General features: G+C 70.6%; 59 protein-coding genes and 1 tRNA gene (1 of these 60 cut by a window edge). 37 read left to right on the top strand and 23 right to left on the bottom strand.

Translation table 11 applies throughout. From position 1 onward, the window contains the following. The 3 genes from gndA to BW982_RS12635 all read right to left on the bottom strand — a co-directional run. Positions 1-1242, bottom strand: the 5' portion of a protein-coding gene (gndA, locus tag BW982_RS12645) for an NADP-dependent phosphogluconate dehydrogenase (RefSeq protein WP_139327446.1). It extends 330 nt beyond the left edge of the window; only the first 1242 of its 1572 coding nucleotides appear in the window; it begins with the start codon at positions 1240-1242; the stop codon falls past the left edge of the window. A gap of 87 nt (positions 1243-1329) precedes the next feature. Continuing rightward, positions 1330-1845, bottom strand: coding sequence for a gluconokinase (locus BW982_RS12640; RefSeq protein WP_076493854.1), 516 nt, complete (start codon positions 1843-1845; stop codon positions 1330-1332). A 20-nt stretch (positions 1846-1865) separates the two neighbouring features. Further along, positions 1866-3272, bottom strand: coding sequence for a GntP family permease (locus BW982_RS12635; RefSeq protein ID WP_076493853.1), 1407 nt, complete (start codon positions 3270-3272; stop codon positions 1866-1868). A gap of 127 nt (positions 3273-3399) precedes the next feature. On the opposite strand from BW982_RS12635, the gene BW982_RS12630 reads away from it, so the two are divergent. Further along, the gene (locus tag BW982_RS12630) at positions 3400-4110 is read left to right on the top strand and encodes a FadR/GntR family transcriptional regulator (RefSeq protein WP_076493851.1); all 711 of its coding nucleotides are present in this window, start codon (positions 3400-3402) and stop codon (positions 4108-4110) included. 12 nt (positions 4111-4122) lie between these two features. Here BW982_RS12630 and BW982_RS18610 read toward each other — a convergent pair whose 3' ends face one another. After that, positions 4123-4248, bottom strand: coding sequence for a hypothetical protein (locus BW982_RS18610; protein ID WP_303046688.1), 126 nt, complete (start codon positions 4246-4248; stop codon positions 4123-4125). Between the two features lie 289 nt (positions 4249-4537). Between BW982_RS18610 and BW982_RS12625 the strand changes: the two genes are divergently transcribed. Both BW982_RS12625 and pth read left to right on the top strand, forming a co-directional pair. Next, positions 4538-5176, top strand: coding sequence for a 50S ribosomal protein L25/general stress protein Ctc (locus tag BW982_RS12625; RefSeq protein WP_076493849.1), 639 nt, complete (start codon positions 4538-4540; stop codon positions 5174-5176). Positions 5177-5282: 106 nt separating this feature from the next. Continuing rightward, positions 5283-5864: an aminoacyl-tRNA hydrolase gene (gene pth, locus BW982_RS12620; protein WP_076493847.1), complete on the top strand. Its 582-nt coding sequence runs from the start codon at positions 5283-5285 to the stop codon at positions 5862-5864. 12 nt (positions 5865-5876) lie between these two features. On the opposite strand, the gene BW982_RS12615 is transcribed toward pth, so the two are convergent. The 3 genes from BW982_RS12615 to BW982_RS12605 form a co-directional block, all read right to left on the bottom strand. After that, complete coding sequence (locus BW982_RS12615; protein WP_139327445.1) at positions 5877-6224, bottom strand: hypothetical protein; 348 nt, start codon at positions 6222-6224, stop codon at positions 5877-5879. A 225-nt stretch (positions 6225-6449) separates the two neighbouring features. Then, complete coding sequence (locus BW982_RS12610; RefSeq protein ID WP_076493844.1) at positions 6450-6968, bottom strand: hypothetical protein; 519 nt, start codon at positions 6966-6968, stop codon at positions 6450-6452. 118 nt (positions 6969-7086) lie between these two features. Continuing rightward, positions 7087-7557: a hypothetical protein gene (locus BW982_RS12605; RefSeq protein WP_076493842.1), complete on the bottom strand. Its 471-nt coding sequence runs from the start codon at positions 7555-7557 to the stop codon at positions 7087-7089. Between the two features lie 100 nt (positions 7558-7657). Here BW982_RS12605 and mfd point away from each other — a divergent pair, with 100 nt between their 5' ends. Together mfd and BW982_RS12595 are read left to right on the top strand one after the other, a co-directional pair. Continuing rightward, positions 7658-11245 carry a transcription-repair coupling factor gene (gene mfd / locus BW982_RS12600; protein ID WP_175611101.1) on the top strand — a complete coding sequence of 1196 codons (3588 nt, stop codon included), beginning with the start codon at positions 7658-7660 and terminating at the stop codon, positions 11243-11245. Between the two features lie 13 nt (positions 11246-11258). Then, positions 11259-11633, top strand: coding sequence for an SdpI family protein (locus tag BW982_RS12595; protein WP_076493839.1), 375 nt, complete (start codon positions 11259-11261; stop codon positions 11631-11633). A 5-nt stretch (positions 11634-11638) separates the two neighbouring features. Here BW982_RS12595 and BW982_RS12590 read toward each other — a convergent pair whose 3' ends face one another. Next, positions 11639-12592: an NAD(P)-dependent alcohol dehydrogenase gene (locus BW982_RS12590; protein WP_217693688.1), complete on the bottom strand. Its 954-nt coding sequence runs from the start codon at positions 12590-12592 to the stop codon at positions 11639-11641. Positions 12593-12650: 58 nt separating this feature from the next. On the opposite strand from BW982_RS12590, the gene BW982_RS12585 reads away from it, so the two are divergent. The 3 genes from BW982_RS12585 (at position 12651) to BW982_RS12575 (ending at position 13991) form a co-directional block, all read left to right on the top strand. Then, positions 12651-13115: a hypothetical protein gene (locus BW982_RS12585; RefSeq protein ID WP_139327444.1), complete on the top strand. Its 465-nt coding sequence runs from the start codon at positions 12651-12653 to the stop codon at positions 13113-13115. Further along, complete coding sequence (locus BW982_RS12580; RefSeq protein ID WP_076493836.1) at positions 13115-13330, top strand: helix-turn-helix transcriptional regulator; 216 nt, start codon at positions 13115-13117, stop codon at positions 13328-13330. Before BW982_RS12585 ends, BW982_RS12580 begins: the two co-directional genes overlap by 1 nt. A gap of 61 nt (positions 13331-13391) precedes the next feature. After that, positions 13392-13991: a gamma carbonic anhydrase family protein gene (locus BW982_RS12575; RefSeq protein ID WP_076493834.1), complete on the top strand. Its 600-nt coding sequence runs from the start codon at positions 13392-13394 to the stop codon at positions 13989-13991. 177 nt (positions 13992-14168) lie between these two features. Here BW982_RS12575 and BW982_RS12570 read toward each other — a convergent pair whose 3' ends face one another. Then, positions 14169-16841 carry a phosphoenolpyruvate carboxylase gene (locus BW982_RS12570; RefSeq protein WP_076493833.1) on the bottom strand — a complete coding sequence of 891 codons (2673 nt, stop codon included), beginning with the start codon at positions 16839-16841 and terminating at the stop codon, positions 14169-14171. A gap of 191 nt (positions 16842-17032) precedes the next feature. Here BW982_RS12570 and BW982_RS12565 point away from each other — a divergent pair, with 191 nt between their 5' ends. From BW982_RS12565 to BW982_RS12510, 12 genes are all read left to right on the top strand, one after another. After that, on the top strand, positions 17033-17635 hold the full coding sequence (locus tag BW982_RS12565; RefSeq protein ID WP_254845607.1) for a nucleoside triphosphate pyrophosphohydrolase: 603 nt from the start codon (positions 17033-17035) through the stop codon (positions 17633-17635). 166 nt (positions 17636-17801) lie between these two features. Next, a complete protein-coding gene (gene hisS / locus BW982_RS12560) occupies positions 17802-19052 on the top strand; it encodes a histidine--tRNA ligase (RefSeq protein ID WP_217693689.1) in 1251 nt (416 codons plus the stop codon). A 59-nt stretch (positions 19053-19111) separates the two neighbouring features. After that, positions 19112-19921, top strand: a complete 810-nt coding sequence (locus BW982_RS12555) for an SGNH/GDSL hydrolase family protein (protein ID WP_139327443.1) — start codon at positions 19112-19114, stop codon at positions 19919-19921. Positions 19922-20009: 88 nt separating this feature from the next. Continuing rightward, positions 20010-20822 (top strand): cytochrome c oxidase assembly protein, encoded by an 813-nt coding sequence (locus BW982_RS12550; protein WP_254845591.1) that lies wholly within the window; start codon positions 20010-20012, stop codon positions 20820-20822. A gap of 31 nt (positions 20823-20853) precedes the next feature. After that, positions 20854-21528: an O-methyltransferase gene (locus BW982_RS12545; protein WP_076493827.1), complete on the top strand. Its 675-nt coding sequence runs from the start codon at positions 20854-20856 to the stop codon at positions 21526-21528. A gap of 96 nt (positions 21529-21624) precedes the next feature. Next, positions 21625-22905, top strand: a complete 1281-nt coding sequence (gene eno / locus BW982_RS12540) for a phosphopyruvate hydratase (protein WP_076493826.1) — start codon at positions 21625-21627, stop codon at positions 22903-22905. A gap of 172 nt (positions 22906-23077) precedes the next feature. Beyond that, a complete protein-coding gene (locus BW982_RS12535; protein ID WP_254845590.1) occupies positions 23078-23683 on the top strand; it encodes an FtsB family cell division protein in 606 nt (201 codons plus the stop codon). Between the two features lie 48 nt (positions 23684-23731). Further along, complete coding sequence (locus BW982_RS12530) at positions 23732-24250, top strand: DUF501 domain-containing protein (RefSeq protein ID WP_076493824.1); 519 nt, start codon at positions 23732-23734, stop codon at positions 24248-24250. Further along, positions 24247-25557, top strand: a complete 1311-nt coding sequence (locus BW982_RS12525; protein ID WP_076493823.1) for a S8 family serine peptidase — start codon at positions 24247-24249, stop codon at positions 25555-25557. Before BW982_RS12530 ends, BW982_RS12525 begins: the two co-directional genes overlap by 4 nt. Further along, complete coding sequence (locus BW982_RS12520; protein WP_254845589.1) at positions 25554-26951, top strand: NAD(P)/FAD-dependent oxidoreductase; 1398 nt, start codon at positions 25554-25556, stop codon at positions 26949-26951. Before BW982_RS12525 ends, BW982_RS12520 begins: the two co-directional genes overlap by 4 nt. Positions 26952-27040: 89 nt before the next feature. Then, positions 27041-27114: transfer RNA gene (locus BW982_RS12515), tRNA-Leu, on the top strand. A 133-nt stretch (positions 27115-27247) separates the two neighbouring features. After that, positions 27248-27817, top strand: coding sequence for a LemA family protein (locus tag BW982_RS12510; RefSeq protein WP_076493821.1), 570 nt, complete (start codon positions 27248-27250; stop codon positions 27815-27817). Between the two features lie 22 nt (positions 27818-27839). Here BW982_RS12510 and BW982_RS12505 read toward each other — a convergent pair whose 3' ends face one another. Beyond that, positions 27840-29099, bottom strand: a complete 1260-nt coding sequence (locus tag BW982_RS12505; protein ID WP_076493820.1) for a winged helix-turn-helix domain-containing protein — start codon at positions 29097-29099, stop codon at positions 27840-27842. A 71-nt stretch (positions 29100-29170) separates the two neighbouring features. Here BW982_RS12505 and BW982_RS12500 point away from each other — a divergent pair, with 71 nt between their 5' ends. Beyond that, positions 29171-30361: an AI-2E family transporter gene (locus BW982_RS12500; protein WP_076493818.1), complete on the top strand. Its 1191-nt coding sequence runs from the start codon at positions 29171-29173 to the stop codon at positions 30359-30361. After that, positions 30358-31587: a threonine ammonia-lyase gene (ilvA, locus tag BW982_RS12495; RefSeq protein ID WP_076493816.1), complete on the top strand. Its 1230-nt coding sequence runs from the start codon at positions 30358-30360 to the stop codon at positions 31585-31587. The genes BW982_RS12500 and ilvA overlap by 4 nt, the downstream gene beginning before the upstream one ends. A 67-nt stretch (positions 31588-31654) precedes the next feature. Here the strand turns inward: ilvA and greA are convergent, their stop codons facing one another. Both greA and BW982_RS12485 read right to left on the bottom strand, forming a co-directional pair. Beyond that, positions 31655-32146: a transcription elongation factor GreA gene (gene greA, locus BW982_RS12490; RefSeq protein ID WP_076493815.1), complete on the bottom strand. Its 492-nt coding sequence runs from the start codon at positions 32144-32146 to the stop codon at positions 31655-31657. Positions 32147-32252: 106 nt separating this feature from the next. Then, entirely contained in the window at positions 32253-32648 is a 396-nt protein-coding gene (locus tag BW982_RS12485) for a DUF4307 domain-containing protein (RefSeq protein WP_076493813.1), read from the bottom strand. Positions 32649-32711: 63 nt separating this feature from the next. On the opposite strand from BW982_RS12485, the gene BW982_RS12480 reads away from it, so the two are divergent. Continuing rightward, positions 32712-32984: a hypothetical protein gene (locus BW982_RS12480; RefSeq protein WP_076493812.1), complete on the top strand. Its 273-nt coding sequence runs from the start codon at positions 32712-32714 to the stop codon at positions 32982-32984. A gap of 30 nt (positions 32985-33014) precedes the next feature. On the opposite strand, the gene BW982_RS12475 is transcribed toward BW982_RS12480, so the two are convergent. Then, on the bottom strand, positions 33015-33707 hold the full coding sequence (locus tag BW982_RS12475) for a PAQR family membrane homeostasis protein TrhA (RefSeq protein WP_076493810.1): 693 nt from the start codon (positions 33705-33707) through the stop codon (positions 33015-33017). Positions 33708-33858: 151 nt separating this feature from the next. Between BW982_RS12475 and BW982_RS12470 the strand changes: the two genes are divergently transcribed. After that, positions 33859-34641, top strand: a complete 783-nt coding sequence (locus tag BW982_RS12470; RefSeq protein WP_254845588.1) for an isoprenyl transferase — start codon at positions 33859-33861, stop codon at positions 34639-34641. Positions 34642-34907: 266 nt separating this feature from the next. Further along, a complete protein-coding gene (locus tag BW982_RS12465; RefSeq protein WP_139327473.1) occupies positions 34908-36194 on the top strand; it encodes an RNA 5'-3' helicase PhoH2 in 1287 nt (428 codons plus the stop codon). Between the two features lie 295 nt (positions 36195-36489). Here the strand turns inward: BW982_RS12465 and BW982_RS12460 are convergent, their stop codons facing one another. The 7 genes from BW982_RS12460 to xseA are packed head-to-tail and all read right to left on the bottom strand — an operon-like array spanning position 36490 to position 42868. Further along, positions 36490-37146, bottom strand: coding sequence for a response regulator transcription factor (locus BW982_RS12460; protein WP_076493808.1), 657 nt, complete (start codon positions 37144-37146; stop codon positions 36490-36492). After that, positions 37143-38558 (bottom strand): sensor histidine kinase, encoded by a 1416-nt coding sequence (locus BW982_RS12455; RefSeq protein WP_076493806.1) that lies wholly within the window; start codon positions 38556-38558, stop codon positions 37143-37145. Before BW982_RS12455 ends, BW982_RS12460 begins: the two co-directional genes overlap by 4 nt. 40 nt (positions 38559-38598) lie before the next feature. Then, complete coding sequence (locus BW982_RS12450) at positions 38599-39993, bottom strand: class II fumarate hydratase (protein WP_076493804.1); 1395 nt, start codon at positions 39991-39993, stop codon at positions 38599-38601. 32 nt (positions 39994-40025) lie between these two features. Beyond that, positions 40026-40673 (bottom strand): carbonic anhydrase, encoded by a 648-nt coding sequence (locus BW982_RS12445; protein WP_139327472.1) that lies wholly within the window; start codon positions 40671-40673, stop codon positions 40026-40028. An 8-nt stretch (positions 40674-40681) separates the two neighbouring features. Next, positions 40682-41314 (bottom strand): DUF4245 family protein, encoded by a 633-nt coding sequence (locus tag BW982_RS12440; RefSeq protein WP_076493801.1) that lies wholly within the window; start codon positions 41312-41314, stop codon positions 40682-40684. Further along, the gene (locus BW982_RS12435; protein ID WP_036328293.1) at positions 41314-41553 is read right to left on the bottom strand and encodes an exodeoxyribonuclease VII small subunit; all 240 of its coding nucleotides are present in this window, start codon (positions 41551-41553) and stop codon (positions 41314-41316) included. The genes BW982_RS12440 and BW982_RS12435 overlap by 1 nt, the downstream gene beginning before the upstream one ends. 1 nt (position 41554) lies before the next feature. Continuing rightward, positions 41555-42868: an exodeoxyribonuclease VII large subunit gene (gene xseA / locus BW982_RS12430; RefSeq protein WP_076493800.1), complete on the bottom strand. Its 1314-nt coding sequence runs from the start codon at positions 42866-42868 to the stop codon at positions 41555-41557. Positions 42869-42935: 67 nt separating this feature from the next. Here xseA and BW982_RS12425 point away from each other — a divergent pair, with 67 nt between their 5' ends. The 5 genes from BW982_RS12425 to BW982_RS12405 are packed head-to-tail and all read left to right on the top strand — an operon-like array spanning position 42936 to position 46357. After that, entirely contained in the window at positions 42936-43997 is a 1062-nt protein-coding gene (locus BW982_RS12425) for a 4-hydroxy-3-methylbut-2-enyl diphosphate reductase (protein WP_254845587.1), read from the top strand. Next, positions 43994-44536, top strand: coding sequence for a DUF6264 family protein (locus BW982_RS12420; RefSeq protein WP_076493798.1), 543 nt, complete (start codon positions 43994-43996; stop codon positions 44534-44536). Before BW982_RS12425 ends, BW982_RS12420 begins: the two co-directional genes overlap by 4 nt. Before the next feature lie 55 nt (positions 44537-44591). Continuing rightward, the gene (locus tag BW982_RS12415) at positions 44592-45095 is read left to right on the top strand and encodes a sigma-70 family RNA polymerase sigma factor (RefSeq protein WP_076493796.1); all 504 of its coding nucleotides are present in this window, start codon (positions 44592-44594) and stop codon (positions 45093-45095) included. Beyond that, entirely contained in the window at positions 45092-45802 is a 711-nt protein-coding gene (locus tag BW982_RS12410) for an anti-sigma factor family protein (protein WP_076493795.1), read from the top strand. The genes BW982_RS12415 and BW982_RS12410 overlap by 4 nt, the downstream gene beginning before the upstream one ends. Positions 45803-45811: 9 nt before the next feature. Then, positions 45812-46357, top strand: coding sequence for an MOSC domain-containing protein (locus tag BW982_RS12405; RefSeq protein ID WP_076493793.1), 546 nt, complete (start codon positions 45812-45814; stop codon positions 46355-46357). Positions 46358-46438: 81 nt separating this feature from the next. On the opposite strand, the gene fbaA is transcribed toward BW982_RS12405, so the two are convergent. Then, complete coding sequence (gene fbaA / locus BW982_RS12400) at positions 46439-47467, bottom strand: class II fructose-bisphosphate aldolase (protein ID WP_076493792.1); 1029 nt, start codon at positions 47465-47467, stop codon at positions 46439-46441. Positions 47468-47647: 180 nt separating this feature from the next. On the opposite strand from fbaA, the gene glpX reads away from it, so the two are divergent. After that, positions 47648-48637 (top strand): class II fructose-bisphosphatase, encoded by a 990-nt coding sequence (glpX, locus tag BW982_RS12395; protein WP_076493790.1) that lies wholly within the window; start codon positions 47648-47650, stop codon positions 48635-48637. A 302-nt stretch (positions 48638-48939) separates the two neighbouring features. Further along, the gene (locus tag BW982_RS12390; protein ID WP_076493788.1) at positions 48940-49149 is read left to right on the top strand and encodes a UDP-N-acetylmuramyl pentapeptide phosphotransferase; all 210 of its coding nucleotides are present in this window, start codon (positions 48940-48942) and stop codon (positions 49147-49149) included. Here the strand turns inward: BW982_RS12390 and BW982_RS12385 are convergent. Together BW982_RS12385 and BW982_RS12380 are read right to left on the bottom strand one after the other, a co-directional pair. Further along, positions 49124-50485 carry a DNA recombination protein RmuC gene (locus BW982_RS12385; RefSeq protein ID WP_076493786.1) on the bottom strand — a complete coding sequence of 454 codons (1362 nt, stop codon included), beginning with the start codon at positions 50483-50485 and terminating at the stop codon, positions 49124-49126. The two genes, BW982_RS12390 and BW982_RS12385, sit on opposite strands and share 26 nt — an antisense overlap. 50 nt (positions 50486-50535) lie before the next feature. Beyond that, positions 50536-51132, bottom strand: coding sequence for a 3'-5' exonuclease (locus BW982_RS12380; RefSeq protein WP_076493784.1), 597 nt, complete (start codon positions 51130-51132; stop codon positions 50536-50538). 174 nt (positions 51133-51306) lie between these two features. Here BW982_RS12380 and BW982_RS12375 point away from each other — a divergent pair, with 174 nt between their 5' ends. The 5 genes from BW982_RS12375 (at position 51307) to BW982_RS12355 (ending at position 54824) form a co-directional block, all read left to right on the top strand. After that, on the top strand, positions 51307-52056 hold the full coding sequence (locus BW982_RS12375; protein WP_076493782.1) for a class I SAM-dependent methyltransferase: 750 nt from the start codon (positions 51307-51309) through the stop codon (positions 52054-52056). Between the two features lie 39 nt (positions 52057-52095). Continuing rightward, positions 52096-53169, top strand: a complete 1074-nt coding sequence (gene ychF / locus BW982_RS12370) for a redox-regulated ATPase YchF (RefSeq protein ID WP_076493781.1) — start codon at positions 52096-52098, stop codon at positions 53167-53169. Positions 53170-53322: 153 nt separating this feature from the next. Continuing rightward, positions 53323-53835 (top strand): DUF4238 domain-containing protein, encoded by a 513-nt coding sequence (locus BW982_RS17520; RefSeq protein ID WP_083696686.1) that lies wholly within the window; start codon positions 53323-53325, stop codon positions 53833-53835. A 57-nt stretch (positions 53836-53892) separates the two neighbouring features. Then, positions 53893-54177 (top strand): transposase, encoded by a 285-nt coding sequence (locus tag BW982_RS12360; protein ID WP_076494324.1) that lies wholly within the window; start codon positions 53893-53895, stop codon positions 54175-54177. Next, positions 54174-54824 (top strand): IS3 family transposase, encoded by a 651-nt coding sequence (locus tag BW982_RS12355; protein WP_139327442.1) that lies wholly within the window; start codon positions 54174-54176, stop codon positions 54822-54824. The genes BW982_RS12360 and BW982_RS12355 overlap by 4 nt, the downstream gene beginning before the upstream one ends. The last annotated feature ends 32 nt before the right edge of the window (positions 54825-54856 follow it).

Genomic DNA, 54856 nt, shown 5'->3' with positions numbered 1-54856 from the left:
GAACTGCGCGCGGATGATGCAGCCCCCGCGCCAGATCTTCGACACCGCACCGAGGTCGATGTTCCAGCCGTACTGCGCAGCACCCGCGCGGATCTCGTCGAAGCCCTGGCTGTAGGCGACGATCTTCGACGCGTACAGGGCCAGACGCACCTGCTCGATGAACGCGTCGGCGTCCTCGCCCGCGAGGAGGTCCGTGCCCGAGGGGCCCGGAAGGTCGCCCGACACCGCGCGCTGCTCCGGGTGGCTCGACAGGGACCGCGCGAACGTGGCCTCGGCGATGCCCGAGACGGGGACGCCCAGGTCGAGGGCCGTCTGCACCGTCCACGCGCCGGTGCCCTTCGCTCCGGCCTGGTCGAGGATGACATCCACCAGCGGCTTGCCCGTCTCGGCATCCGTCTGGCGCAGCACCTCGGCGGTGATCTCGATGAGGTACGACTCGAGCTCGCCGCGGTTCCACTCGGCGAACACATCGGCGATCTCCGCGGGCGTCTTGCCCGTGGCGCGACGGATGAGGTCGTACGCCTCGGCGATCAGCTGCATGTCGGCGTACTCGATGCCGTTGTGCACCATCTTCACGAAGTGCCCGGCGCCGTCGTGACCGACATGCGTCACGCACGCCTCGCCCTCGGCGACCGCGGCGATGGAGGTCAGGATCGGACCGAGCGTCCGCCACGACTCGTCGGAGCCGCCGGGCATGAGCGAAGGGCCGAGGAGGGCGCCCTCCTCGCCGCCGGAGACGCCCATGCCGACGTAGTTGATCCCGGTCTCGCGCACGGCCTTCTCGCGGCGGATCGTGTCCGTGAAGAGGGCGTTGCCGCCGTCGACGATGATGTCGCCCGGTTCGAACACCTTCACGAGCTCGTCGATGACGAAGTCGGTCGGGCGACCGGCCTTGACCATGATGATCGCCGTGCGGGGCTTCGACAGCGACGCCGCGAAGTCCTCGTAGGAGAAGGAGGGGACGAACTCCGCCTCGGGGTGCGCCTGGACGAGGTGCTCGGTCTTGTCGGCGCTGCGGTTGAAGACCGCGACCGTGTTGCCCTCACGGCTCGCGAGGTTGCGCGCGAGGTTCGAGCCCATGACCGCGAGGCCCACCACGCCGATGTTGGCGCGGCCGTCGCCCTCGCCCGCAGGGGCCGAAGCGGCGTCGGCCGTGGGCCGCTCGACGTCCGCGGGGGAGGGGGCGCCCTCGTGGTGCTGAGCGGCCTCGTGCGGTGCCTGGTTCTGATCGGTCGACGTCATTCGTTGCTCCGTGTTCACGTGCGGCAGAAGGGTGGGCGGACGGGAGTCGCGCACCCCCGCCACTTTATCGGCTCGGTCCGGGACCGATCAGGTCGCGGGCGCGAGGTGCAGCTGCGCGATGACCGCGTCGACCTGCTGCTGCGGGGTGAGGTCGAGGTCGACGTGGATCGCCTGCTCGTCGGCATCCGGAATCTCCAGGGTCTCGAACTGCGAGGCGAGCAGGGCGGGCGGCATGAAGTGGCCCTGGCGGCGCAGCAGACGATCGAGCACGAGCTTCGGGTCGCCCATGAGCAGCACGAAGGTCACGCCGTCGCGGCACAGCACATCCCGGTAGCTGCGCTTGAGAGCAGAGCAGGTGATGACGCCGGGGCGGCCCGCGGCGATCTGGCCGTCGATCCACGCGGCGACCCGGTCGAGCCACGGCCAGCGATCATCGTCGGTGAGCGCGTGCCCCGCCGCCATCTTGGCGACGTTGGCCGCGGGGTGGAGGTCGTCGCCCTCCTGGAAATCCCATCCGAGGCGGCCGGCGAGCATCGCGGCGACGGTGGACTTGCCGGTGCCGGCGGGACCCATGAAGACCAGGACGGGGGCTGTGGATGCCATTGCTGTCGTGCTCCCTTCGCTCAGACGAACGCGCTGATCGCGAGGACGCCGGCGAGCCCGGTGACCGAGATGAGGCATTCCAGCACGGTCCACGTCTTGAGAGTCTGCGGGATGTTCAACCCGAAGTACTCCTTGATGAGCCAGAAGCCCGCGTCGTTGACGTGGCTGAGGAACACCGACCCCGCACCGATCGCGAGCACGAGCAGGGCCGTCATCGGGGCGTCGAGGGTCTCGGTGAGCGGCTGCAGGATGCCGGCGGCGGTGATGGTCGCCACGGTCGCGGAGCCGGTGGCCACGCGGATGACCACGGCGACGAGCCACGCGAGGACGAGGACGGACACGCTGGAGCCCGCCACGAGGTCGGCGATCACCTTGCCGATGCCGGTGTCCACCAGCACCTGCTTGAAACCACCGCCGGCGCCGACGATGAGCAGGATGCCCGCGATCGGGCCGAGCGAGGAGCCCACGACCTGCGTGAGGCGCGCGCGGTCGAATCCGGCGCCGCGACCGAGGACGACGAATCCGACGAGGACGGCGAGCAGCAGCGCGATGACCGGCATACCGAGGAAGTCGATGACGACCTTCCAGGCGTCGGTGGACGCGGGCGCCAGGATGTCGGCGAGCGCCTTGAGGAGCATGAGGGCGACGGGCAGCAGGATGCTGCCGAGGGTCACGGCGAACGAGGGGCGGCGCGCGGGCTCGTCGCCCGTCTCCTCGGCCGACACGAAGAGGTCGGGCACGGGGACGGGGGCCCAGCGGGCCGCGATCGTCGAGAACAGGGGCCCGGCGATGATGACGGCGGGGATCGCGACGATCACGCCGAAGGCGAGGGTCAGGCCGAGGTTGGCATCCAGCGCCGCGATCGCCGCCAGCGGCCCGGGGTGCGGCGGGACGAGACCGTGCATCGCGGACAGGCCCGCCAGGGTCGGGATGGCGATCTTCATCAGTGCGACGCCGGAACGACGGGCGACGAGGATGATGACCGGGACGAGGAGCACGAGGCCGACCTCGAAGAACATCGGCAGGCCGATGACCGCGCCGATGAGCCCCATGATCCACGGAAGCGACCGCGGGGTGGCCCGCGCGACGAGAGTGTCCACGATCCGGTCGGCTCCACCGGAGTCGGCGAGGAGCTTCCCGTAGACGGCGCCGAGGGCGATGAGGATGCCGACGCCGCCCATGGTCGACCCGAAGCCGCCGGTGAAGCTGGTGACGGTGGCCGGCACGGCCATGCCGGCGACGACGCCGGTGGTGAGTGCGCCGATGGTCAGCGCGAGGAACGGGTGGAGCTTGCCCCACGTGATGAGCACCACGATCAGCGCGATGCCGATGAGCGCGGCGGTGATGAGCTGCCCCGCGGGGGCGGAGGGGGCGGGGGTCTCCGCCGCCGCGACGATGAGCGGGGCGGTGAGGTTCAGAGGGGCCATGAACGTCCTTGATCCGGCGGGCGGCATCCGTGCCGCGGTCTATTTGTCGTACATAAAAACACACATTGGCTTTTTACGCACGACAAATCACTTCGATCGGTCAAGACGCGTCTGTCATCATGTGGGGATGAGCGCGACCGAGCCCGCCGTGGGGACCCTGCACGACACCCTCGTGGCGCGGGTCGGGGCCGCGATCGTGCAGGGCCGCCTGGCAGCGGGATCGCGTCTGGTCACCGGCGAGCTGGCGGAGGGATCATCACGGGGAGCGGGTCGCGAGGCGGTGCGCGTCCTGGAATCGCTCGGTCTGGTCAGCGTTCGGCGGAAGGCCGGCGTCGTCGTCCGCCCCGCGGCGGACTGGAACGTCTTCGCCCCCGAGATCATCGAGTGGCGTCTGGCCGGCCCCGGACGCGCCACGCAATTGCGCGAGCTCAGCGAACTGCGGGGAGCGATCGAGCCGCGCGCGGCGCGCGCCGCCGCGCGGGAGGCGAGCCAGGCGCAGCGCGAATCGCTCGTCGCCGCGGTCATGGAGATGGCCCGCACCGAGGGGGCGGCCGACGAGGCCGAGTATCTGGCCGCGGACGTCCGGTTCCATCGCACGCTCCTGTCGGCGTCCGGCAATGCGATGTTCGCAGCGCTCGGTGACGTCGTCGAGGCGGTGCTCGCCGGTCGGACGCGCCACGAGCTCATGCCGCACGACGCAAACCCCCACGCCGTGCGCTGGCATCAGGACGTGGCGTTCGCCATCGCGGCCGGTCGCGCCGACGAGGCGGCGACGGCCATGGAGCTCATCGTGCGAGAGGCCGGGGATGCCATGGCATCCGCGGCCTCGGAGGACTGACCCGGCCGGCGGTCAGTGCTTCTTGTAGTTCGCGTTGCGCCCCATCGAGAAGAGGGCGCCGATCGCGGCGATGCCGCCGACGGCGGTGACGGCGCCGATCGTCCAGAGCACGACGTGAGAGAAGAAGCCGCTGTCCATGATGTTCCTCCGGTCGGGTGAAAGCCTCCGGCGATCTTATCGGGGGCTCCGCAGCACTCCGCGGCGCGGGTCGAAATGCGGGGCGGGTCGCTGGTAGACTTCCGGGGAACTTCGGCGAGGGATGTCTCCTCGTGCGCCCCGGCGGGTGCACCTGGCATCCGTGATCGACGCAGTGTTGCAAGGCTCCCGGCTTTCCTCACGCGCTCGCGTTCGAGTCGAATCCAGACCACATACGCGCGGACATCGTCCGCTCACAAGCTGCGGGACCCGAGCCCGCGAGGAGAACATCATGTCGGAAGACAACAAGGTCGTCGCCGAGCTGCGCGAGAACTTCGGCAAGGGCTTCGCCCGCCGTCTGCGCGCCGCCGGCAAGATCCCCGCGGTCATCTACGGTCACGGCACCGAGCCGCAGCACGTCGCGCTGCCCGGTCACCAGGTCTCGCTGCTCATCCGTCGCGCCAACGCGCTGCTCGACCTCGACATCAACGGCAAGAGCCAGCTGACCCTGGTCAAGGACGTGCAGAAGGACCCGGTGCGCCAGATCGTCGAGCACATCGACCTCATCGTCGTGAAGAAGGGCGAGAAGGTCTCGGTCGACGTGCCCGTCGTCGTCGTGGGCGAGCCGTTCTCCGGCACGATCGCGAACCTCGACAACACCACCGTGTCGCTCGAGGTCGAGGCCACCCACATCCCGCAGAACATCGAGGTCTCGGTCGAGGGCCTCGAGGACGGCACGCAGATCACCGCCGCCGACCTCGTCCTGCCCGCCGGTGCGACCCTCGTCACCGAGCCCGAGACGCTCATCGTCGGCATCTCGGTGCCGACGGACACGCTCGCCGCCGAGGAGGAGATCGCCGAGGCCGACGCCGAGGTGGCCGAGGAGCAGTCTGAAGAGGCCGAGGCCGCTTCCGAGGCCGAAGGCAACTGATTTCGGCGGACCGTCCGAACGGTTCGCTATCGACGAGGGGGCGTGCATCACGCCCCCTCGTTTTTTCGTGTCACGGTCCGCGCGAGGACCCGGAAGGATGGATGCCATGGCGGACACCTGGCTGATCGTGGGACTCGGCAACCCGGGACCCCGCTACGAGGCGACCCGGCACAACATCGGTCAGATGGTCGTCGACGAACTCGCCGGTCGTCGCCGGGAAGCGTTCCGCGCCCACAAGGCCAACGCCCGGGTGGTCGAGACGTGGCTGCGCCCGGGCGCGGCGAAGCTCGTGCTCGCCAAGCCGAACAGCTTCATGAACGTGTCGGGCGGACCGGTGTCAGGGCTCGCGAAGTTCTATGGTGTGGATGCCGAGCGGGTGGTCGTGGTGCACGACGAACTGGACATCCCGTTCGACACCATCAAACTCAAGACCGGCGGCGGGCACGGCGGGCACAACGGCGTGCGCGATGTCGCGAAGGCGCTCGGATCGCCCGAATTCCCGCGTGTCCGGGTGGGCATCGGTCGTCCCGTCGGTCGACAGGATCCGGCGGACTGGGTGCTCGACCCGTTCGGCGCCAAGGAGCGCGAGACGCTCCCCATCCTGGTCTCGGACGCAGCCGATGCCGTGGAGTTGCTGGTCGAGGAGGGGCTCGTCGCGGCGCAGCAGCGTTTCCACGCCCCGCGCTGAGACCGCGGGCGGTCACCGCCTCCGGCGCTTCCGCAGGGCGCGGGAGAGGGTGACGCACCCGAAGATCGCGGCGGCGACGCCGCTCAGGCACCCGCCGAGACAGCTGTAGTCGCCCAGGTCGGCCCACGCGGGAGTCGTTTCCCGGCGCAGGACTGTGGCGATGACGAGCAGCACCGTGCTGATCCCGCCGAACATCACGAACGGGACGAGTCGCGACGGACCGATGGGGGGATCCGGCTCGGCGGCCGCCGTAGGGCGCGATGGCGCGAGCACGGCGGTGTGCGCGGCGGCCGGCATCGGCGCGGCGTGGCGCGGGAGGCCGGGTGCCACGGGCGAACCCGGGGAAGGGGGCTGGTGCATGGGAGTCCTCGTCCGATCCGGCCGGACGGTCCGGCTCCCGGCGAGGCTAGGAGGGATCGAGGTTCTCCCGTTGCGTGACCGCGCGAAAATGTGGACAACCCCGGCGGCCGACCCCCTGTGGAGGAGGGGTGGCCGGTTCCGGTGCCCCGCACCGACGACGAGAGAGCCCCGGCCGACCGGCCGAGGCTCTCTCGAGGAAGCGCGCGCGGTCGATCCGCGACGCGATCAGGACGCGTAGGGCGCCGCGCCGATGCCCGCTCCGACGATGAAGAAGGCGAACACGATCCCGCCGCCGACGACGGACAGCACGATCGCGGCGATGCCCCATCCGCGTCCCCGGTTCTTCACCGCGGCGATGATGCCCTGGACGAAGCCCCAGAGGGCGAACGCTCCCCAGACCAGGAACGCGGCGACGGACAGGGCGCCGGCCGCGAGGGCGATCTGGTTCGCGGCGGCGGGCAACGCCCCGGCGTCGACATTGCCGCTGCTGTCGATGGCCCCGGCGAACTGCGCGAGGCTCCCGCTCTGGATGCCGGCGAACACGGCGATGATCGAGCCGATCACGACGGCCAGCAGAGAGGCGGCGAACGCGATGACGCCCAGCCGGTTCGATCCCCGAGTGCGTGCGGGGGAGGCCGGCGCGGAGTACCCGGCGGGCGCAGCGGCGTACCCGCCCTGCGCGGCTTCGGCGCGAGTGGCCGGCGGGGGGTTGTGCGGCTCGGGGGGCGGCGGTGTGCTGGTCACTGTGTCCTCCTGGGGTCGTCGAGGGCGTGCGGAAACCCCCGTGCGGACAACCTTACGAAGCGGTCGGCGATCCACCGCTCGGGGTGGACGCGGCCGGGCCCGACCCGCTAGGGCCGTGTCAGACCGCGGCGCCGGCGAGCTCGCCCGCGCCGGCGGCGAGGGCGACGAGAACCAGCCCGGCGAACAGGAACGGTCCGAGTGCCGCGATGACGATCGCGGCGATGCCGGGACCGCGGCCCCTGTTGCGGACGGTCGCCACGATCCCGACGGCGAGTGCCGCGATCCCCAGTGCCGTTCCGGACCAGAACGCGACCTCGCCCAGCAGCACGAAGTCCCGCACGGGCGAGAAGAGACGCCAGTCGACGGACTGACCGCCGCGGGCGATGAACTCGGCGCCCGCGCCTCGCGCGATCCGGAACGACGCGAAGCCGGCGATCCCGGATGCCACGACCCCCGCGAGGATCGCCAGGACCAGCGCCCACGCTCCGAGCGGTCGCCGACGCGGGGTCGAGGGGGGAGGCGTGAGGAGCGTCCCGACCGGCGGTGCGGCGTAGGGGGAGGCGAATCCGGGCACGCCAGCGGAGGTCATGAGCCCACTGTACGACTCCGTGCCCGCGGGGTCCGGGACGCTCCCCGTCGAAGGCCGCGGTCCGAGCCGCGTGTCCGTGCCCCCGCGTAGGATGTGTCGAGTGACAGTTCCCGGGATCGTTCGCGCCCTCGAGCAGGCTGAGTCGTACCGGGAGGCCGCTGTCGCGGCATCCGCCGATCTGTCTCTCTCCCTCGTCGACGGGCTGGATGCGCCCGTGATCGCCGGTCTCCTCGAGCATCGGCGAAGTGCGGGGGCGCCGGGGGCGGTCCTGGTGATCGCGCCGACGGGTCGCCGCGCCGAATCGCTCGGGCCCGCGCTGGAGGCCGTGCTTCCCGGGGCCCAGGTGCTGCACTTCCCCGCGTGGGAGACCTTGCCGCACGAGCGCCTGAGCCCGAGTCCCGAAACCGTGGGTCGACGGCTGGACGTGCTGCGTCGCGTCGCGGCGTGGGACGGGTCGGTTCCGCTCGTGGTCACCGCCTCCGTCCGCAGCGCGCTGCAGCCGCTCGCCCCCGGCCTCGGCGACGTCGAACCTGTGCAGCTGCGCGTCGGGGGGCGCGGGCGCGAGCTCGACGCGGTCACCACCCGCCTGGTCGAGCTGGCGTACCACCGGGTCGACATGGTCTCGCGTCGCGGCGAGTTCGCCGTGCGCGGCGGCATCCTGGACGTGTTCCCGCCGGTGGCCGACCACCCGTATCGCGTCGAGTTCTTCGGCGACGAGGTCGACCAGATCCGCGCCTTCTCCGTCGCCGATCAGCGCTCACTGCCCGGTGAGGTGGCCGAGGTGTCGCTCGTCCCGAGCCGCGAGCTCCTGCTCACCTCGGAAGTGCGCGAGCGCGCCGCCGAGTTGCGCGACGGCTATCCGGGGCTGCGTCAGCTGCTCGAGAAGATGGCGGAGGGCATCCCGGCCGAGGGCATGGAGTCCCTGATCCCGGTGCTCGTCGACGACCTTGTCACGGTCGTGGACTACCTGCCCGGCGGCAGCGCCGTCGCCCTCGTCGATCCCGAGCGCTCCCTCGCGCGCGCGACGACCCTGGGCGACACCAACCGCGAGTTCCTCGAGGCGGCGTGGTCCGCCGCGACGGCGGGTGCCGACATGCCGGTCGACCTGGGCGCCGGGGATTTCGTGACCCTCGACGACCTGCACGAGATCGCGAGTGGGCGCGGCGGTGTGTGGTGGCGGCTGAGCGCCTTCGACTCGGGCGCGGTGGATGCCGAGGACGAGGGCCTCGTGGCGGCCGACGACTCCGCCCAGCGTGTCAAGGCCGACCCCGTGCCGTCGTTCCAGGGCAACGTCGACGGGGCGACGGCGCATGTCGGGACCCTGCTCGCGGACGGCTGGGCAGTCGTGGTCACGGCGTCGGGGCCGGGGCTCGTGGACCGCGCGCGCGACGTCCTGGCCGAGCGGGGGATCGCGGCGCGCCGCGTCGACGACGTCCACACGCCGCCCGAGCCGGGGGTGGCGCACGTGGTGTGCGCTCCGCTGGAGCGCGGGTTCGAGCTGACCGAGGTCAAGTTCGCCGTCATCACCGAAACCGAGTTCTACGGACGGTCCGTGGGGGGCGGCAATCGGGGCGCCAAGAAGCTCGCGTCCCGCCGACGCAACGTCGTCGACCCGCTGCAGCTCAAGCCCGGCGACGTCGTGGTGCACGCGACCCACGGCATCGGCAAATTCATCGAGCTGACGCAGCGAGAGGTGTCGAGCGGCGGACGCAACGCCGTGAAGACCACGAAGGAGTATCTGGTCCTCGAGTACGCGCCCTCCAAGCGCGGCTACCCGGGCGACAAGCTGTTCGTGCCCACCGATCAGCTGGACCTGCTCTCGAAGTACGTCGGCGGCGAGGCGCCCGTGCTGTCGAAGATGGGCGGCAGCGACTGGGCCGCCGCCAAGGGGCGCGCCCGCAAGGCCGTGCGCGACATCGCCGTCGAGCTGGTGAAGCTGTACTCCGCGCGCATGGCGGCGAAGGGCTACGCGTTCGGCCCGGACACGCCGTGGCAGCGCGAGCTGGAAGAGGCGTTCCCGTTCGCCGAGACGCAGGACCAGCTGCAGACGATCGACGAGATCAAGGCCGACATGGAGAAGCCGATCCCGATGGACCGGCTGCTGTCGGGCGATGTCGGCTTCGGCAAGACCGAGGTCGCCGTGCGCGCCGCCTTCAAGGCGATCCAGGACGGCAAGCAGGTCGCCATGCTCGTCCCCACGACCCTGCTCGTGAAGCAGCACCTCGAGACGTTCGCGGAGCGTTTCGCCGGGTTCCCCGTGACCGTGCGTCCCCTCTCGCGCTTCCAGAGCGACAAGGAAGCGAAGGCCACGCTCGCGGGCCTCACCGACGGCACGGTCGACATGGTCATCGGCACGCACCGGATCCTCACCGAGAAGGTGATCTTCAAGGATCTCGGGCTCATGATCATCGACGAGGAGCAGCGCTTCGGCGTCGAGCACAAGGACGCGCTGAAGAAGCTCAAGACCAACGTCGACATCCTCGCCATGAGCGCCACGCCCATCCCTCGCACGCTCGAGATGGCGGTGACCGGGATCCGCGAGATGTCGACATTGGCGACCCCGCCGGAGGATCGGCATCCGATCCTGTCGTACGTGGGTCCGCGCAACGACAAGCAGATCGCCGCGGCCATCCGGCGCGAGCTGCTGCGCGAGGGCCAGGTGTTCTACGTGCACAACCGGGTGTCGTCGATCCAGCGCGTCGCCGCGCACCTCGCCGAACTCGTGCCCGAGGCTCGGATCGTCGTCGCGCACGGCCAGATGGGCGAGCACGCGCTCGAGCAGGTCGTCGACGACTTCTGGGAGCGTCGCGCCGACGTGCTCGTGTCGACCACGATCATCGAGACGGGCCTGGACATCTCGAACGCGAACACGATCATCATCGACCGAGCCGACAAGTACGGGCTGTCCCAGCTGCACCAGCTCCGCGGGCGGGTCGGTCGCGGGCGCGACCGCGCCTACGCGTACTTCCTGTACGACGAGATGAAGCCGCTGTCCGAGACCGCCGCCGACCGCCTCGAGACGATCGCGGTGAACAACGATCTCGGCAGCGGCATGCAGGTCGCCCTGAAAGACCTCGAGCTCCGCGGCGCCGGCAACCTGCTGGGTGCCGAACAGGCCGGTCACATCGCGGGCGTCGGTTTCGATCTGTACCTCCGCATGATCGGCGAGGCCGTGGCGACCTTCCGCGGTGAGGACACCGAGGGGCCCACCGAGCTGCGTCTGGAGCTCCCCGTCGACGCGCGCCTGCCCGAGACGTACATCGACAGCGAGCGGCTGCGCCTCGAGGCGTACCAGAAGCTGTCGGCCGCGGCATCCGCTACCGCGAAGGACGACGGGATCGACCTCGTGATCGAGGAACTGCGCGACCGGTACGGCGAGCCGCCGGCCGAGGTCGAGGGTCTGATCGCGGTCGCGCGCCTGCGCCGTCGGGCTGCGCAGGCCGGTCTCGCGGACGTCGTGGCCATGGGCTCGAACCTCCGCATCGCCCCCGCGCACCTCGCGGACTCGATGCGCGTGCGTCTGCAGCGGCTGTATCCGAAGGCGAAGCTCGTCGCGAACGGGGATGCCATGGTCGTGCCGCTCCCGCAGGACGCCGATGACGCGAACCTCATCGCGTGGGTGCGTCAGCTCCTCGATGCCCTGTGGCCGCTGCCGGTGGAGAAGACCGCCGAGACCGCCTCGGCGTGAGCGGACGGATGCCATGATCGGACCCCTCGTCACGGTGACCGTCGCGATGCTCGCGGTCGCGGCCGTGTCCTTCTGGACCGCGCGCCGCGCGTCCGCGGGCACGCTGCCGCGCAACGACCTCGTCGGCATCCGGACCGCCGCGACGCGCGCGTCGGATGCGGCGTGGGTCGCGGCGCACCGGGCCGGTGCTGCGGACCTTCGAGGGACCGGCATCGCCGCGCTCGCGACGGCACTGTTGCCGTGGGTGGCGACGATCGTGCCCGCCGGGGCGCGAGAACCGGTGCTGGTGGTCGTGATCGTCTCCGGTATCGGTGCGATCCTGGGGTTCTCGATCCACGCGGCGATCGTCGGTGAACGCGCGGCCCGGGGCGCCACCGAGCCCGTCTGACCGCCTCAGGGGCACACCAGGATGCTGCCCGTCTTGTGACCGGAGTCCACGCGGGCGTACGCCTCGGCGATCCGTTCCAGCGGTAGGACCGCTTCGATCACGGGTGTGAGGGTGCCCGCGACGATCCCGTCGAGCAGGTCGCTCACGAGCTCGCGACCCGCCCCCGCGGTGCCGGTGATCACGCGCGCCCTCGGCGTGATCGTCTCGGCGAGCGTCGCCGCCGCGAGGATCACGCGGCCGTCCGGAGAGAGCAGGGGCGCGGCGGTGTCGGGGTGCAGGGCGCCGACAGTGTCGAAGACGACGTCATAGGGACCGGGGAGATCGGACAGCGACGTCGAGGCGCGGTCCACCGCGTGGTGCGCTCCGAGACGCGAGAGCAGGGGGAGGTTGCCCTCGCTCGCGGTGGCGGTGACCTCCGCCCCCAGGGAGCGGGCGATCTGCACGGCGTGCGTTCCGACGGCACCCGCGCCGCCGATGACGAGGACGCGCTCGCCGCGACGCAGCCGCGCGCGGTCGCGGAGGAACCAGAGCGCGGTGGTTCCGCCGAACAGGACGGCGGCGGCCTCGTCGTCGCTCACCCCGTCGGGGATCCGGACCAATCGCTGCTCGGGGACGGCGGCGAACTCGGCGTGCGCGCCCATCCGCATGTCCGTCATGCCGCATACGCGGTCACCGGGACGGAGATCGGTCGCGCGGGGGCCGGTCTCGACGACGCGACCGGACAGCGCGATGCCGAGCACCGGTCGACGGGGACCCCGCAGGCCCAGCGCGATCCGACCGGGGACGCCGAATCCGGCGGGGAAGCGGGCGCCGCGGATTCGAGCGTCGCCGCTGTTGACGGATGCGGCTGCGACGTCGACGACGACATCGCTCCGCACGGCCCGCGGGCGGGGGCGCCGCTGGATGCGGACGACCTCGGGGGGTCCGTAGGTGTCGACGACGGCCGCGTTCATGTCCATGATGACTCCTCGGTGTCAAAGATTCTTGACACCGGATCGTGCCCGTCCTAGGGTCGAAATGTCAAGTTTTCTTTACACGGAGGCCGCGATGTCGTTCGAGGAGCGCAACACCTGGGCGGGGCTGATCGCCAGTGTTCCCGGCGTGCTGGTGTACACGATCTGGATGCTCGTCGTCGCACGGGACACCGCTGTCGACCGCATCGACTGGGTGTGGCCGATGGTCTCGACCGTCGTCGCGAGCATCCTCGTGGCCATCGCCGTGAGCATCGCGTGGGGGATGGCGCAGTCGCGCCGCGATCCCGACACCGACCACCGTTCCGACGTGCGCGATCGCGAGATCGCCGCACAGGGCGATCGCGTCGGTCAGGCCTTCCTCGTGTTCGGCGGGCTCGCGGCGCTGGTGCTGTGCGCCGTCCAGGCGCCGCTGTTCTGGATCGCCAACGCCGTCTACGCGGGCTTCGCGCTGTCCGCGATCATCGGCAGCCTCGCCCGGCTCGCCCTGTACTACCGGGGGATGCCGTGATGGCCAAGCCCACGCGCGTCACGAACAGCATCCGCGAGCATCGCGAGCGCGCCGGCACCACCCAGGCCGAACTCGCCCGCCGCCTCGGCGTGACGCGCCAGACGGTCATCGCCATCGAGCAGGGACGGTATTCGCCGAGCCTGGAACTCGCCTTCCAGATCGCGGGCGAGTTCGGGGTCGGTCTCGACGCCGTCTTCGCGTACGACCGCGAGTGAGCATGTCCTCCCCGCCGCCCGCGGGACTACGCTGACGGGCACCGACGGGAAGGACGCCGCCATGCGCTTCGCTCACCTCGGGGCCGAGCCCCGCATCCACCCCGACGCCGTCGTCCCCCCCACCGCGGTCATCAGCGGGGACGTCACCGTCGGTCCCGGATGCCAAGTCCTCCACGGTGCCGTCCTCACCGCCGAGGGCAGCCGGATCGTGCTGGGGGAGAACACCATCGTGATGGAGAACGCGCTGCTGCGGGCGAGCTCCACGCACGCGGTGCACGTCGGTGCGCACACGCTGGTCGGACCGATGGCGAGCGTCGCGGGTGCCGACATCGGCGACGAGGTGTTCCTCGCCACCGGCACACGCGTGTTCAACGGCGCGCAGATCGGCGACCGCAGTGAGGTGCGCATCAACGCGATCGTGCACCTGCGCACGGTGCTGCCGCCCGAGACGGTCGTGCCGATCGGGTGGGTCGCGGTCGGCGACCCCGTGCAGCTGCTCTCGCCCGACCGGCACGACGAGATCTGGGCGGCGCAGAAGGAACTCGACTTCCCGGGATACGTCTTCGGCCTCGATCGCGAGACGCCGGACCTCATGGTGCAGCTGACCGAGCGCTACGGCCGCAGCCTCGCCCGCCACGCGCACGACCGCCGTCTGGACTGAGACGAGGGCGCCCTCGGCATCCGGATGCCGCGCCGCGGTGCCGCGCCGTCGGTGCCATGCCGTGCCGTCGTGCGGAGTTCGTCGGCGACTCGCCGTCGATGGTCGGCCGTGGGCGGCGTGTCGGTCGTGGACTCCGCGGGACGGTACGCGGGGCGTCGGTCCGCGTGTCGGAACGGATCAGCCCGTGTTCTGCAGACCCGCAGCCACGCCGCTCACCGACAGCAGCAGCAGACGCTGGTGCTCGGCATCCGGGGTCGGGTCCTCGGCGTCCACGTCGCGGAGCGCCCGCAGAGCCCGCAGCTGCAGGAGCGACAGCGCGTCGACGTAGGGGCTGCGCATCTTCACCGCGCGCTGCAGCACCGGCTTGTTGCCCAGGAGTTCGCCGCCGGTGATGCGCTCGACCCACGTCCGGGTGAGAACCATCTCGTCCATGACGAGTCCCGCGAGGTCGTCGCGGTCGCCGAGTGCCAGATAGCGGCGGGCGATCCGCGCGTCGGCCTTGGCGAGGCTCATCGCGACGTTGTCGATCATCGTGCGGAACAGCGGCCACTGCTCGTACGCGTCGCGCAGGCGCTGCTCGTCGCCGACCGCGTCGAGCGCGGTGCCCAGGCCGAACCAGCCGGCCAGGTTGATGCGCGCCTGCGTCCACGAGAACACCCACGGGATCGCGCGCAGGTCTTCCAGCGACTCCACCGACAGCCCGCGTCGGGCCGGGCGAGAGCCGAGCGCGAGGTGGCCGAGCTCCTCCATGGGCGTCACGGTCGCGAACCACGGCGCGAAGCCGGGCGCCTTCACGAGGGCGAAGAACCGTTCGCGCGAGGCGACGTCCATCGTGGCGGCCACGTCGGCGAACGCCTCGGCCGCCCCGCGGTTGCGACGCTCGATCGAGGGGGAGGATGCCGTGAGCACCGCGGCCGCGACCTGGTCGATGTGGCGCATCGCGATGTCGGGGTCGCCGTAGCGGGCGAAGATGACCTCGCCCTGCTCGGTGAGCTTGAACCGGCCGTCGACGGAGTGCGGCGGCTGCGCGAGGATCGCGGAGTTGGCGGGTCCGCCGCCGCGCCCGAGGGCCCCGCCGCGGCCGTGGAAGAGCGTCAGCTCGATGCCCTCCGCCTCGGCCCACGTCGAGATCTTCGCCTGCGCCTCGTACAGCGCGAGGTTCGCCGCGACCGGCCCGACGTCCTTCGACGAGTCGGAGTAGCCGAGCATGACCTCGAGGCGGCGGCCGGTGGCATCCAATCGGCGGACGAACGCGGGGTGCCCCACGATCTCGGCCAGGATTCCGGGGGCCGCCTGCAGGTCGGCGAACGTCTCGAACAGCGGGATGACGTCGAGCACCGGCAGCGCTTCGTCCGGGCCCATCGCGTACGACGCGAGCTCGTGCACGTTCGCGAGGTCTTCCGCGGACTGCGTGAACGACACGATGTAACGGCCGGCCGCGCGGGGCCCGAACCGCTCCTGCACGTAGGCGATGGAGCGGAAGACCTCGAGGACCTCGTCGGTCAGCTCGCTGCGCGCCGCGCCCGAGCGCAGCTCGTCGAGCACCTTCCGGTGGACGGCGGAGTGCTGACGCACCTCGAGCTCGGTGAGGTGGAATCCGTAGGTCTCGACCTGCCAGATCAGGCGCTGCAGCGAGCCGTAGGCCTGGCGCGCCGCCCCGGCGGCGACCAGCGAGTCCTGCACGGTGCGGAGATCGGTCAGCAGATGCTCCGGGTCGCGGTAGGCGAGGTCGGCATTGCGCGTCCGCGTCGCCGCGATCTTGCGGGCGAGGAGCAGCAGGATCCGTCGGTGCGGCTCCGCGGGCGACCGCTCGGCGATCTCGGCCGCGGCGTCTTCATCGGCGGCGCGCAGCCGGTTCCACAGCGCCAGCAGCGCGTCGCTCGGCGGGGTGGTCTCGGCATCCAGGGTCAGGCCCCGGCCGACCCGCTGGGTCGTGCGCTCGAGGCCCAGGAGCACGTGCTCGCTCGCGATGGCGGCGGCCTTGCGGGTGACGGATGCCGTGACGAACGGATTGCCGTCGCGGTCTCCGCCGACCCACGAGCCGACGCGTACGAACGGCTTCACGATGGGGGCCTTCGCCCCGGCCGCCTCGCCCTGGAGGATGTCGTCGATCCGGCGGTAGACGCGCGGAACCGCGGTGTACAGCGTCTCGTCGAACACCGCCATGACCGAACGCACCTCGTCCACCGGGGACGGCTTCTCGCGGCGCAGCGGCGCCGTGCGCCACAGCGTGTCGATCTCCTCGAGCATGCGGCGCTCGGTGCGGCGGACCTCGGTGTCGTTCTCGGCGGCGGCGTCGTGCTCGCCGAGCAGCTCGGACAGGCGGCGGATGCTGGTGGAGATCGCGCGGCGGCGGGCCTCGGTGGGGTGCGCGGTGAAGACGGGGTGGAACCGGAGCGCCTGGAGTCGGGACAGGGCGGTCTCCTCGCCGACCTCGCCGGCGAGCCGTTCGAAGGCCGCGGCGATCGTGTCGGGCGTGCCGCCGCGGGAGGGCCGGTCACCGCGCTCGCGGAGGACACGGACGCGCTGGTGCTCCTCGACGAGGTTGACGAGGTGGAAGTACGCGGTGAATGCGCGGGCCACCTCGTCGGCGCGGGCGATCGAGAAGCCGTCGGCGATGGCCGCGGCGCGCTCGAACGCTTCGGGCGTCTCGTCGGTGTACGCCTGGATCGTCGCCGATCGCAGCTTCTCGACGTCGTCGTACAGGCCGGGGGAGCCGCTCTCTCGCAGTACCCGGCCCAGCAGGGAACCGAGCAGGCGCACGTCGGCGCGCATCTGCTCGGGAAGCTCTTGGCCGGCTTCGAAGCGGCCCACGAGGTCGATGGCCTCGGTCGGGGTCAGTTCACGCACACGCCCCAGGATAGTTGCGTCACGTTGCGGCCAGATCACGTGGTAGCCCTCGGGCGACACAAACGGCGGGAGTTGTGCCGGGCTTCGGCGCGCGGGACCCGGGACCGGGGGATACTCGGCACGAGCGGCGCATGGATGCCGCGGGAGGAGGGACCGTGAGCGACGACGCGTTGCGCGAGGCCGCCGAGACGATGCGCGCGGTGCGCGAGCGCTGCGTCTGGACGCAGACGATCGACCACCGCGACCTCGTGCCGTACCTGGTCGAGGAGAGCGCCGAGGTCATCGACGCCGTGGAATCGGGGACCCGGGCCGACCTGAAGGAGGAACTGGGCGACCTGCTGTGGCAGGTGCTGTTCCACGCCGAGATCGCCGCGGGCGACGCCGAGGATCCGTTCGACATCGACGACGTGGCCCGCGGGCTCACCGAGAAGATGGTCCGTCGCCACCCCCACGTGTTCGGCGACGCCGTGGCATCCACTCCCGAAGAGGTGCTCGTGCACTGGAACGCGGCGAAGGCCGCCGAGAAGCGCGAGCGCACGAGCGTGCTGGACGGCGTCTCCGAGCACATGCCCTCTCTCGCCCTGGCGCAGAAGGTGCTCGGCAAGGCCGCGCAGGTCGGCGTCGTCGCTCCGGCGCATCGCCTCGCGGACCCGGCGAGCGAGGCCGAACTCGGCGACGCCCTGCTCGTGCTGGTGCAGCAGGCCCGCGCGCGCGGGTGGGATGCCGACCGCGCCCTCCGCGAGCGCGTCCGGCGCCTCTCCGCCGAGGTGCGCGCCGCCGAGTCCGACAAGTGAGTCGCCAGATCACGTGATCTGGCCGAGATCACACGTCGCGACGCGCCGTAGCGGGTGCTTTCGGCGAGTGCACGTGATCTGGGGCCCCCACGCGAAACGCACGCGCGGACGCCGCGGCCGAGCCTGGAACAATGGAGACGTGGCATCCGTGAACCCGCCGCGCGGCATGCGCGACTTCCTCCCCGCTGACAAGGCCCGTCGCGAGCGCGTGCTCGCCGTCATCCGCGAGCGCTACCGCGCGCACGGCTTCGACGAGATCGAGACGCCGGTCATGGAGGAGTACTCGCGCCTGCACGCCGGCATGGGCGGCGATAACGAGAAACTCTCGTTCAGCATCCTCAAGCGGGGGATGGATGCCGAGGCGATCCGCGCCGCGGCCGAGGATCCGTCAGCGCTGGCCGACCTCGGGCTGCGGTACGACCTGACGGTTCCGCTCGCCCGGTTCTACGCGACCAACCGCGCGCAGCTGCCGACGGTGTTCCGCGCGATCCAGATGGCGCCCGTCTGGCGCGCGGAGCGGCCGCAGAAGGGGCGCTACCGCCAGTTCGTGCAGTGCGACATCGACATCATCGGCGACCCCTCGTCGCGCGCGGAGGCCGAGCTCATGACCGCGAGCCTCGACGTGCTCGACGCGCTCGGGCTCGAGGGCGGCGTCATCCGCGTCAACGACCGGCGCGCGCTCGACGCGATGCTCGACGTGTTCGGCTTCCTCGCGGAGGAGCGCCCGGGCGTCCTCATCACGATCGACAAGCTCGACAAGATCGGGACCTCCGGGGTCGTGGCCGAGCTGCGCGAGCGGGGCGCGACTGCGGACGCCGTCGACGCTTTCGCCGCATACCTCGACCGGCCGGGCTCCGACGACGCGGGCTTCGATGCGGCCGGCATCCGCGCGGCGCTGCCGGCCGGCATCCCGGACGAGATCGTCGACCACCTTGTCGCCCTCGGCGACACCGTCGCCGCCGCGCGCGGCGCCGAGGCCCCCCTGCGGTTCGACCCGTTCCTGGTCCGCGGCATGGGCTACTACACCGGCACGATCTTCGAGCTCGCGCACCCGAGCGTCGACTACTCGCTCGGCGGCGGGGGCCGCTACGACGGCATGATCGGCAGGTTCCTCGGACAGGACGTGCCGGCGGTCGGCTTCTCGATCGGGTTCGAACGGATCGTCGACCTGCTCCAGGATGCCGACGACTCGGGCGAGCGGTCCCTCGTGCTGGTGCACGATCGCGACGTTCCGCTGTCGACCCTGCTGCGACTCAAAGCCGCCCTGGTGGCCGAGGGCTCCCGGGTGCGCCTGGAGCAGCGGCCGAAGAACCTGAAGGCGCTGCTCGAGCGCTCGAGCGCCGACGGCTACGCGTCGTTCGCGACGGTGCGCGCCGACACCACGGTCGAGTCGCTGGAGATCAAGCCCCTCGACTGACCTGGGCGGCGGGTCGCCTGCGTCACCCGCCGTTCACCGCGGCGCGATGGGATGACGGCATGCGGACGCGTCGACCGATCACGGTGACCGTGGCATCGTCGGTCGCGGTGCTGGGCACCGCCGCGGTGGGGATGCGCACCCTCATCGCGCGGCAGGCCGCGATCGCCCGCCGACGCATCGGCAAGCCGCTCGGCGAGCAGGCCCTGGATGCCGACCGCGTCTGGCGGCGGAAGAAACACTCGGGCACTCCGGTCGAGCTGCTCCTGCTCGGCGATTCGATCGCGGCGGGTCTGGGCGCCGGTCACCGTCGCGACACCCTGGGGGCCCGGCTCGCGAAGGGGATCGCGCGGGCGGAGGGGCGTCCCGTGCGCCTCCGGACCGCGGCCGTGGTCGGCTCCGAGACCTCCGCGCTCGCGCGGCAGGTCGCGGCCGTCCCGGAGTCCTCCCGGGCCGACGTCGCGGTGATCGTCGTCGGCGGCAACGACGTGACGCACCGGATCCCCGCCGCCCGCGCCGCCGGGCAGCTCGAACAGGTCGTGCGCGACCTGGGAGGCCGCGGCATCCCCGTGGTGGTCGGGACCTGCCCCGACCTGGGCACGCTCCGCGCGATCCCGCAGCCGCTCCGCGCGCTCGCGGCGCGCTCGTCGCGCCAGCTCGCCGCGGCGCAGGCCGCCGCCGTGCATCGTGCGGGCGGGCGGGTCGTGGCCCTCGCCCGCGCGGTGGGACCGGTGTTCGCCGAACGCCCGGAGGAGATGTTCAGCGTCGACCGCTTCCACCCCAGCGCGCTCGGATACCGGCGCACCGCCGACGCCCTGCTCCCCGCGGTGCTGGCCGCGCTGCAGGAGACCGGGGTCCCGGCAAACGCATAGCCGTCGGGCCTACCGTTCTGGCACGCCTCCTCTGCATGTCCTCCTGACCACCTGGCACGCCGCGCCCGTTCCGCTCGGCGTGGTCCTCGTGGCATCCGCCGCCTACATCGCCGGGGTGGTGCGTGTCCGCCGACGCGGCGAGACCTGGCCGGTGCTGCGCACGATCGGGTTCTTCGCCCTCGGCCTCGCGCCGTACGCGCTGATCGAACTGGGTTTCCTCGGGACGTACTCGGCGGAGCTGCGCTGGGCGTTCTCGACCCGCATCGCGCTGCTGATCTTCGCGGTCCCCGCCGGCATCGCCGCGGGACGCCCGCTGGAGCTGTACTCCCGCGCGACGGACGACCGGGGCCGGGCACGACTCGACCGCCTGCTCGCGACCCGCTTCGTGCGGATCACCGGCAACGCGATGGTCGCCACCGTCGTGATCGCCGCGGTGTTCTGCCTCTTCCTCACGCCGGTGGCCGGCATCCTGCGGGTGAACCCCGTGATCGAGGCGTCCCTCGGGATCGTCGTGCCGCTGGTGGGTCTCGCGATGGTGCTGCCGATGATGGCGCTCGGCGTCGTCCACACCGGGACCTTCATCGCGATCGAGTTCCTGCTCGCGTTCGTCGAGCTCCTCATCGATTCCGTCCCGGGCCTGCTGCTCCGCCTCAACGACACGGTGCTCGACCTGGTCCCGGATGCCGGACAGGCGCTGTCGTGGTGGCCTTCCGCGCTCCACGACCAGCATCTCGCCGGCGACCTCATCTGGTTCATCGCCGAGTTCGCCGACGTCCCGATCCTCGTGATCCTGATGGTGCGGTGGATGCGCACCGACCGCGCCGAGGCGAAGGGCTTCGACGATCTCAGCGACGAGGAGTACGACGAGATGACCCGCGCCCACCTCCACGGACCCCGTTGACCGGCGGTCGGCGCTTCGTCAGGCTGGGGGAGTGCCCACACACGACGACGTCGACGGCTTCCTGACCGACACCCTCATCGGACCCGACCCGGCCCTGGATGCCGCGCTCGCCGCGCAGCAGGAGGCCGGGCTTCCGGCGATCGAGGTGTCGCCCGTCACGGCCAAGCTCCTGCACCTGCTGGTGCGGATCAGCGGCGCGCGGCGGGTGCTGGAGATCGGAACGCTCGGCGGATACTCCACGATCTGGCTCGCGCGGGCGCTGCCGGAGGGCGGGCGCGTGGTGACCATCGAGGCGGAGGAGCGCAACGCCGGAATCGCCCGCGGCAACCTCGCCGAGGCCGGGGTGGCCGACCGCGTCGAGGTCCGTGTCGGACGGGGTCTGGACGTGCTGCCGAGCCTCATCGGCGAAGAACCGTTCGATCTCGTCTTCGTCGATGCCGACAAGGAATCGAACCCCGGCTACCTCGACTGGGCCGCACGGCTCGGACGTCCCGGCACGGTCGTCGTGCTCGACAACGTCGTCCGGGCGGGCGCCGTCGCCGACCCGCCGCCGGGCGACTCCAAGGTGGCGGGAGCACGCGCGGGCGTCGTGATGCTGGGCGAGGACCCCCGCTTCGACGCGACCGCGCTGCAGACGCTCGATCGCAAAGGGTGGGACGGTCTCGCGATCGCGATCCTCACCGACGCCGTGGCATCCGGGGTCTGATCCCGACCACACACGCTCCGACCGCGATCACTAGACTCGACCACGGACCGACGACGCTCCGCCCTCTTCCACCCAAGAACCAACGAGGAGTCCTTCGTGGCACTTATCGAGGCTGTCAACGCGCGCGAGATCCTGGATTCGCGCGGTAACCCGACCGTCGAGGTGGAGGTGCTCCTCGACGACGGAATCGTCCAGCGGGCGGCCGTCCCCTCCGGCGCGTCCACCGGCGCGTTCGAGGCCTACGAACTGCGCGACGGCGACAAGAGCCGCTACAGCGGCAAGGGCGTGCTGAAGGCCGTCGCCGCGGTCGTCGACGAGCTCGGCCCCGCGATCGAGGGCGTCGAGGCCAGCGAGCAGCGCATCATCGACGAGATCCTCATCGAGACCGACGGCACCGAGAACAAGTCGCGCACCGGCGCCAACGCCATCCTCGGCGTCTCGCTCGCCGTCGCCAAGGCCGCCGCCGACAGCGCCGACCTGCCCCTGTTCCGCTACCTGGGCGGCCCGAACGCGCACCTGCTGCCCGTTCCGCTGTTCAACGTCATCAACGGCGGCGAGCACGCCGACAACGGCATCGACTTCCAGGAGTTCTTCCTCGCGCCCATCGGCGCCGAGACCTACGGCGAGTCCCTCCGCTGGGGCACCGAGGTCTACCACGTCCTCAAGGGCGAGCTGAAGTCCGCGGGCTACAACACGGGTCTCGGCGACGAGGGCGGCTTCGCCCCCGACCTGCCGAGCAACCGCGAGGGCCTCGACTTCCTCATCCGCGCGATCGAGAAGGCCGGCTTCACCCCCGGCAAGGACATCGCCGTCGGCCTCGACGTCGCCGCCACCGAGTTCTACAAGGACGGCGTCTACACCGTCGAGGGCAAGGAGTGGAGCGTCGACACGCTCGTCGACTACTTCGCCGACCTCGTCGCGAACTTCCCCATCGTCACGATCGAGGACGCCCTCGCCGAAGACGACTGGGACGGCTGGAAGAAGCTCACGGATGCCATCGGCTCGAAGGTGCAGCTCGTGGGCGACGACCTGTTCGTCACCAACCCGAAGCGCCTGCAGCAGGGCATCGACCTCGGTGTCGCCAACTCGCTGCTGGTGAAGGTCAACCAGATCGGCACGCTGTCCGAGACCCTGGATGCCATCGCCCTGGCGACCCGTTCGGGCTACACCTCGATGCTCTCGCACCGCTCCGGCGAGACCGAGGACACCACGATCGCCGACCTCGCCGTCGCGGTGAACGCCGGCCAGATCAAGACCGGTGCGCCCGCCCGCAGCGAGCGCGTCGCGAAGTACAACCAGCTCCTCCGCATCGAGGAGGACCTGGGCACCGCCGCGGTCTTCGCCGGCCGCTCGGCGTTCCCCCGTTTCCAGGGCTGAACGCACGCGCGCCAGAAGGGGGGAGCCGGTCGGCTCCCCCCCTTCGTCGTCGGCGGGCGCGGCCGAGGGGATGCCCTGAGCGCGGCGCGTCACCCGGGCGAGGGGACGGGTCGACGTAGAGTCGGATACCGGCCGTCCCGGGCAGTGGCGCGGGTGTGAGGAAGGAGATGTCGTGGACCGACCGACGCTCCCGTCCCCCCGCGGACGGAACGAGACGCCCGCTCCCGCCGCGGGGAAGTCCCGGCGTCCGCGTTCCCGGCCGACGGGCGACTCCGCTGCGCGCCCGCAGGTCGCGACCCGGAGCCGTCCGACGCCGCGCCGTGTCGACGTCCGCGAATGGCTCGGCGGGCTGCGCGTCTCGGGGTTCGTCGTCATCATGCTGGGTCTGGTGGTGCTCGGCACCTTCGTGCTCGTCCCGACGGTGGGGACGTACATGGACCAGCGTCAGCAGATCCAGGCGCTCCGCGGTGCCGTCTCGCTCAGCGAGAGCGAGGTGGCCGATCTGCAGTCGCAGCGCGAGCGCTGGTCGGATCCCGCGTACATCACGACCCAGGCGCGGGAGCGGCTGTACTACACGATGCCGGGCGAGGTCGTGTATCTGATCGACGACGACCTGCCCGCCTCGGAGGCCCCGCAGGAGCAGCAGGACGTCTCGCAGGACGTCGGCCAGACCCGGACCGACTGGATGTCGCAGCTGGTGCGTTCCGTGACCTCGGCGGGTGCCGTGCCGGTCGCCGTGCCGAGCATCGGGGTGCCCGACCCGTCGCCCACTCCCTGATCGGCTCCCCGACCGAGCGTGTCCGGCCCGCCGGGTACCCTGGAGGCGATGAGCACGCCGCCCCTGCCCCCCGCATCCGACGCCGACCTCGACGTGCTGCAGTCGCAGCTCGGACGGGTCCCGCGCGGAGTCGTCGGCATCGCGGCGCGGTGCGTGTGCGGCAATCCGACCGTCGTCGCCACGTCTCCGCGGCTCGACGACGGCAGCCCGTTCCCGACGTTCTACTACCTCACGCACCCCGCGGCCACGGCGGCGATGTCGGTCCTCGAGGCCGGACACGTCATGAAGGAGTTCTCCGACGAGCTCGCCGCCGACGATGACCTGCGCGCCGCGTACGCCGCGGCGCACGAGGCGTACCTGCGCGACCGCGCGGTGTACGGCGAGCCCGACGAGATCGCCGGGATCTCGGCCGGAGGGATGCCGACGCGGGTGAAGTGCCTGCACGCCCTCGCGGGCCACGCGCTCGCCGCCGGTCCGGGCGTGAACCCCATCGGCGACCTGGCGCTGTCGCGGGGCACTTGGTCGCCCGAGCGCTGCGAGTGCGAGACCCCCGGGGCGGGCGGATGAGACGCGTCGTCGCAGCCGTGGCATCCGTCGCCTTGGGCGTCGTGATGCTGACGGGGGCGGCGACGACCCCGACCCCGCAGGTCTCCGCCGATCCCGTCCGCGCGGCGGAGTACTGGCTCGATCAGTACGGCATCACCGAGGCGTGGAAGACGACGCGCGGCGCCGGCCAGAAGATCGCGATCATCGACACCGGCATCGCGCGCGGCCCGGTCGAGTTCTCCGGAGCCGTCGTCGGCGGGACCGACGTCTCCGGCGTGGGCGCGCCCGACGGGCGCACTCCGGTGGGCGCGGTCGATTCCAACCACGGCAGCTGGGTCGGTTCCCTCGCCGCGGCGCGGGGCACGGGCGACGGCAAGGGCATGATCGGAGTCGCTCCGGAGGCCGAGCTGCTCTCGATCTCGGTGGGCTTCGGCTCCGTGACGTCGAAGCCCTTCACCGAGCAGATCGTGGATGCCATCCACTGGGCCGTCGATCAGGGCGCCACGGTCATCAACATGTCGTTGACCACGAACACGCTGGACTGGGATCAGAGCTGGGACGAGGCGTTCCAGTACGCGTTCGATCACGACGTCGTCGTCGTCGTGGCCGCGGGCAACCGGGGGAGCGGCACCTCGAGGGTCGGAGCCCCGGCGACCATCCCGGGCGTCCTCGCCGTCGGCGGCGTCGACCCGTCGGGGATCGCGAGCAATGACGCCTCCACCCAGGGCATCACGATCGGTCTGTCCGCCCCGAGCGAGCGCCTGCTCGGTGTGTCGGCCGACGGCTCGCTGGTGCAGTGGAACGGCACGAGCGGCGCTGCACCGATCGTCTCGGGCATCGCGGCGCTGGTCCGCGCCGCGCATCCGGGTCTGGATGCCGACAACGTCCTCAACCGGCTGATCCGTACGGCCACGTCCGGTCCGGGTGCGGGGTCCGGTCAGGACACGCTCTACGGGTATGGACTCGTCGACGCCGCCGCGGCGGTGTCCACGGCCTCGGTGCCGTCGGTGTCGTCCAATCCGCTCGGTGATCTGGCCGAGTGGGTGCGGTTGTACCGGCGCGCGAACGCCCCCGCGCCCACCGGGGCGCCGACCACGGCGCCGGTCGAGATCCCGGCTCTCCCGCCGGTGGAATCCGCGCCGCGGGCGTCGTCCCCGCTCCTGCCGACGCGCGACAGCCTGCTGTACGGCACGCTGCCGCTCGCGGGCGCGACCCTCGCCGCTATAATGATCACGCTCGGCGTCAGTGCTGCTGCCCGGCGTATCCGTAAGGCGCGCATTTCTCGCGAGCCGAGCCGCACCACAAACCAGGAGTCTCTTCCATCGTGACCAGCACCGTGCCCAAGATCCTCATCGTCGGCGGAGGCTACGCGGGTTTCTACACTGCGTGGAAGCTCGAGAAGCTCCTCGGCCGCAACGAGGCCGAGGTCACTCTCGTCGACCCGCTGCCGTACATGACGTACCAGCCGTTCCTCCCCGAGGTCGCGGCCGGTGAGATCGAGCCCCGCCACGTCGTGGTGGGTCTGCGTCGTCACCTCAAGCGCACCACGGTCATCGCCGGAAAGGTCACGGGCATCGAGCACGCGACCAAGACCGCGACGATCACGCCGATCGCCGGCGATGAGACGTGGACGCAGGAGTACGACCAGATCGTCGTGACCGCCGGTGCCGTCTCGCGCACGTTCCCGATCCCCGGCATCGCCGAGAACGCCATCGGTCTGAAGACGATCGAGGAGGCCGTGGCGATCCGCGACCGTCTGACGTCCAACTTCGACAAGGCGTCCGTCCTCCCGGCCGGCCCCGAGCGCGACCGCCTGCTGACCGTCGTGGTCGTCGGTGGCGGCTTCGCCGGCATCGAGGTCTTCGCCGAGCTGCGCGCGTACGCGTCCTCGCTGCTGAAGCAGTACCCGACGCTCACCTTCGACGACACGCACTTCCACCTCATCGAGGCGATGGGGCGCATCATGCCCGAGGTGTCGCAGAAGACGAGCGAGTGGGTGCTCGCCGACCTCGCGAAGAAGGGTGCGTTCGTGCACCTCGACACGCAGGTCAAGGGCGCCGTCGACGGGGTCGTCGAGCTCTCCACCGGTGAGCAACTGCCCACCGACCTCATCATCTGGACCGCCGGTGTCATGGCGAACCCCACCGTCGTCCGCGGCAGCGACCTGCCGGTCGAGGAGCGCGGCCGCATCCGCACCCGCCCCGACCTGCGCGTCGGCACCGACGAGGAGTTCGTCGAGGGTGCGTGGGCCGCCGGCGACGTCTCGGCGGTGCCCGACCTGTCGGGCGGCGGCGTGGGCGGCTTCTGCGTCCCGAACGCGCAGCACGCGGTGCGCCAGGGCAAGCTCATGGCGAAGAACATCGTCGCGGTCCTCCGTGGCGAGGAGCCCAAGCAGTACTTCCACAAGAACCTCGGTGCCGTCGCCGGTCTCGGTCTCTACAACGGCGCGTTCCAGTCCGGCAAGATCGCCCTCACGGGTCTGCTCGCGTGGTTCGCCCACCGCGGCTACCACGGCCTCGCCATGCCGACGTGGGAGCGCAAGTTCCGTGTCGTCGGCGACTGGGTGCAGAACTTCTTCCACGGCCGCGAGGTCGTCTCGCTCGAGGCCGTGCAGACGCCGCGTGCCACGTTCGAGGAGTTCGCGGCCCGGCCGCGCCCGGCACAGCCCGCGGCCGAGCCGGCTCCCGCCGACAAGAAGCCCGAGGCCGTCGCGGCCAAGTGATCTCGGTCGAAGCCCCCGCACCCTGTGTGCGGGGGCTTCGTCGTTTCCGGATGCCGTCATCCGTCGCGCTACGGTGGAGCGTGGCATCCGCCCCCGTAGCCCAATGGCAGAGGCAGGCGACTTAAAATCGCTCCAGGTGTGGGTTCGAATCCCACCGGGGGTACGCGTGCGGCGTACCGCGAGCGCACCGCCGGTCGCTTTCCATGCGTATCGACTGGGAGTCGTCCGCAGGCCCCTGGTGGGCGGCGTCGTCGCCGTTAGGATTGTGCGGCAGTCGTCGAACGGAGAACCGGAACATGTGGGAGTGGCTCGTCCCCGTCATCGTGATCGTCGCGATCCTGGCGATCGCGGGGATCTATCTGTGGGCGACGTACAACGCCCTCGTCTCCCTCAATGTCCGGGTCGACGAGGCGTGGAGCGACATCACCGTCCAGCTCAAGCGTCGCGCCGATCTGCTTCCCAACCTCATCGAGACGGTCAAGGGATACGCGGCGCACGAGAAGGCCGTCTTCGAGAATGTGACGCGGGCGCGCGCCGAGACGATCTCGGCCCAGAGCCCCGCCGAAGCGGGTGTCGCCGAGGGGCACATGCAGCAGGCGCTCAAGTCGCTGTTCGCCGTAGCCGAGGCGTATCCCCAGCTTCAGGCGAGCCAGAACTTCCTGCAGCTGCAGCAGTCCATCGTCGACACCGAAGACAAGATCCAGGCGTCGCGCCGGTTCTACAACGGCGGCGTGCGCGAACTCAACACCAAGATCAAGGTCTTCCCCAACAACCTGTTCGCCCGTCAGCTGGGTTTCCAGGCGCGCGAGTTCTTCGAGGTCGTCGACGGTGCGGCGATCTCCGAGCCGCCCCGCGTCCAGTTCTGACGCGGTCGACTCCGCCGCCCCCTCAGCCCGTCACGGGTGAGGGGGCGGCGTCGTTCTGCGGGTGCTCGTGGCGTCCGGCGCGCAGCGCCCCCGCGAGGGCGTCGGCCGCATCGCCCCAGCGCGACACCGTGACGTGCTCGAGACCCTGCCAGGACGCCGCGGTGCGCAGCTCGAGCGCGAGCCGCTCCGCCGCCTCGGATGGAGCGCCGTGCTCCCACCACGCCGATTGCACGCGCAGTGCCGATGCGGGCCGGTCGGCCTTCAGATCGACACGGCCGACCACGTCGTCGCCGACGACCACGGGCAACGAGTAGTAGCCGAAGCGCCGCTTCTCGGCGGGCGTGTAGATCTCGATGCGGTAGTCGAAGTCGAACAGGCGCTCGGCTCGATCACGGAACCACACGACGGGGTCGAACGGGGTCAGGATGGCGGTCGCGTCGACGTGGCGGGGGCGGGCGGCATCCCGATGCAGCCAAGCTTTCGCGGGCCGGCCCGCGATCTGCCAGCCCTCGACGACGACGGGCTCGAGTTCGCCGGCGTCGACGAGCTCGCGCACCGCACCGAGAACGGCGGGGCGGTCGCGGATGCGCCAGTAGTCGGCGAGGTCGGCGGCGGTCGCGACACCGTACGCGACGGCCGCGCGCCGCACGAGCTCGCGAATAGCCTCAGCCCGCGGAACGGGGGATTCGAGAGCCTCGCGGGGCAGCACGTCGGAGGCCAGTGCGTACCGTCGCTCGAATCCGCGACGGCCGGCGATTGCCACGTCGCCCATGAGCCACAGTCGCTCGAGGCCGTTCTTCACGTCGTCCCAGCCCCACCACGATCCGCGCGACCCCGCGCGGGCGTCGTGCTCGATGTCGGCGGGACGCAGGGGACCCCGCGCGGCGAGCTCGTCGCGCAGCCACCTCAGCAGCCCTGCGTTGGCCAGCGCCCAGTCGTCGGCGCCGTACCTTTCGCGGAGGGCGTCGCGGCGGAACTGCAGCAGCGGCCAGTCGGCGACCTCGACGAGGGATGCCACATGCGCCCAGGACTCGACCCACCGCGGGCGGCGCGAGAAGGCCAGGCGATCGAGGAGGCTCGTGTCGTAGGACCCCAGGCGCGCGAACAACGGCATGTAGTGCGAGCGCGAGAAGACGTTCACGGAGTCGATCTGCAGGATCCGCATCCGACGCAGGGTCGAGGTGATGTGCCGCGTGCCGACGGTCTTGGGACGCGGCCGACCGAGGCCCTGCGCGGCCAGGGCGATCCGGCGGGCACCGGCACGTGAGAGCGTCGTCGTCATGTATGCCAGCGTAGGCATGGCCCCCGACATTCCCGGCGTTCGCGCGGGTGGCGCGGAGGTAGGCTGACGGGATGACCGGAACCGATCCCGAGGACCGCGGATCGTTCTTCGACGCCCTGCGTCGGCGCACCGTCTCGAGCGATCTCACCCCGGCCGTCCCGCCGGCACTGCGCCAGGCCACCGCGTACTCCTGGCGACTGCTGGTGATCGCCGCCGCCATCGGCGTGGTCGTGTGGTTGGTCATCCAGCTCAAGCTCCTGGTGATCCCGCTGCTGGTCGCGATCCTCATCACGGCGCTCGTGTGGCCCGCCTTCTCGTTCCTCCTCCGGCACCGGTGGCCGCGCTGGCTCGCCATCGTCGTCACCGTGCTCGGCACGATCGCCGTGATCTCGGGCCTGCTGTGGCTCGCGGTGTGGCAGATCACGCGGGAGTTCGCGTCGGTGCGCGACCGCACGGTCGACGCGATCGGCCAGTTCCGCCAGTACCTCATCGACGGCCCCCTCCACCTGTCCGCACAGCAGATCGACGACGGACTCCGCCAGGCGGGCACGTTCCTTCAGCAGCAGGCCGAGGTGCTGTGGACCGGCGCCTTGGCGATCGGTACGACGATCGGGCACGTCGGTACCGGGCTGCTGCTGACCCTGTTCATCCTGCTGTGCCTGCTCGCCGACGGCGGCGGCATCTGGCGCTGGACGACCCGACTGTTCCCCCGCGTCGCGCGGCCCGCGGTCGACGGCGCCGGGCGCGCCGGATGGCGCACCGTCATCACCTACGCCCGCACGCAGCTGCTCGTGGCCACCATCGACGCGATCGGCATCGGCGTGGGCGCGTTCCTGCTCGGGGTGCCGTTGGCGATCCCGATCGGCGTCCTGGTGTTCCTCGGTGCGTTCATCCCGTTCGTGGGAGCAGTTGTCACCGGCGCCCTCGCGGTCTTCATCGCGCTCGTGTACAACGGACCCCTGATCGCGCTGTTCATGCTCATCGTCGTCCTCGGGGTCCAGCAACTCGAGAGCCACGTGCTGCAGCCCATCCTGATGGGCTCCGCCGTCAAGGTGCACCCGCTCGCGGTGGTCCTCGTCGTGGCCGGAGGGGCGATGATCGGCGGAATCCCCGGCGCGCTGTTCGCGGTGCCGCTCGCCGCGTTCGTCAACGTCGTCTCGGTGTACCTCAGCAGCCACGCGTGGCGTGACGGTGGCGTCTCCGTCGACTCCGCCGACCTGATCTGGCAGACCGTTCCCCGCGATCGCGGAAGGAGATCATGAACGACACGCCCACCCTGGCCGAGTTCGAGGATGCCGCGCAGACCCTGCGCGGCATCATCACGCGGACCCCTCTCGACGAGTCGCTGCACCTGACCGAGCTGCTCGGTGTCCCTGTGCACCTCAAGCTCGAGAATCTGCAGCGCACCGGATCGTTCAAGATCCGCGGGGCGACCTACCGCTTGTCGCGACTGACCGCCGAGGAGCGGGCGCGCGGCGTCGTCGCGGCGTCGGCCGGCAACCACGCGCAGGGGGTCGCCCTCGCGGCGCAGCAACTGGGCATCTCCGCCACGATCTTCATGCCGCTCGGCGTCCCGGTGCCCAAGCTCCTCGCCACGCGCGGCTACGGCGCCGAGGTGATCCTGGAGGGCGCGACCGTCGAGACGCCGCTCCGACTCGCCGCCGAGTTCGCTGAACGCACCGGGGCCGTGCTGATCCACCCGTTCGATCACCGGGACATCGTCGTGGGCCAGGGCACGCTGGGCCTCGAGCTGGTCGAAGACCTGCCCGACCTCGAGACGGTCATCGTCGGGATCGGCGGCGGAGGTCTGGCCGCCGGCGTCGCCGCCGCGGTCAAGGCGCGCGCAGCCGCCGAGGGCCGCGACGTGCGCATCATCGGCGTCCAGGCCGAGAACTCGGCCGCCTACCCCAGCTCGCTGGCGGCGGGCTACCCGATCCAGGTGCCGACGACCCCGACGATCGCCGACGGCATCGCCGTCGCGCGTCCCGGCGATCTGCCGTTCGAACTCATCCGGGAGTTCGTCGACGAGGTCGTCACCGTCACCGAGGACGACATCGCGCGCGCGCTGCTCGTCCTGCTCGAGCGCGCCAAACAGGTCGTCGAGCCGGCCGGCGCGGTCGGGGTCGCCGCCATCCTCGCCGGGAAGGTCCGCGCTACCGGGACGACCGTGACGATCCTCTCCGGAGGGAACATCGATCCGCTGCTGCTTCAGAGGGTCGTGGCACACGGCCTGTCGGCATCCGGCCGCTACATGTCGCTGCGCATCCCGCTTCCGGACCGCCCCGGTCAGCTCGCCCGTGTGTCGGAGCTGCTCGCCCAGGTCGGTGCCAACGTGATCGAGGTGCTGCACACGCGCCACGGGCAGGGCCTGCAGATCAGCGAGGTCATCCTGCAGCTGAGCGTCGAGACCCGCGGTGCCGAGCACCGGGCCCTCGTGATCCGCACGCTCGAAGAGGCCGGCTTCGTCGCCACCGTCGTCTCCGACTGACAGAGTTCCCCGTGAACGCGAAGAGCCGCTCACCCCGAACGGGGGAGCGGCTCTTCGCGTTCACGGATCACTGACCCGAGTAGGTCTCGACCTTCACGATCTCGACCGCGATCTGCTTGCCGTTGGGCGTCGTGTACGAGCCGCTGTCGCCCTCTTTGAGGCCGAGGATCGCGGCGCCGAGCGGCGACGCCTCGCTGTAGACGTCGAGCTCGGAGTCGGCGGCGATCTCGCGGTTGCCCAGGAGGAACTTCTCTTCGCCGCCCGCGATGATCGCGGTCACGACGGTGCCGGACTCCACGACACCCGTGCTCTCGGGGGCCTCGCCGACCTTGGCGTTCTTCAGCAGCGCCTGGAGGGTGCGGATGCGGGCCTCCTGCTTCCCCTGCTCGTCCTTCGCGGCGTGGTAGCCGCCGTTCTCCTTCAGATCGCCTTCTTCGCGAGCGATCTCGATGCGCTTGGCGATCTCTTCACGGCCCGTGGTCGAGAGGTGCTCGAGCTCGTTGGCGAGACGGTCGTAGGCATCCTGGGTGAGGAACGTCACCTGAGCGTCATCGGACACGGTGGTCTCCTTCGTCGATCGGGCCGGCGTGGGGCACGAGGAGGCGCCCGCCGGGGATATGTCGAACGCCCCGGCTTCGGGCCGGGGCGCGTCTAGGAAATCGAGCCTACGGTACCCAGCAGGAGTTGACAAAACCCGTCGTGGCCAGCGCCAGCGTCGGGATCTCCTCCGAGAACGCGCGAGTGTGGTCCTCGGATGCCGGGTACTCCACGACGCGCCAACCGACGGTTCCGTGCTCCTCGTCCTGTGCCTCGATCGCGCACGCCACGGGCTGACCGATGGGGGCGGAGATCTGGAAGGAGACCGTCACGCGCTCGGCATCCGTCACCGTGAACCCGGTGTCGGTGGAGGTCACGGACGCGAGGCTGTTCGCCACGGTCGTCCACCCGAGTGCGACCGTGAGGCTCGCGGCGATCACTCCCACGATGCTCCACAGCACGATGCGCCGACGCGGAGACCGGGTGCGGCCGTAGCGGTCGTCGAGCTGGGCTTGCGTCGTCATGGTCTCCCCGGGCTTTAGGCTGGACTTCCAGGCTACGCGCTCCCGCCCGGACCGAAGGACTTCATGCTCACCGCGCTTGCGGCCCTCGCGGCCACGCCCACTCCCTCGACGCCCGACGAGTCGATCGTCACTCCGGGGCCGTTCGGCTTCGCCGCGGTCGCCTTCATCGCCGTCGCGGTGTTCCTGCTCGTCTGGGACATGCTGCGCCGTATCCGCCGCGGACGCTACCGCGAGGAGGTCAACGCGGAACTGGACGCGGAAGAGCAGGCGCGCGCGGCCGAGGCCGCCAGCGAGACCGACGACGAAGACATCGACCGCGACGCGCCCCGCAGCTGAGCCGCGACCCGGGGGGCCGGCATCGCCCGATCAGCCGCCGTGGAACGCGGGGCGGAGCGCGATGAGCAGGCACGCGGTCCAGTGGCACAGGAACGCCAGGACCGTGCACACGTGGAAGATCTCGTGGAAGCCGAAGTGACCGGGCCACGGGTTCGGGCGCTTCAGCGCGTAGACGATCGCGCCCACGGTGTAGAGCAACCCGCCGATGACGACGAGCACCATCATCGCGACGTTCGCGTTGAGCAGGTCGACGATGTACATCACCGCGGCCCAGCCGAGGGCGAGGTAGAGCGCCACGTAGAGCCAGCGCGGGGCGTTGATCCAGAAGACGCGGAAGAGGATGCCCAGGATCGCGCCGCCCCAGACGATGGACAGCAGGAGCACCGTCTGCGGAGTCGGGAGGGCGAGCACGGCGAGCGGCGTGTACGTGCCGGCGATCAGGAGCAGGATGTTCGCGTGGTCGATGCGCTTGAGCACCGCCTTGGTCTTCGGCTTCCAGTTGAACCGGTGATACAGCGCCGAGTTGCCGAACAGCAGCATGGACGTGGCCATGAAGACCGCGGACGCCCACTTCGCCGGAGCGCCGTGCGCGAGCACGATGAGCACGATGCCCGCGGCGATCGCCACGGGGAAGGTTCCCGCGTGGATCCAACCGCGCCATGTCGGCTTGATGTCCGCTTGCGCGCCGACGGCGTTCGCCTCCAGAAGGGGGAGCTGGGGCATGTCGGGTCCGTCGCCTGCCACAGAAGATGTCACCCTCCGAGCCTACGTCGCACCGCATACCCGACCGGGCACATGGCGGGGCCTGTGGAGAGCTCGTGCAGAGCCCGCCACGCATCCCGCCCGAGTGGTCGTGACGCGATAGCGTAGGCGGGTGGCGCGCGTGTGGAGGAACGAGGGGCGGGGTCCCCTCTACCGGCTGTACATCCAGCGCCTGCGCCGACAGATGCCCGCCACCGTCCCGCACCACGTGGCGATGATGATCGACGGCAATCGTCGCTGGGCCCGGCAGCTCGGATTCGACAGCGCGGCGCACGGTCATCGCGCCGGGGCCGCCAAGATGCACGAGTTCCTCCGCTGGTGCGATGACCTCGGCATCCGGGTCGTCTCGCTCTACCTGCTGTCCAACGACAACCTGCGCAAGCGCGACTCCCGCGAGCTCGACGACCTCATCGAGATCATCGCCGAACTCGCTCGCGAGCTGTCGCACGAACCCGACTGGCGGGTGCAGCACGTGGGGCGCGCCGACGGCCTGCCCCCGGCTCTCGCCGAGGTGCTGCACGAGGTCACCGAGCGGACGCGCTCGCACACCGGTCTCCACGTCAACCTGGCCGTCGGCTACGGCGGGCGCAGCGAGATCGTCGACGCGGTGCGCAGCATCATCGCCCAGCACGATCGCCAAGGGGGGTCGCTCGAGGAACTGGCGGCGAGCCTCACGCCCGAGCAGATCGGTGAACACTTGTACACCGGCGGTCAGGCCGACCCCGATCTCGTCATCCGCACCTCGGGGGAGCAGCGCTTGAGCGACTTCCTCCTGTGGCAGTCGGCGCACTCGGAGTTCTACTTCGTCGAGGCGCTCGGCCCCGACCTCCGCGAGGTGGACTTCCTCCGTGCCATCCGCGACTTCTCCGCCCGCGACCGCCGGTTCGGGCAGTAGTCGCGCGTCAGCGTTAACGCACTCGTCATTTTTCCGGGCGTGTTCGCGACCCCACGGCCCCGCGGAAGGCTTTACGGTGAGGTCATCGGGCACGGAGCCCGGTCGAGTCGGCCTTCGGATCGCGACTCGTGACCCACAGGTCGACTCGTGACAGCCGGGTGAGACACCCGGGTCGGGAGTGGGTTGTGACTGCACGAGCACCGTACGACCAGCGGAACGTCGTCGACAGCAGTGTTTCGGAATCGGATGCCTCGGCCGATCAGGCTCTGCGCACGTACGTTCTGGACACCTCCGTCTTGTTGAGCGACCCGCGGGCGTTCTTCCGCTTCGCCGAGCACTCGGTCGTGATCCCCGTCGTCGTGATCACCGAGCTGGAGGGCAAGCGCCACGATCCCGAGATCGGCTACTTCGCGCGGCAAGCGCTGCGGCACCTCGACGAACTGCGCATCGAACACGGTCGGCTCGACTTCCCGGTTCCGGTCGGCACGGACGGCACGCTCCGCGTCGAGCTGAACAACACCGATCCCTCCGTGCTGCCGTCCGGTATGCGCCTGGGCGACAACGACAGCCGCATCCTCGCCGTCGCGATGAACATCGCGCGCGACGGCGCCGAGGTCACGGTGGTGTCGAAGGACCTGCCGATGCGCGTGAAGGCGTCGTCGCTGGGCATCTCGGCGGAGGAGTACCTCGCGGAGCAGGCGATGGACTCGGGCTGGACCGGGATCGCCTCGATCGACGTCTCCGGCGACGACCTCAGCGACCTGTACGAATCCGAGGTCGCCGCCAGTGAGGACGTCCGCGGGCTCCCCGTCAACACGGGCCTCATCATCCATTCCGAGCGGGGCTCGGCTTTGGGCCGGGTCACCGGCGACGGAGAGTTCCGGCTCGTCCGGGGCGACCGCGACGCGTTCGGTCTCCACGGGCGTTCGGCCGAGCAGCGTATCGCCCTGGATCTGTTGCTGGATCCGGAGGTGGGGATCGTCTCGCTCGGCGGACGTGCCGGCACCGGCAAGTCGGCGCTTGCGCTGTGCGCCGCGCTCGAAGCCGTCCTGGAGCGCCAGCAGCAGAAGAAGATCATCGTCTTCCGCCCGCTGTTCGCCGTCGGCGGGCAGGAACTCGGCTATCTTCCCGGCGATCAGGCCGAGAAGATGGGCCCGTGGGGTCAGGCGGTGTTCGACACGCTCGGCTCGGTCGTATCGGGCAACGTGCTCGAAGAGGTGCTGGCCCGCGGCATGCTCGAGGTACTGCCGCTCACCCACATCCGTGGTCGTTCGCTGCACGACGCGTTCGTGATCGTCGACGAGGCCCAGTCGCTCGAACGCAATGTGCTGCTGACGGTCCTGAGTCGTATCGGCCAGAATTCGCGTGTCGTGCTGACGCACGACGTCGGCCAGCGCGACAACCTGCGGGTCGGTCGTCATGACGGCGTGGCCTCGGTCATCGAAACGCTGAAGGGCCACGCGCTCTTCGGTCACGTCACCCTGACCCGTTCGGAGAGGTCGGCGATCGCCGCGCTTGTGACGGAGCTGTTGGAGGCCGGCGAACTGTCGTGACCCGGTGAGAAGAAGGGGCGGGGATGCCATGCATCTCCGCCCCTTCTCGCGTGCGGCGGGCGCGACATGAGAGGTTTCTCATCTGCACCTCCTCGCATTCTCACGGGGGACCGTCAGAGTTGTCTCAACGGCGAGGGAGACCTCGTCACCGCCTCGGCGGTTCCCCCCAATAAATGAAAAGTGAACGGTTCGCCGTGCAGGTCACCGACGTTTCGGGTACGTCGGCAGACCGCCGTGGATCGTTTCCCCATCCCCCCGGTTTCCCCCCAACCGGGGGTTTTTGGGTTATGGGCGGCTATTGCCAGCGATAGCCGGCACCGCGCACGGTGACGATGCGGCCCGCGCCGAACTTGGCGCGGAGGTAGCGGACGTACACGTCGACCACGTTGGACCCGGGGTCGAAGTCGAGTCCCCAGACGCGGCTGAGCAGTTGTTCGCGACTCAGCACCTGCCCCGCGTGGCGCAGGAACTCCTCCGCCAGGGCGAACTCCCGCGCGCTCAGATCGATCTCCCGCGCACCGATGGAGGCCCGTCGGGTCAGGACGTCGAGCGACACGTCGCCGTGCGCGATCGTGATCGACCCGACCGACACCGGCTCGCGCAGACGCGACCGCACGCGGGCGAGCAGCTCGTCGAACTTGAACGGTTTCGCGACGTAGTCGTTGGCGCCCGCGTCGAGTCCGTCGACGGTGTCCCGGGTGCTGGTGCGGGCCGTGAGCATGATGACCGGGATCGGCGATCCCTGCCCGCGGAGGCTCCGCAGCACTTCGAAGCCGTCGATGGTCGGAAGCCCCACGTCCAGCAGCACGAGGTCGATGTCGCCGCCGAGCGCGGTGTCGAGAGCCTCGGCCCCGTCGTCCACGATGACGGTCTGGTAGCCGGCCGACTCCAGTCCCTTCGCCACGAACGCAGAGATGCGCTCCTCGTCTTCGGCGATGAGGATGCGGGTCATCCGGTGGCCTCTCTCTGCAGAACGACGTCGCCGGCGCGGACCGGTGTCGGAAGGTCGGTGGGGGCGGGGGAACCGCCGAGCGGCACGTGAAGGGTCAGCGTCGCACCCCCGCCGGGAGTGTCGGTGATGGTGCAGTGGCCGTCGTGCGCTCTCACGATGGCATCCACGATCGACAGGCCCAGACCGGATCCGTCGACGCCACGCCGCGTCGACACGCGGTCGAATCGGCGGAACACCCGGTGACGGGCTGCGGGAGGGATGCCGGGGCCGTGGTCGCGGACCCACAGATTCGCCACCGCGCCGTCGTCGGAGCTGCCGATCTCGATCGGGCTCCCGGCCGGGGTGTACTTCGCGGCGTTGTCGGCGAGCTGCAGCCACGCCTGCACCAGTCGGTCGTGGTCTCCGACGATGCGGCCGCGGCCGCGCGCTTCGATGGTCCACGTGTGCTCGGGGATGGCCGCCACGAGCTCGCCGACGCGGTCGGTGAGCGCGCTGACGTCGACGACCCCCGCGGACAGGGACCCGGCCTCGACGTCGGCGAGCGCATCGATGTCGTCGACCAGGCGCGACAGCCGGTCGAGCTCGGAGATGCCGAGGTCGCGCGTCTCCACGACGTCATCGGCGTCGGCGGGGTTCATGGTCTCGAGGTGGCCGCGGACGATCGTGATGGGGGTCTTCAGTTCGTGTCGCACGTCGTCGAGGAGCTGCCGCTGGGCGGCGACCGACATGGACAGGCGATCGAGCATCGAGTTCACGGATGCCGTCAGATCGGCGATCTCGTCATTGCCGTCCGCGGACACGCGCACCCCGAGATCGGCGATGGTGATCGCGTCGGTCGTGTCGCGGAGCTTCCGCAGCGGCGAGAAGAGGCGCCCCGTGACGAACCATCCGGCCACGCCGACGGCGAGCAGCACGCCCGCGCCCGTGATCGCGTAGGTCATGGTCGACAGCGTCACCAGCTCCATGCGCTGGTCGATCGAGATGGCCTGGACGACCGCAGCGTCGCCGTCGACGACGGCGGCGTAGAGCACGGGACCCGCGGCCGTGTCGAGGCGGCCGCGCAGCTCGCCGCGGTCGAGTGCGGCGCGCAGCCCGTCGAGGAAGGCTGCGTCGCCGGCCAGCGGCAGGCCCGGCGGGGCCGGTGTCGTGGCCAGCACCGCGACCCCGCTGATCGCCAGGGTGCCGTCCGTGCGTCCGGGCACGGCCGCGGCGACCAGATCGGTCGCGTCCTGTCCACTGGCCGAAACGGTCGAGACGAAGCCGTCGAGCTGCCGCTGCGCGTTGGCGAGCACGCGCTCGCTCTGCACGAAGAACGTGACGCCACCGGCGATGATGAGCCCGAGCAGCACGACGCCGAGGATCGCCGTGAGGAGCCGCACGCGTGCCGAGACGGGTCTCGTGCGGCGGATCATCCTCTGATTATGGCGTTCCTCGGCGTCGTTGCGTTCCGGCTCAGCCCGGGTGGGTCATCGAGAGCAGGTCGAGCTTGGCGTCGAGCACCTCTTCGGTGATCTCGCCGCGCTCGACGTAGCCGAGGTCGATGACGGCCTCGCGGACCGTGATGCCCTTGGCCACCGAGTGCTTGGCGATCTTCGCGGCGGCCTCGTAGCCGATGACCTTGTTCAGGGGCGTGACGATGGACGGGGACATCCCGGCGAACGCTTCGGCCCGGGCGACGTTGGCCTCGAGACCGTCGATCGTCTTGTCGGCGAGCACGCGCATGGCGTTGGACAGCAGACGGATCGATTCCAGCAGAGCCGTGCCCATGACGGGGATCGCGACGTTGAGCTCGAACGAACCCGAGGCGCCCGCCCAGGCGACGGTGGCATCGTTCCCGATGACGCGCGCGCAGACCATCAGGGTGGCCTCGGGGACGACCGGGTTCACCTTGCCGGGCATGATCGAGGAACCCGGCTGGAGGTCGGGGATGTGCAGCTCGCCGAGGCCCGTGTTCGGACCCGAACCCATCCAACGGATGTCGTTGTTGATCTTGGTGAGCGAGACCGCGATCGTGCGCAGTGCCCCGGACGCCTCGACGAGGCCGTCGCGGTTCGCCTGCGCCTCGAAGTGGTCCTTGGCTTCGGTGATGGGCAGCTCGGTCTCGGCGGCGAGCAGCGCGATGACCTTCTGCGGGAAGCCCAGCGGCGTGTTGATGCCCGTACCGACGGCCGTCCCTCCGAGGGGAACCTCGCCGACGCGGGGGAGGACGGCCTGCACGCGCTCGATACCGAGGCGCATCTGACGGGCGTAGCCGCCGAACTCCTGGCCGAGCGTGACCGGAGTGGCATCCATCAGGTGGGTGCGGCCGGACTTGACGATGCCCTTCCACGCCTCGGCCTTCGCCTCGAGCGCCACCGCGAGGTGGTCGAGCGCCGGGATGAGGTCGTCGATGAGGGCCTGCGTGACCGCGATGTGGACCGAGGTGGGGAAGACGTCGTTGGAGGACTGCGACGCGTTGACGTGGTCGTTGGGGTGGACGGTCTCGCCGAGGATCCCGGTGGCGAGGGTCGCCAGGACCTCGTTCATGTTCATGTTCGACGACGTGCCGCTACCGGTCTGGTAGGTGTCGACGGGGAAGTGCGCGTCGTACGCACCGGTGATGACCTCGTCCGCCGCCTGGGCGATGGCGTCGGCGACGCGGGGGTCGAGCGTGCCGAGCTCTTTGTTCGCCAGCGCGGCCGCCTTCTTGATGCGCGCGAGTGCGGCGATCTGCGTCGACTCCAGCCCCGAACCCGAGATGGGGAAGTTCTCCACCGCGCGCTGCGTCTGCGCGGCGTAGAGGGCGTCCTTGGGCACCCGCACTTCACCCATGGTGTCGTGTTCGATGCGGTACTCGATGTCGGTCACGTCGTCGTTCCTCCAGATCGTTTCGTGCGGTGTCAGGCGGCGCGGGAGTCGTCCACGTCGCCCACGCTCACGACGGAGACGGCTTCCCCGTCGTCGAGGCGGTAATTGGCGCCCACCACCGCGACCCGGCCCTCGGCGACGGCCTCGGCGATGAGCTCGGAAGCGCGCAGCAGGTCGGCGACGGTGTGGCGGAGGTGCTCGCGACCCACCAGCTCGGCGTCGACCCGCTCGGCCGAGCGTCCTTCGGCGGCCTCTTCGCGCTGCACCCGGCGCACGGCCGGCACGATGGGGGCGATCTGGCGCCAGATGTAGGGCGGAAGGGTCGGGGCGTCGATGCCCGTGCTGTCGATGGCGGCACCCACGGCGCCGCAGGCGTCGTGCGCGAGAACCACGATGAGGGGGACCTCCAGGACCCCGACGGCGTACTCGAGGCTGCCGATCACCGAGTCGGAGATGACCTGGCCGGCGTTGCGGACGACGAACAGATCGCCCAGGCCCTGGTCGAAGATGATCTCCGCCGCGAGGCGCGAGTCGGAGCAGCCGAAGAGCGCGGCGGTGGGGTGCTGCGAGCTCGCCAGCTCTGCGCGACGCTCGACGTCCTGGCGCGGGTGCGCGGGGGCGCCCGTGACGAAGCGGCGGTTGCCCTCGAGCATCTGATTCCACACGGCACGGGGGGTCATGCGCTCGCTCACGGGGCCTCTCTCAGTTCTCGAATCTGGGCGGTGACGGATGCCGCGGCGATCGCGGTCGTCTCGGGGCTGGCGTCGCCGTAGATCAGCACCTGGTCGGGACCGGCGGGGGTCGACAGCGCGTACGTGATGTTGCCGGCACGCTCGGGGTCGCTGGGGCGGTACACGTTCCAGTCCACGCCGTCGATCGCGACGGTCTCGGTGCTGCGCGCTCCGCCCAGCACCTGGGCGACCCACTCCTCGCCGGTGTCGAGACCCTGCGCGACGCGCACGAACCCCGACTCGCCCGACCGGACGTACACCATGGTCCACGCCTCGGTGCCGCCCTGGCCCTCGGTCGTCGCCTGGTTGACACGCCATCCGTCGGGGAGCGACGGGGACAGCGCGGGGCGACCGATCTCGTCGGACAGGTCGGTGGCGAGCGCCGCGACGTCGGGCTGCGGGCGCGGGGCGGGCTCGCCGCGCGGAACCGCCGCGATCACGACGAGGACGACCGCGACCGTGACGAGCAGCGCTGCGACGAGATTGCGGAACGTCTTGCTGGAGCGATAGCGGCGAGAGGACTCGGCCTTGCGGGCCGCGGTCTCTTCCGGGGTCTCGGGGCGGCCGAGCTCGGCGACGATGCGGGCCATCAGGACTCCTCACCCTCGCCGCGGGCCGCGTCCAGTCTCCGCTTGGCGCCCAGCAGCCATTCCTCGCACCGGGCGGAGAGCTGTTCGCCGCGCTCCCAGAGGGCGAGGGACTCCTCCAGGGTCGGAGCGCCCTGCTCGAGCTCGGCGACCACGCGGACGAGTTCGTCTCGGGCTTGCTCGAAAGACAGGGACGCCACGTCGGCGGAGGGGCCGGAAGGCGTCGCGGTCATGGCATCCATCTTAGGCGCGACCGGCGGAGGCACCGCTGCCCGCGGGGGACTCGGAGCCGTCGACAGGGCCTGTGGAGGAGGCGCCGAAGGCGCCGTCGGCGACGGTCACCACGACGCGCGAGCCCGCGGGCGCCTGGGTCGCGTCGCGCACGATGCCTCCGCCCTCGATCTGCGCGATCGCGTATCCGCGCGCCAGGGTCGCCTCCGGTGAGAGAGCCCGGAGCGCCGCGCGGAGTTCGCGCGTGCGCCGTTCCTCGCCCTGCAGGCGCCGGTCGACGATGTCGCGACCGCGCGTGGCCAGCATCCAGACGTCCTGAGCGCGGGAGGTGAGCATCGAGTGCGGTGTCCGCAGCACCGGACGCGACCGCAGCTGTTCGAGCTGCGCGATGTCGTGCAGGACGCGTTGCGTGAGGCGACCCGTCAGCCGCGCACGCAACTGCGCGACGAGCGCGCGCTGCTCGCTCACGTCGGGCACCACGCGCTTGGCGGCGTCGGTCGGAGTGGAGGCCCGCACGTCGGCGACGTCGTCCAGCAGCGGGCGGTCGTTCTCGTGGCCGATGGCGCTGACGATCGGGGTGGATGCCGCCGCCACCGCGCGCACCAGTCGCTCGTCGCTGAAACCGAGGAGCGTCTGAGGATCCCCGCCGCCGCGCGCGATGACGATGACGTCGACCTCGGGGTCGGCGTCCAGTGCCGCCAACGCCGCGAGGGTCTCGGGGACGCAGCGATCGCCCTGCACGGCGGCGTATCGCGTGCGGAACCGCACCTGCGGCCAGCGCAACTCGGCGTTGCGGTGCACGTCCTTCTCGGCATCCGAGTTCTCGCCCGTGATCAGACCGATGCAGTGGGGGAGGAACGGCAGCGTCTTCTTCCGCGCGGGGTCGAACAGCCCCTCGGACCGCAACTGCGCGCGCAGCCGCTCCAGACGTTCGAGCTGTTCGCCCAGCCCCACGTGCCGCATCGCCGACACCGCGAACGAGAAATCGCCCGTGCGCGGGAAGTAGTCCGCCTTGACGCACGCCACGACGTGATCGCCGACCTGCAGGTCTTTGGGCAGTCGCGCCAGCGTGCTCGACCAGATGCGGAAGGCGACCGTCGAGTCGGTCCCGAGGTCTTTCAGACGCCCGAAGACGTTGCCGCCACGGCGGTTGAAGGAGGTGATCTCGCCTTCGACCCACACGGATCCCCAGCGCTCGATGAACCCGCGGATCGTGTCGTTCAGTCGCGACACCGACGTGGGCGCCTCGTTCTTCGAATCGCGCGGGTGCACGGAGTCGGCCGGGGGCGCCTGGCCCTCGACGGCATCGGGTCGGAAGGAGGTCATGCTCTCTCAGGGGGTCGGTGGTGGGCGGTTCGGCCGTCGCCCAGGGGCGCCCCCGTAGAATCGAGGGGTGAGCACACCTGCCGTCCACCTGCCCGTTCCCCGGATTCCGGGTCGACGCGGGCGGCTCCAGGATATCCCCGTCCACGGACAGAAGAAGGTGCTGTTGGCAGCCCCGCGCGGTTACTGCGCCGGCGTCGACCGTGCCGTCATCGCCGTCGAGAAGGCGCTCGAACGCTATGGCGCGCCGGTGTACGTGCGCAAGCAGATCGTGCACAACATCCACGTCGTGACCGAGCTCGAGAAGCAGGGCGCGATCTTCGTCGAAGAGGTCGACGAGGTCCCCGAGGGTTCGCACGTCGTCTTCAGCGCCCACGGCGTCTCGCCGGCGGTCGTGTCGGCGGCGTCCGATCGGCATCTCCAGGCGATCGACGCCACCTGCCCCCTGGTCACCAAAGTGCACCGCGAGGCGGTGCGTTTCGCACGTGACGACTTCGAGATCCTGCTGATCGGCCACGAGGGCCACGAAGAGGTCGAGGGCACGGCGGGCGAGGCCCCCGAGCACGTCACCGTCGTGAACTCGCCCGAGCACGCCGACACCGTCGAGGTGCGCGACCCGTCGAAGGTCGTGTGGCTGTCGCAGACCACGCTCTCGGTCGACGAGACGATGGAGACCGTGCGCCGTCTGCGTCTGCGCTTCCCCGAGCTGCAGGATCCGCCGTCCGACGACATCTGCTACGCCACCCAGAACCGCCAGGTCGCGATCAAGAAGGTCGCGCGCGACGCGGACCTGGTGATCGTCGTGGGCTCGGCCAACTCGTCGAACAGCGTGCGCCTCGTGGAGGTCGCGCTCGAGCACGGCGCCAAGGCCGCCTACCGCGTCGACTACGTCGACGAAGTGCGTCAGGAATGGCTCGACGGCGTCGAGACCGTGGGTGTCACCAGCGGTGCCTCGGTGCCCGAGGTCCTCGTCACCGAGGTGCTCCAGGAGCTCGCCGGCGCCGGCTACCGCGACGTCGAAGAGGTGCGCACCGCCGAGGAGGACCTCATGTTCTCCCTGCCCAAGGAGCTGCGTCAGGACTCGTCGGGCAAGCGCGACCAGCGGGCGCTCGGCGGCCGAGGCCGCGCGTGAGCGGCGACGACGCCCGCCCGCGTCCGCAATACGGCGAGTACGCCTCGCCCGAGGAGCAGCGCGCGCGCATCCAGCGTCCGGAGGTGACCGAGGCGCTCGAAGCGGGCGTGGCACCGGCGCCCGAGTCGGTCGCCGAAGCGGCACCGGTCGCGCCCCGCGCGCGCGGCCCGCTCGCCGACCGGGTCGCCACGCTCGTCCTGCTCGTCTACGGCCTGATCTCGGTGATCTCCACCATCACCCAGCTCCTGGACTTCCCCGGCTACGCCGAGCGTGCTGCCCAGATCCTCGGCGTGGACGCCACCTACACGGCCCTGTCCACCGGCTACGTCTGGGGTGCGGTGGCATCCGTCGTGTATGCGATCGGCTACCTGCTCACGGCCGCGCTCACCTGGCGGCGACTGCGGCGGGGTCGGATCGCGTTCTGGGTGCCGCTCGTCGGCTTCGTGGCGACCACGCTCGTCGCGGGCGTCTGCATCACCATCGCCCTCACGGCCGACCCCGCGTTCCTCTCGGCTCTCACCGGCGCGTTCGCGAACTGAACCGCGTGGCCCGGCATCCCGTGTTCACCGTGAGGAGAACAGGAGGGATGCCGCGATGCGAGACGACCACGCGCAACTGACCGCGCTGTACGACGCGCACGCCGCGCCCGTCTGGCGGTACGTCGTGAGCCTCACGGGCGACCATGCGGGCGCGGACGACGTTGTGCAGGAGACCCTGCTGCGCGCCTGGCGGACGCCGCGCGTCATGGCGGACGACCCCTCGCGGCTGCGGTCGTGGATGTTCACCGTCGCCCGCAACATCGTCATCGACGACGCGCGCAGCGCCCGGCGGCGTCATGAGCAGCCCGTCGACGAGCTTCCCGAGACCGCGGGCGGAGATGACACGGATGCGATGTTCGACGCACTCCTCGTGGAAGAGGCGCTGGCCACCCTGACTCCCGACCACCGCGCGGTCATCGTCTCGGCGTACTACGGCGGTCGGAGCGTCGCACAGGCGGCGGAAGAACTGGGAATCCCGGTCGGGACGGTCAAGTCGCGTCTGCACTACGCCGTGCGCGCGCTCCGGCTCGCCCTGCAGGAGAGAGGGGTGACGCGATGACCTCCGATCACGAGAGATTCGCCACCTGGGACGGCGCGTACGTGTTGGGGGCGCTGCCGGCCGCGGACCGCGGCGAGTACGAACGTCACCTCGACGAGTGCCCGCTCTGTCGCGCCGCCGTGGCCGAGCTCGCCCCCACGGCCGGGCTCCTGTCGCGCCTGTCGCCCGAGCGCGCCCGAGCGATCGACGGCGCCGACGCACAGCTCCGTGCCGCACCGACCTCTCCAGATCCGGCGCTCCGGGGGCGGATCGTCCGCACCGCGCGGCGTCGCCGTCGGCGCGTCGTCGCCGTGTGGGCCGGTGCCGCAGCGGCGGCACTGCTGATCATCGCGGTGCCGAGCGTGCTGGCCCTCACCAGCACCCCGACCGACGGTGGCGGTGCGGTCTACGCGCTGAACGACGTCGCCGGTGCGCCGTTGGAGGCGTCGGTGAAGCTGACGCCGGTCGAGTGGGGCACCCGGATCGACCTGGTCTGTCAGTACACCGGTGAAGTCCTCGACGCGCCGCCCGGCGGTTGGCCGTACGCTCTCGCCGTCACGGACGACTCGGGGGCGACGACGATGCTCTCCACCTGGCGTGCGGGTCCCGGCTCGACCACCGAGCTGAGCGCGGGCACCGACGTGTCGGCATCCCGGATCGACTCCATCGAGATCCGGACGGTCGACGGCGATCGCGTGGTCATGCGGCGGGACTTCGACAGCCCGTAGCATCGAGGGATGCCGAGCCTCGTCGCCGTCTGCGCCGTCCATGCCCTGCGTCCCGACTCCGGGTCGGTGGGCGTCACCGCGATCGACAAGCGCGCGCTCGACGGGGCCGTCCGGATCGGCCGGTTGGGCGTGCGTACCGATGTGCAGGCGAGCCGCAAGCACCACGGCGGCCCCGACAAGGCGGTCTACGCGTATGCGCAGGACGACGCCGAGTTCTGGGAGGGCGAACTCGGACGCGAGCTCGCTCCCGGCTGGTTCGGCGAGAACCTGCGGCTCGACGGCATCGACGTCAACGGCGCGCGGATCGGTGAAGTCTGGCGCGTCGGCGAGACCGTGCAGCTGGAGGTCACGATGCCTCGGACGCCCTGCGCGACCTTCGCCCGCTGGGTCGGCGGCGCGGCCTCACGCGGCTGGGTGAAGAGGTTCTCGGATGAGGGGCGCCTCGGTGCCTACCTGCGCGTCCGCCGGGCCGGGGACGTGCGCGCCGGCGACCCGGTCGAGATCCTGTCGTCGCCGTCGGACGAGCCCACGGTGCTGGAGCTGTATCGGTCGTAGCCGGCCGCATTCCGCCGAATTCACCATCCGAACGCACGAACGCCCCGGCCGGAGCCGGGGCGTTCGTGCGCGGGATGCGGTTCAGCCCTGCGACTTGCCGAAGGAGCCGAGCTGCTTCGTCGCCTCGACGACGCGCACGGCCATCGCCGACTCGGCGACCTTGCCCCACGCGCGGGGGTCGTACTGCTTCTTGTTGCCGACCTCGCCGTCGACCTTCAGGACGCCGTCGTAGTTGGAGAACATGTAGCCCGCGATGGAACGCGTGAAGGCGTACTGGGTGTCCGTGTCGATGTTCATCTTCACGACGCCGTTCGAGACGGCCAGCGCGATCTCCTCGTCGGTGGATCCGCTGCCGCCGTGGAAGACGAGGTCGAGCGGCTTGGGGCCGGTACCGAACTTCGCGGCGATGCCCTCCTGGATCTCGCCCAGCAGCTCGGGGCGGAGCTTCACGCCGCCCGGCTTGTACACGCCGTGCACGTTGCCGAACGTCAGCGCGGAGATGTAGCGGCCGTTCTCGCCGAGGCCGAGACGCTCGACGGCCTTGGTGACGTCGGCGACGGTCGTGTACAGGGCGTCGTTGGAGCCCTCGTGCGCGACGCCGTCCTCTTCGCCGCCGACGACGCCGACCTCGATCTCGAGGATCGCGTTGATGTTCTTGAGGCGGGGGAGGAGCTCGGCGGCGATGTCGATGTTCTCATCGAGCGGAACGGCCGAGCCGTCCCACATGTGCGACTGGAAGATCGGGTTGCGGCCGGCCTTGACCTCTTCCTCCGAGGCCTCGAGCAGGGGGATCACGAACCCGGGCAGCGCGTCCTTGGGGCAGTGGTCGGTGTGCAGCGCGACCGTGATCGGGTAGTTCTTCGCGACCTCGGTGACGTACTTGGCGAACGCGAGCGCGCCGGTCGCGCGGGCCTTGACGGTGTGGCCGGCGAAGTAGTCGGCGCCGCCGGTGGTGACCTGCAGGATGCCGTCAGAGCCGGCCTCGGTCAGGCCCTGGAGCACGGAGTTGATGGTCTGCGAGCTCGAGACGTTGATCGCGGGGTACGCGAAGCTGCCGGCCTTGGCGCGGTCCAGCATCTCGGCGTACTGCTCAGGGGTGGCGACGGGCATGGAGAGGCTCCTTGGTCGTGACGGGGACAACCGTCACTCTAGCGAAGGCGCCCGATCGTGACGGGGTAGGTGGGCGAGGAACAGGCCCGTTCTCCTCTTCTGTTAAGAATCGCGATTCCTTCGTCCGTGCAACGGAGAAATCCGCCGATTGTCACGACCTCGCTGACTACAGTGGGCCACATGGTGAGCCTGACGTCCGACATGAGTCCCCTGCATCCCGATCGGAACCTGGCTCTCGAGCTGGTGAGGGCGACGGAGGCGGCGTCCATCCGCGCCGTTCCGTTCATCGGTCGTGGAGCCAAGGAGGCCGCCGACGGCGCGGCCGTCGACGCGATGCGGGCGTTCTTCAGCACCGTCAACTTCGACGGCACGATCGTCATCGGCGAGGGCGAGAAGGACAACGCGCCGATGCTCTACAACGGCGAGCGGGTCGGCAACGGCAAAGGCCCCCGGTGCGACGTCGCCGTCGACCCGATCGACGGGACATCGCTGACGGCCGCGGGGCGTCAGAACGCTCTGTCGGTCATCGCGGTCTCCGACCACGGCTCGATGCTCGACGCGTCCAGCGTCTTCTACATGGACAAGCTCGTCACCGGTCCCGCCGGCGTCGGAGTGGTCGACATCCGCCTCCCCATCGGCGAGAACATCCGCCTGCTGGCGAAGGCGCTGGGGAAGCCGGTGGACGAGATCGTCGTGTCGGTGCTGAACCGCCCGCGCCACGAGCAGCTGATCGCGGACATCCGCGAGGCGGGTGCCGGTACGCGTCTCATGAGCGACGGCGACGTCGCCGGCGGCATCAACGCCGCGCGCCACAACGCCCGGACGGACATGTGCGTGGGGATCGGCGGAAGTCCCGAGGGAATCGTCACCGCGTGCGCGATCAAGGCCCTCGGCGGGCACATCCAGGGTGTCCTCGCCCCGCGCGGCGACGCCGAGAAGCAGAAGGGTCTCGACGCCGGGCTGAAGGTCGACGGCGAGGTCTACGAGGCCGACGACCTCGTGCGTGGCAAGAACACGATCTTCGTCGCGACCGGCGTGACCGATGGCCAGCTCGTGCAGGGTGTGCGTCGCGACGGCGACTTCATCTACACCGAGAGCGTGGTCTTGCGCGGCGCCTCGGGGACGCTCCGCCGGATCTCGTCGGAGCACCTGACGTCGAAGTGGCTCTGACGCGCTGACGCGGAGCGGGCGTTCGCGCCGCCGGTGTTGCGCGCGGGCGGCGCTGGCCGCCCCGCGACCGCGAGACTGCATCCGACCGACAAGTCCACTGCAGGATGCAATGGGGATGTCAGGCCGATGCTGTTTCGCGGCGCCGGGATGCGACGGCGCACACGGGAGCTGTCGCGCGTGCAGCTACAACCGGGCGTGTCGTTGCGCAAGCGTGACTCCTTCTCCCAAAGGCCTCTGGCAGAATCGACAGCAGTGTCAACGGCGACGCTGTGTTCTTCCGAGACCCGAAGGGGGATCGCTTCATGGCAGCTACGACGAACCCGACCGCGCCTCAGACAGGTGCGCAGGCGGTGATCGCCAGCGCCGTCGATCCCGCCCGTCGCCCCGACGTCCTGCTCCGCAAGCGGCGCGCCGAGGGCCACGAGATCAGCGCGTGGTGGATGGTCGGTGCCTTCGTGGTCGTTTCCGCCGCTGTGGTGAGCCTGCTCAGCTGGGTTCCCGGCGGTTCTTGAGCGACGACCCACCGTCATCCTGAGCGACTCCGGCGCGCGCACGGACGTCGCCGAGATCCGCGTACGTGACGCCGCCGGTGGAGGTGTCCTCCTGCCGCGGAGACGCACCGTCGTCGGAGATCGCGAGGAGTTCGGGCGCGGTCCAGCGTCGCGGTGAGGATTCGAGCGCGGTGGGCGCGACCACGGCATCGAGCTTCGTCTCATCGATTCCGGGGAACTTCCGCGCCGAGACGAGCACCCGCGACTCGAGCGAACCCGCGAACCTGTTGTAGCTGTCGACCGTCCGCTCCAGCGCACGCCGCAGGTCGCCCGCGTGTCCGGCGAGCACCCCGATCCGGTCGTACAACTCGGTGCCGAGGGCGAAGAGCGTGCGGGCCTCGTCGGACACGTCCTGCTGGGTCCACGTGAAAGCCACGGTCTTCAGCACGGCCCACAGGTTCACCGGCGAGGCGAGCGCGACCCGGCGGGCGAAGGCGTACTCGAGCAGCGTGGGGTCGTCGTCGAGAGCCGCCGAGAGCAGCGACTCGCTCGGCAGGAAGCAGATGACGAACTCGGGGCTGGTGGTGAGCCCGGCCCAATACGTCTTCCGCGCGAGCGCGTCGACGTGGGCGCGCACGGCCTTGGCGTGCTTGGACAGGAGGGCGGACCGCCGCGCTCCTTCGTCGCCCGCGGCGGTCACCGCGATGGCGCTGGCCTGCAGGAACGCGTCGAGGGGGACCTTGGCATCCACCGCCAGAGCCTTCCCCCCGGGGAGCCGGACGACCATGTCGGGCCGCCCCGCACCCGCGTCGGAGGTGATCGAGGACTGCACGTCGAAGTCGACGTGCCGGGTGAGGCCCGCGGCTTCGACGACCCGGCGCAGCTGAGTCTCGCCCCACACGCCGCGCGTGCTGCCGGAGCGCATCGCGGACGCCAGCGCCTCGGTCGTGGCCCGGAGCGCTTCGTCGGCTTCGCGGGAGAGTCGCAGCTGTTCGCCGAGCGCCGAGTACTGCTCGACGCGATCGCGCTCGAGGCCGTCGACCTTGCGCTGCATGGTGTCGAGGGTCTCGCGTACGGGGTCGAGCGCGCGCAGCACGGTCTGCTCGCGCCGCTCGCGCTCTTCGCGGGCGGCCTGGTCTGCGCGTGTCTGCCCGACGAGGTCGCGGTACAGCGCGCTCTGGTGCTCGAGCTGAGCCTCGAGTCCGGCGCGCGCGGCGTCGGCGGCGGCCACGCGGGCGGTCAGGTCGACGCGCTCGGCCGCGGCGCGGGACGTGGCCCGGGCGGTGCCGACGAACCAGCCGGCGGCGGCCCCCACGGCGAGGGCGAGGATCGCGAGGATCAGGGCGATGGCATCCATGTGCCCAGTGTGCCGGAGGGGTCCGACATCGTTTGGAAGCGCGGCGGAACTCAGGCGACGGCGCGTTCGAGCCGGGGCTCGGCCGCGATCTGCGAAACGCGGACGCCCAGGTGGGCGGCCAGGGCGTGCACGTCGTCGACGCGGGCGCGGCGCGCGCAGTCGATCGTGATCTCGGCGCACGCGACGGCGTCGGCGAGGGCGTCGTGGTGCGCGAAGGGTGAGCAACCGGCTTCGGCGGCGACGAGGGGGAGTCGGTAAGAGTCGAGGGTGTACGTCTTTCGTGACATCTGCACGCTGCAGACGTAGCGGTACGGAGGGCACTCGTCGCCCGTCACCGCGCAGGCGCGACGCAGCACCGACATGTCGAAGCCGGCGTTGTGCGCGACCAGCACGTCGGCCCCGGCGAACGCGGTAAGACGTTCCAGCTGCATGGACCAGTCCGGTGCGTTCACGACATCCGCCGACCGGATGCCGTGGATGCCGACGTTGATCGGAGCGAAATCGTCGTGCCCCGCGGGCGGCTTGATGAGCCACGCGGCGGTGGCGACCACGCGACCGCCGCGGACGCGGGCCAGACCCACCGCACACGCGGACGCACCGCTGGAATTCGCCGTCTCGAAGTCGATCGCGGTGAAATCCAGTGCCACGTCTCCACCCTCCGTGGTGATCGTGGCGGTGCGGGGGAGGCGCGCCGGGTTTCGGCGCGGGCCGTGCGACGGAGATCGTGCGCGACACGCCGTGTCGTGGCATCCGGAGTCGGCGTGGCCGGCACGGAATCCGCTGGACGGCCCGCCGCGAACACGCGGCGTAGGGTCGAGGGCATGACGGAGATCCGGAAGTCGACGTCGTTCGGGCGGGCCGCCGCTGCCTACGAGGCGGGCCGTCCGGGCTATCCCTCCGCCGCGGTGGAGTGGCTGCTCGCGCCGGTCCGCGAGCCGGGTCGGGCCCTGCATGTCGCAGACGTGGGAGCCGGGACCGGGAAGCTCACGGGTGCCGTGGTCGAGCTCGGCGCCGATGTCGTCGCGATCGACCCGGATGCCACGATGCTCGCCTCGCTGCGGGACAACGTCCGCGGCATCCCGACGTTCGCCGGCACCGCCGAGGATCTGCCGCTGCCGGACTCCGGTCTCGACGCCGTGGTGATGGGGCAGGCCTGGCACTGGGTCGAGCCGGACGCGGGCTCGCGCGAGGTCGGCCGCGTGCTGCGCGCCGGCGGGGTTCTGGGGCTCATCTGGAACATCCGCGACGACCGCGTCGAGTGGGTCCGGCGTCTCACCGGCGCCATGGGTGCCTCGCACGGCGAACGGCTCATCGCGGACGGCGGCCCACGTGTCGCCGAACCGCTGGTCGATCTCGAGCACCGGTCGTGGGAGTGGAGCCGGCCGATCACGCTCCCGCAGCTGCGCGACCTCGTGTTCTCGCGCAGCGACGTCATCACGGCGAGCCCCGAGGAGCGCGCGCGCATCGACGCCGCGGTCGACGGGGTCGTGGCATCCGTCCCCGCACTCGCCGACGGGGGAGCGGTCGACCTTCCCTACATCACTCACGCGTTCCGCGCGCGGCACCCCTGACGCCGTGCGGGTGCCGCAGGCCGGGTAACCTGGACTCCCGTGGCTCTTACCATCGGAATCGTCGGCCTTCCCAACGTCGGAAAGTCGACCCTCTTCAACGCCCTGACCAAGAACTCGGTGCTCGCGGCGAACTACCCGTTCGCGACGATCGAGCCCAACGTCGGGGTCGTGAACCTTCCCGATGCGCGCCTGCAGCAGCTCGCCGACGTGTTCGGCTCCGAGCGGCTCGTGCCCGCCGTCGTGTCGTTCGTCGACATCGCCGGCATCGTGCGCGGCGCGAGCGAGGGCGAGGGACTCGGTAACCAGTTCCTCGCGAACATCCGTGAAGCGGATGCCATCGCCCAGGTCGTCCGCGGATTCGCCGACGACGACGTGGTCCACGTCGACGGGCAGGTGAACCCCGCGAGCGACATGGAGACGATCAACGCCGAGCTGCAGCTCGCCGACCTCCAGACGCTCGAGAAGGCGATCACGCGGTACGAGAAAGAGGTCAAGGGCAAGAAGCTCGACCCCTCGGTGCTGGATGCCGCCAAGGCCGCGCAGGACGCGCTGCAGCGGGGCGTGCTGCTCTCGGCATCCGGTCTCGACCTGTCGCCGATCCGTGAACTGGGGCTGCTGACCGCGAAGCCGTTCATCTTCGTCTTCAACGTCGACGAGGCCGTTCTCACCGACCAGACGAAGAAGGACGAGCTGGCCGCGCTGGTCGCGCCGGCGAAGGCCGTGTTCCTGGATGCCAAGATCGAGTCGGAACTGATCGACCTCGACCCCGAGGATGCCGCCGAACTGCTGGCGTCCACCGGGCAGGACGAGTCGGGTCTCGACCAGCTCGCGCGGATCGGCTTCGACACGCTGGGCCTGCAGACCTACCTCACCGCCGGGCCCAAGGAGGCCCGCGCCTGGACGATCCCGCAGGGCGCGAAGGCGCCGCAGGCGGCCGGTGTCATCCACACCGACTTCGAGAAGGGCTTCATCAAGGCCGAGGTCATCTCGTTCGCCGACCTCGTCGCGCTCGGTTCGGTCGCCGAGGCCCGCGCGAAGGGCAAGGCGCGCCTCGAGGGCAAGGACTACGTCATGCAGGACGGCGACGTGGTGGAGTTCCGCTTTAACAACTAGAGCCGCGAAATTCCGCGGCTGCGCGCCAACACAAGGCCGGTGTCACCGGGTCCGTGTGTCAATCCTGTGTCATGACACGGGTCGCGTAATTCCGGTCGAGCCGCGACGCGGAGAGCACAATCGGGCGTATGACCCAGCCGACCGCGAAGCGCCATCACCACGTTCCCGCGTTCCCTTCGCGGGTTCGCGGACGACGACCGCATCACCACTGACCGTCTGCCCGGTGACCATCGCCACACGCAGTCGGTTCGGAAAACGGCCGCCGAGATCGGCTTCTACGCAATACCCGGTCACCAGGACGGCGACGACGTATTCGAGAAAGCGCTCAGCGGCGTGGAAGGCGACGCTTCTCGTGTCTTCGCGCGAATCGCCGCAGGGGAATGGCCGCTCACCCATGAGGACCGCGCCACGCTGGCCTACTTCATCGCACTCCAGGTCAGCCGCGGACCGGAGCAGCGCCGAAACATGGAGTTCCTTTCCGCGCAGGTAACGCGCATGGAAGTCGGGTATGGCGGCAAGTCGAATGTGAAGGCGTGGGCTAAACGTGAGAAAGGCCTAGACCTCACTGACACCAAAGCGGATGCCATGTGGGAGCAAGCGACACAGGCCGGAGGCCCGCCCATACGGCTCACCGCTCTGGCGCACATCAGACAGATGGGAGCCTGACCCGGTTTCCCGGACACCGATGTTGAGGCGATGATCGTCTCGGAAGGAGTCCGTGAGATGCCTGCTGCCCACCCGCCGGAGTTCCGGCGTCGAGCCCTCGACTTGGTCGCGCAGGGCAACCCTGCTGGCCAGACCGCCCGCGATCTCGGCATCAGCGAGTCCTGTCTTCGTAACTGGATGAACCGCGACGCGATCGACAACGGCCGCAAGGTTGGTGTGACGAGCGATGAGCACAAGGAGCTCGTCGAGCTGCGGCGCCGCAACCGGGTGCTGGAGATGGAGATCGAGATCCTCAAGCGCGCGTCTGCCTACTTCGCGCGGGAGAACGTGCTCCCAAAATAGGGTTCCGGCTGGTCCAGGAGCTCGCCGCCGACGGGATCCCCGTCGCGGTGGCCTGCCGGTTCCTGAACATCTCGACCTCCGGCTACTACGACTGGCGAGACCGATCACCCTCCCGGCGCGCCATCGCGGACGCAGAGCTAACGACAACAATCCGCCGTATCCACGCCGGTTCGCGAGAGACCTACGGGGCTCCTCGGGTGCTGGCGGAGCTGCGGCTCGGGCTCGGCGTCCACGTCGCCCGCAAACGCGTCGCGCGACTCATGCGACTTGACGGCCTCGTCGGGGTCTCTCACCGCCGCAAGCGCCGCGGGTGGAAGCCCGACACTGCCACCCACGAGGATCTCGTGAAGCGACAGTTCCGAGCGGACGCGCCGAATCGGCTGTGGTTCTGCGACATCACGCAGCACAGGGCGAGAGACGGATGGGTCTACTGCGCGGCCGTGATCGATGCGTTCAGCCGGCGGATCGTGGGGTGGTCGATCAGCGACCGGATCACCGCGGAGATCGTCGTTGACGCGCTCGAGATGGCACGCTGGCGCCGTCGTCCCGAACCCGGCACCGTCGTTCACGCCGATCGAGGAGCGCAGACCGGTCTCAATCGATCGTCGCAACACCAGCTTGTTCGATGGACTCTATCTGCTCGTTGAGGGCTTCTGCTGGAGTCTTCCACCCGAGTGTC

The organism is Microbacterium sp. RURRCA19A (assembly GCF_900156455.1).
GTDB lineage: Bacteria > Actinomycetota > Actinomycetes > Actinomycetales > Microbacteriaceae > Microbacterium.
Note: the sequence above shows the minus strand (reverse complement) of the source record. Positions and strands in the feature narration are given on the sequence as shown.

Excerpts from the sequence above, each read along its gene's own strand:
- BW982_RS12640 (WP_076493854.1), bottom strand. The coding sequence starts at position 1,845 with ATGGCATCCACAGCCCCCGTCCTGGTCTTCATGGGTCCCGCCGGCACC.
- BW982_RS12635 (WP_076493853.1), bottom strand. The coding sequence starts at position 3,272 with ATGGCCCCTCTGAACCTCACCGCCCCGCTCATCGTCGCGGCGGCGGAG.
- BW982_RS12630 (WP_076493851.1), top strand. The coding sequence starts at position 3,400 with ATGAGCGCGACCGAGCCCGCCGTGGGGACCCTGCACGACACCCTCGTG.
- BW982_RS18610 (WP_303046688.1), bottom strand. The coding sequence starts at position 4,248 with ATGGACAGCGGCTTCTTCTCTCACGTCGTGCTCTGGACGATCGGCGCC.
- BW982_RS12625 (WP_076493849.1), top strand. The coding sequence starts at position 4,538 with ATGTCGGAAGACAACAAGGTCGTCGCCGAGCTGCGCGAGAACTTCGGC.
- pth (WP_076493847.1), top strand. The coding sequence starts at position 5,283 with ATGGCGGACACCTGGCTGATCGTGGGACTCGGCAACCCGGGACCCCGC.
- BW982_RS12615 (WP_139327445.1), bottom strand. The coding sequence starts at position 6,224 with ATGCACCAGCCCCCTTCCCCGGGTTCGCCCGTGGCACCCGGCCTCCCG.
- BW982_RS12605 (WP_076493842.1), bottom strand. The coding sequence starts at position 7,557 with ATGACCTCCGCTGGCGTGCCCGGATTCGCCTCCCCCTACGCCGCACCG.
- BW982_RS12595 (WP_076493839.1), top strand. The coding sequence starts at position 11,259 with ATGATCGGACCCCTCGTCACGGTGACCGTCGCGATGCTCGCGGTCGCG.
- BW982_RS12590 (WP_217693688.1), bottom strand. The coding sequence starts at position 12,592 with ATGGACATGAACGCGGCCGTCGTCGACACCTACGGACCCCCCGAGGTC.
- BW982_RS12585 (WP_139327444.1), top strand. The coding sequence starts at position 12,651 with ATGTCAAGTTTTCTTTACACGGAGGCCGCGATGTCGTTCGAGGAGCGC.
- BW982_RS12580 (WP_076493836.1), top strand. The coding sequence starts at position 13,115 with ATGGCCAAGCCCACGCGCGTCACGAACAGCATCCGCGAGCATCGCGAG.
- BW982_RS12575 (WP_076493834.1), top strand. The coding sequence starts at position 13,392 with ATGCGCTTCGCTCACCTCGGGGCCGAGCCCCGCATCCACCCCGACGCC.
- BW982_RS12565 (WP_254845607.1), top strand. The coding sequence starts at position 17,033 with ATGCGCGCGGTGCGCGAGCGCTGCGTCTGGACGCAGACGATCGACCAC.
- hisS (WP_217693689.1), top strand. The coding sequence starts at position 17,802 with ATGCGCGACTTCCTCCCCGCTGACAAGGCCCGTCGCGAGCGCGTGCTC.
- BW982_RS12555 (WP_139327443.1), top strand. The coding sequence starts at position 19,112 with ATGCGGACGCGTCGACCGATCACGGTGACCGTGGCATCGTCGGTCGCG.
- BW982_RS12530 (WP_076493824.1), top strand. The coding sequence starts at position 23,732 with ATGAGCACGCCGCCCCTGCCCCCCGCATCCGACGCCGACCTCGACGTG.
- BW982_RS12525 (WP_076493823.1), top strand. The coding sequence starts at position 24,247 with ATGAGACGCGTCGTCGCAGCCGTGGCATCCGTCGCCTTGGGCGTCGTG.
- BW982_RS12510 (WP_076493821.1), top strand. The coding sequence starts at position 27,248 with ATGTGGGAGTGGCTCGTCCCCGTCATCGTGATCGTCGCGATCCTGGCG.
- BW982_RS12505 (WP_076493820.1), bottom strand. The coding sequence starts at position 29,099 with ATGACGACGACGCTCTCACGTGCCGGTGCCCGCCGGATCGCCCTGGCC.
- BW982_RS12500 (WP_076493818.1), top strand. The coding sequence starts at position 29,171 with ATGACCGGAACCGATCCCGAGGACCGCGGATCGTTCTTCGACGCCCTG.
- ilvA (WP_076493816.1), top strand. The coding sequence starts at position 30,358 with ATGAACGACACGCCCACCCTGGCCGAGTTCGAGGATGCCGCGCAGACC.
- BW982_RS12485 (WP_076493813.1), bottom strand. The coding sequence starts at position 32,648 with ATGACGACGCAAGCCCAGCTCGACGACCGCTACGGCCGCACCCGGTCT.
- BW982_RS12480 (WP_076493812.1), top strand. The coding sequence starts at position 32,712 with ATGCTCACCGCGCTTGCGGCCCTCGCGGCCACGCCCACTCCCTCGACG.
- BW982_RS12475 (WP_076493810.1), bottom strand. The coding sequence starts at position 33,707 with ATGCCCCAGCTCCCCCTTCTGGAGGCGAACGCCGTCGGCGCGCAAGCG.
- BW982_RS12460 (WP_076493808.1), bottom strand. The coding sequence starts at position 37,146 with ATGACCCGCATCCTCATCGCCGAAGACGAGGAGCGCATCTCTGCGTTC.
- BW982_RS12455 (WP_076493806.1), bottom strand. The coding sequence starts at position 38,558 with ATGATCCGCCGCACGAGACCCGTCTCGGCACGCGTGCGGCTCCTCACG.
- BW982_RS12445 (WP_139327472.1), bottom strand. The coding sequence starts at position 40,673 with ATGACCCCCCGTGCCGTGTGGAATCAGATGCTCGAGGGCAACCGCCGC.
- BW982_RS12440 (WP_076493801.1), bottom strand. The coding sequence starts at position 41,314 with ATGGCCCGCATCGTCGCCGAGCTCGGCCGCCCCGAGACCCCGGAAGAG.
- BW982_RS12435 (WP_036328293.1), bottom strand. The coding sequence starts at position 41,553 with ATGGATGCCATGACCGCGACGCCTTCCGGCCCCTCCGCCGACGTGGCG.
- xseA (WP_076493800.1), bottom strand. The coding sequence starts at position 42,868 with ATGACCTCCTTCCGACCCGATGCCGTCGAGGGCCAGGCGCCCCCGGCC.
- BW982_RS12415 (WP_076493796.1), top strand. The coding sequence starts at position 44,592 with ATGCGAGACGACCACGCGCAACTGACCGCGCTGTACGACGCGCACGCC.
- BW982_RS12410 (WP_076493795.1), top strand. The coding sequence starts at position 45,092 with ATGACCTCCGATCACGAGAGATTCGCCACCTGGGACGGCGCGTACGTG.
- BW982_RS12405 (WP_076493793.1), top strand. The coding sequence starts at position 45,812 with ATGCCGAGCCTCGTCGCCGTCTGCGCCGTCCATGCCCTGCGTCCCGAC.
- fbaA (WP_076493792.1), bottom strand. The coding sequence starts at position 47,467 with ATGCCCGTCGCCACCCCTGAGCAGTACGCCGAGATGCTGGACCGCGCC.
- glpX (WP_076493790.1), top strand. The coding sequence starts at position 47,648 with ATGGTGAGCCTGACGTCCGACATGAGTCCCCTGCATCCCGATCGGAAC.
- BW982_RS12390 (WP_076493788.1), top strand. The coding sequence starts at position 48,940 with ATGGCAGCTACGACGAACCCGACCGCGCCTCAGACAGGTGCGCAGGCG.
- BW982_RS12385 (WP_076493786.1), bottom strand. The coding sequence starts at position 50,485 with ATGGATGCCATCGCCCTGATCCTCGCGATCCTCGCCCTCGCCGTGGGG.
- BW982_RS12375 (WP_076493782.1), top strand. The coding sequence starts at position 51,307 with ATGACGGAGATCCGGAAGTCGACGTCGTTCGGGCGGGCCGCCGCTGCC.
- BW982_RS12360 (WP_076494324.1), top strand. The coding sequence starts at position 53,893 with ATGCCTGCTGCCCACCCGCCGGAGTTCCGGCGTCGAGCCCTCGACTTG.